Raw genomic sequence first — 43,320 nt, forward strand, 5'->3', positions numbered from 1 at the left:
TTTTCACCGGCGCTGGTGGTGGGGGCGCTGACCGGGCTGGCCTTCGGGCTGATCGCCACGGCGCTGGTGCCGCAGTTCTCGGGCGCGGCCACGGTCTATGCGCTGGCAGGGATGGGAGCGGTTGCAGCGGCGGTGCTGGGCGCGCCGATCTCGACCACGCTGATCGTCTTCGAGATGACGGGCGACTGGGAAACGGCGGTGGCGGTGCTGGCGGCGGTCTCGACGGCCACGGCGCTGGCCAGCCGCTTCGTGCAGCGCTCGTTCTTCCTGACGCAACTGGCGCGGCGCGGTGTGCGCATCGCGCTGGGGCCGCAGGAATATCTGGCCGACAAGACCGGCTTCGCGCGCGCCATCCGCCGGACCGGCAGTGCCGGTGGCCTGCCGCCCGACGCGGTGGCGGCGTTGCGCGAACAGGGGCTGGCGATCAGTGCCGATGCGTCGATGAAAACCGCGCTGCGGTTGTTTGAGCGCCATGGCGCGGCGCATCTGGCCGTGCTGCGCAGCGGTGCCGGGGGGGCGGAGGTTATCGGCTCTCTCGCGCATGTGGACGCGCTGCGCGTCTATACCCGCGCGCTGGCCGCTACCGCCGCCGAAGAGCATTCCTGAGGTGGCAAATAGGGGGCTTTGCCCCCTCTGGGCCTGCGGCCCATTCACCCCCGCGTATTTCTGGCAAGATGAGGGGGGCGCGGCGCGTTCAACTTCATCTGTTCAGAAATATCCCGGGGGAGTCCCCCGGCACGGGCGGCGGGGGCAGCGCCCCCGTTGCGCCGTCAGATCCCGCGGGCCAGCGGGTGATGGGCCATCACAAGGCTGCGCAGGCGCTCGTCCAGCACATGGGTGTAGATCTCGGTCGAGGAGAGGTCGGCATGGCCCAACAAAAGCTGGATCACCCGCAGGTCAGCGCCGCCGGCCAGCAGGTGGGTGGCGAAGGCGTGGCGCAGCACATGCGGGCTGGCGCGGCCCGGGTCGATACCGGCGCGCGTGGCGATTTCCTTGACGAGGCCATGAAAGCGCATCCGCGTCATGTGCCCGGCCGCGCCGCGCGCCGGGAAAAGGAACTTCGAGCCGGGTTTGCCTGCCGCCTTTACCGCCGCCTCGGCCCGGTCACGATGCGCCAGCCAGACCGCCACCGCCGCGCGCGCCGGATCGGAGAGCGGCACCATCCGGTCCTTGCCGCCCTTGCCGCGCACCATCAGCATCTCGGGCGCGCCGCGCAGGGCGGCATCGGGCAGGCTGACCATCTCTGACACCCGCAGCCCGGTGGCATAGAGCAGCTCGAACAGGCAGGCGTTGCGGGCGCGGGTCGCGGCGTCGGGGCCATGGTCGCGCGCGGCGTCCAGAAGGCGGCGCACCTCGTCTTCCGAGAGGGTGCCAGGCAGGCGCTGCGCGCGCCCGGGCCCGTCGATGCGAAGTGTCGGATTGTCAGGGCGCCAGCCCTCGTCATGGGCGAAGCGGCAGAATTGCTTGAGGGCGGAAAGCCTGCGCGCGCGCGTCGCGCGGGCCATGCCTTCGGTTTCGAGGGCGATGAGATAGCCCTCCATCTCAGTGCGGTCCGCGCTCAGCAACGTCTCGCCGCGCGTGGCCAGCCACTCAGCCGCATGGCGCAGGTCGCGCCCATAGGCAAGCAGCGTGTTGCGCGCGGCCCCGCTTTCGGCGGCGATGGCGTCCAGGAAGGTGCCGACCGCGCGCAGGTCGCTGTTATGCGCGTTTGGCGGGGTATCCGGCGGCGGCGTCTGTGACGGGGCGCGCGCGGCCATTTCAGCCGCGCCGCTCCAGCAGCAGGCTTTGCAATGCGGTGCGCCGCGCGACATCTTCCAGACCGATATGGCGCAATGTGGCAAGGCCGTCGGTGAGCACGCGCGGGTCGCTGGTCCGGCCCAGGCTGATCAGCGTCAGCAGCACCTCTTCGCCCACGCGCCCCTCGACCAGCCGCGCCTGCGCCCCTTCGGGCACCGGGGGCGGATTGACGAATGCCTCGGCCACAGCCGCCCAGAGCGGATCGCGAAGCGCCTCATCGCTCTGCATGGCCTCGGAGGGCGGCATGCCACGGGCGATGGTTGCGAGGAACTGCGACTGAGCGGTTTCGCCCGGATGATCAAGCGCGACCTGCTCGTAATTGTCGGTCAGAAGCCCGGCAATCACCGCCTGTTCCAGCGCTGCGCCGCTCAGCCCGGCTTCCAGCAGCGCCTCGGCATAGAGGCTGGCGAAAGCGACCTCAAGCTCGCCCTCGACGATCTGTGGCCAGGTGTCCAGCAGGGCCGCGCCGATCGCTTCCGCATCCCCGCCCGCCAGTGCCCGCTCAAGGCGTTGCACCGCGCGTACCCGTTCCCATATCCCGCCCGAGGCGGCGGCGCTGCGCTCGGTATAGAGCCCCAGCAGGTGGTTGGGCGGCAGCGCGCCCGAGCGCACCAGCCGCTCGGCGGCCTCAAGCTGCGCGCGCCAGCCGATGGTGCCACGCAGGTCGGCATGGGCAAAGGCCACCGGCAGCCCATGCGTGGCCACCGGCGCGCCGATGGCTTCGAGCAGGCGCCATGCCAGCGGCGACAGGCGGGGCGGCAGGATTGTATCCAGCGCACCGTCGCCGTTGTGCAGGTGGTCATCGGCATCAAGGAAACGCTCAAGCAGCGGGCCGTAAACGGGGCCGAGGGTGCCTGCCTGCATGGCGCGTTCCAGGGCCTCCTGTGCGCCTGCCCAGTCGCCCTGCCGGGCCTGGCAGAAAATCACCGCCGGTTCAAAGCGGAAGGGGCGCGCGGTGTCGCGCACCGAGGCGCAGGCGCTTTGTTCCTGTTCCAGCAGAAGCGCGATCTCGAACCGGCGCAGGCGCAGTTCGGAATCGTCAGGGTCCAGCGTGTCAAGCAGTGCTGCCGCCTGATCGATGGCGCCGAAATCCATCAGCTTGTCGATACGCGCCGCCATGAAATCTGCCGAGCGGGGCCCGGCTTGCATGCCGTTCACCTCCTGCCCGTTGCTGACGGGCTGGGGGCTGTGGGGGGCGTCGAATTCGGCCAGCAGCAGGCGGTAGCTGAGGTCGCGCAACGCGGGAAGGGTATCGACCGGCAGTGCGCTGATCAGAACCAGCAGTTCGGTGTCTGCGGTGGTGCCCCAGAAACTGCGCGGCAGTCCGGCGCGGGCCGCCGAAAACAGCCCCACTGATTCGGGGCGTGTGGCATCAATGGGGCGGGTGGTGATTACACCCAGAAGCCATGCGTCGCCGGTGGAGGGGGTGACGGGGTGGGCGCCGGCCTCAGGCCGCACCATGTTCTCACGCAGCCAGTCGATGGCCGAAAGCGGGTCTTGCGCCGAGGCGGGACCCGCCGCCAGCGTCAGTGCCAGCGCGCCGATGCGCAGCCATCCGGGCCTTTTGCCTGATGCGGGCAACGAGGGGGCCATGGCAGTGCCTATTGCCCGCCCAGCTCGACAGGCTGGCTGTGCGGCTCGGTCGGAACCGAAAGATCGCCAAAATAGGCGAAGGCCAGAAAGCCCAGCCCGCCCAGAAGGAGCAGGATCAGAATCAGTCGGAACAGGTAGCCGAGTATTCCCGGCCGGTCGTCGCTGCGTGCCATGGTGTTGCGCTGTATCCCTTGTCATTGTCATCGTGGCCTGCGCCTGCCCCCGTTTGCCGCAGGGAACTGGCGGGCGGGCGCGTGCTGCATTGGCCCTGTTGAGCATGATGTATATAGGGAATGCAAAGCAAGATCACGCCATTCGGTGCATGGGCGGAAAAAAACCGCCTTCAACGGGTGCGCAGATCAACGCGAAGGGGTGGAAACCGGGCAGGCGATGGGCGCGAGACTCAAGAAAACCGTGGTGATGGTGGGGATGATGGGCGCGGGCAAGACCGCTGTCGGCATGGAGCTGGCGCGCCTGCTGGCGGTGCCCTTCCTCGATTCGGATGCCGAGATCGAGCGCGCCGCCAATTGCACCGTGGCCGAGATTTTTGCCCGCGATGGCGAGGCGTTCTTCCGTCAGAAAGAGGCGCTGGTGATTGCCCGGCTGCTGGCTGGCACGCCCGGTGTGCTGTCGGTGGGGGGCGGCGCGTATCTGAGCCCGGCCACCCGCGCGCTGATCCGCGACAAGGGGGTGGCGGTCTGGCTGAAGGCTGATCTGGACCTGCTGTGGAGCCGGGTGAAGCGCAAGGATACCCGCCCGCTTCTGCGCACCCCTGACCCTTACCGCACGCTGGCCGGGCTGATGGCCGCGCGCGAACCGGCGTACAGCGAAGCCGATCTGGTGGTGCAGGCGCGCCCTGAAGCCAGTATCGAGGCTACCGCGGTTTCGGTGCGCGACGCGCTTGCGACCCGGCCCGATGTGCTTGCGTGAACCCCGCTTGGGTGGCATGTCCCGGAACTGACATAGCCGACCTGCCGCGACCGGCCAGAAGGAGTACCCCGTGAGCCAGACAGAATGCGAAACCGTCCCTGTTGAACTGGGTACGCGCCGGTATGATGTCCGGGTGGGCGCGGGCCTGCTGGCGCGCGCGGGGCACGAGATTGCGCCGCTGCTGACCCGCCCGCGCGTGGCCGTGCTGACCGAAGAGACGGTGGCCGCGCTGCATCTGAAGGCCCTGCGCAACGGTCTGGCCGAGGCGGGGATCACCTTGCAGGCGCTGGCCCTGCCGCCCGGCGAGGGCACCAAAAGCTGGCCGCATCTGGCGCGCGCCGTCGAATGGCTGCTGGAGGCGCAGGTGGAGCGGGGCGACGTGGTGGTGGCGCTGGGCGGCGGGGTGATCGGCGATCTGGCGGGCTTTGCGGCGGCGATACTGCGGCGCGGGGTGCGGTTTGTGCAGATCCCCACCAGCCTGCTGGCGCAGGTGGACAGCTCGGTCGGCGGCAAGACCGGGATCAACACGGCACAGGGCAAGAACCTTGTGGGCGCGTTTCACCAGCCCAGTCTGGTGCTGGCCGATATCGCCCTGCTGGACACGCTGCCCGCGCGCGATTTTCTGACGGGTTACGGCGAGGTGGTGAAATACGGTCTGCTGGGTGATGCCGCGTTCTTTGAATGGCTGGAGCGCTACGGCCCCGCGCTGGCCGCCGGTGACCGCGCCTTGCGGCAGGAGGCCGTGCGCCGCTCGGTGGCGATGAAAGCCGGGATTGTCGCGCGCGACGAGACCGAGCAGGGTGAGCGGGCGCTCCTGAACCTGGGCCATACCTTCTGCCATGCGCTTGAGGCCGCGACGGGCTATGGCGGGCGGTTGCTGCATGGTGAAGGGGTGGCGATCGGTTGCGCGCTGGCGTTCGAGCTGTCTGCACGGCTGGGGCTTTGTGCGCAGGAAGAGCCGGGGCGCGTGGCAGCGCATCTGGCGGCGATGGGGATGAAGCACCGGCTGGCCGATATCGAGGGCGATCTGCCCGGGGCCGAGGCGCTGATCGGGCTGATGGGGCAGGACAAGAAGGTGGTGGACGGGCGGATGCGCTTCGTGCTGGCGCGCGGGATCGGCGAGGCCTTTGTCACCGATGCCGTGCCGCCCGACATGCTGCGCGCGCTTCTGGAAGACGCGCTGGCGGATCGCAGGCGCTGAGGCCTGCGGCGACGGCAAAGCGCTTTTGAGGGCGCGCGCTCACGCCTTCGGGCGGCGGTTGATCAGCACCAGCCCGCCCACCAGCAGGGCGAGCGCCACCGGGGTCAGCACCGACACGGCCTCATCCAGTACAAGCCAGCCCAGCAGCGCGCTCAGCACGGGCGTGACAAAGCTGAAGCTTGCCACGGATGAGGCCGGATAGCGCAGCAGCAGCCAGAACCACAGCACAAACCCGGCCGTCACCGCGCCCAGCGTGTGGATCAGAAAGATCGCCAGCTGGAAGCCGTCGAAATCGCGCACCAGATCGCCACCATAGAGCGGCGCCAGCGCCAGCAGTATCGGCGCCGAAACCAGAAGCTGCCAGAAAAGCTGGGTTTCGGGCTGGACGGTCTGCAGGCGGGTCAGGCGCGCACAGAGCACGATCGCGGCCCAGCACATCCCCGCGAACAGCGCTGCCAGATCTCCTGACAGGCTGCCACCATCGGACGCGCCATCGCCAAGCTGCCCGGCCATCACCAGCGCCACCGCTGCAAAACCCATCAGGAACCCGGCGGCCCGCATCCGGGTCAGCCGCTCACCCGGGAACAGGAAATGCGCGGCCACCGCCAGCCAGAGCGGCATCGCGTAGAAGATGATCGAGGCGCGGACCACGGTGGTGTTGTCCAGCGCGATGAACAGAAAGAAGAACTCGGTGGCAAAGGCCGCACCGATCAGCAGCCCCGGGCGCCACATGTCAAACCGGAAACGGATGCGTCGCCAGACCATCCAGCCCGCCAGCGCGACCACCGCCACACAGGAACGCAGCGCCGCAAAGAACACCGGCTGCAGCCCGTCATTGCCCAGCTTGATCAGCAGGTTGTTGGCGCCGAACATCACCGACAGGCCCAGCAGAAGCCAGAAACCGGGCATGTCCAGCGGGCGGCGAAGGGGTGGGGGAGGGGACATTCCGGTTCTTTCAGCAAGGCCGCGCAGTCAACGCTGCCCGGCGGGCAAGGTCAATGCCCGGCACAGACTTTTCCCCGCCCCGCAAATCGCCTATTGTCCCGCCCTGACCAGCCAGAACCGGACCGGGTATGCCCAAGAGCCAAAGCAAAGCCTCTCTTCTCAAGCGCTGCGAGGCGCGTGGCCTGCGCCTGACCGAGCAGCGCCGGGTCATCGCCCGCGTCATCGAGACCGCCGCCGACCACCCCGATGTGGAGGCGCTGCATGCCCGTGCCAGCGCCCTTGATCCGCGCATCTCCATCGCCACGGTCTATCGCACGGTCAAGCTGTTTGAAGAGGCCGGGCTTCTGGAGCGGCTGGAATTCGGCGACGGGCGCGCGCGGTATGAGGATGCCGAGCGCGACCACCACGATCATCTGATCGACATGGCCTCGGGCGAGGTGATCGAGTTCTGCGATCCTGAGATCGAGCGCCTGAAAGAGGCCATCGCCCTGCGGCTGGGCTACCGGCTGGAGGGGCACCGGCTGGAGCTGTTCGGGATGAAGCTGAAGCCCTGACCTATTCGGCGGCCTTGCGCGGAAGCTGTGCCACGGCACCCGTCTGCATCGGATCGGCATGGAGATAGTCGCGCGTGACCGGCGCGGCATCGACCTTGTGCGCGAGCTGGAACTGAAACACGCATTGCCCGGCATGGCGGAAGCTTTCTTCGGAAGCGGCCAGATAGAAGCGCCACATCCGGCAAAAACGGTCATCATAAAGCGCGCGGGCCTTGTCGATATTGTCGATGAACCGCTGGTGCCAGTGGCGCAGCGTCTCGGCGTAATGCAGACGCCAGACCTCGACATCGCAGGGCACCAGCCCCTCTTTTTCAACGGCGGCCATCACCTCGGACATGGCGGGGATATAGCCGCCGGGGAAAACATACTTCGTCATCCAGCGGCTGGTGGCGCCCGGCGGTGTGCTGCGCCCGATGGTATGGACCAGCGCCAGCCCGTCCGGCGCAAGGCGCTCGCGCAGGGTGCGGAAATAGGCGCGGAAATGGGGTGCGCCGACATGCTCGAACATACCCACCGAAACCACCCGGTCAAAAGCGCCGGTCACCGCGCGGTAATCCATCAGCTCAAAGCGCACCTGCCCGTCAAGGCCCGCGCTTTTCGCGCGCTCGCGCGCCATTGCCAGCTGTTCGTGTGAAAGCGTTACGCCCAGCACCTGAACGCCGTAATCCCGCGCCAGCGTCAGCGCCATCCCGCCCCAGCCGCAGCCGATATCGAGCACCGTCATCCCCGGTCGCAGGCACAGTTTGGCGGCGATATGGGCCTTTTTCTGGGCCTGCGCCTTTTCCAGCGTATCCTCGGGGCTGCGGAAATAGGCGCAGGAATACTGGCGGTCGGCGTCCAGAAACAGATCATAGAGCGCGCCGGAAAGGTCATAATGATGCGCCACATTGCGCTGCGAACGCCCGGCGGGATTGAACTGCACCAGAATACGCAGCCGGTCGCGGAGCGCTGCCAGAAGCGTTTGCCACGCCCCCGCGTGGCCCGCCTGAATATTCGACATCGCCAGTGCCAGAAGCCCGTTGATATCATCGCGCCCGATGGTCAGCCGGGCATCCATATAGGCCTCGCCCAGCGCGACATCGGGGTCCAGCACAAGCTGGCGGGGCAGGGCGGGGTCATGCAGCACCACCGTGACCTCGGGCGCGGCGCCGTCGCCATAGCGGCGGGTTTCGCCATCTGGCAGGGTTACACTCAGGCTTCCGTGCTGCACGAGACGGCGCAGGAAGCGGTCAAGCAATCGGGTCCACATCCCACTCCTCCGAGTCGCACGATGCTTCACAAGTTAGCTTTCTGGCGGCTAAATCTAACCGATTATGACGGTTTTTGCAATTCTGACATGTTTCCCGGCACCCTGACACTGACCGGGGGCAGGCGGAGCCGGGGGGTTCCCGCGGCCTCTCAGGCGCGTTAGGTAAAGGTGAATCTCCCGGAGCGAGCCATGAACAACCTGCGCGGAAGTCTGATGATGGTCGCCGCAATGGCGGGCTTTGCCATCGAGGATGCGCTGATCAAGTATCTGGCGCTCACCCTGCCGGTCGGGCAGATCATGGTGCTGATCGGGCTTGGCGGGGCGCTGATTTTCGGCCTGATCGCGCATCGGCAGGGCTACAGCCTGTTCGTGCCCGAGTTTGCGCGCGGCGCGGTGCTGCTGCGCAACCTGTCGGAGATGCTGGGCGCGGCCACCTTTGTCACGGCGCTGGTGCTAGCACCTTTGGCGGCGGTCACGGCAATCCTGCAGGCGATGCCGCTGGCCGTGACACTGGGGGCTGCGCTGTTTCTGGGTGAGCCGGTGGGCTGGCGGCGTTGGAGCGCGATCCTGATCGGCTTTCTGGGCGTTTTGCTGATTGTCCGGCCCGGATCGGAGGCATTTGATCCCGCCTCGCTTCTGGCGGTGATTGCGGTCTTTGCGCTGTCGGCGCGCGATCTGGCCACGCGGCGGGTGGCGACAAAGGTGCACAGCCTCCAGCTTTCCGGCTGGGGCTTTGGCATGGTGGCGCCCGCGGGGCTGTTGCTGATGCTGCTGACCCGCACAGCGCCTGTCGCCCCCTCGCCTGTCGAATGGGGCTGGCTGGTGGCGACGCTCTCGGCCGGGATTCTGGCCTATGCGGCGCTGGTCAGTGCGACCCGTCTGGGCGATATCGCCGTAACCACGCCATTCCGCTATTCGCGGCTGATCTTTGCCATGATCATCGGGCTGGCCTTCTTTGGCGAGATCCCCGATGCGATGACGCTGGCAGGTTCGGCGCTGGTGGTGGGGGCGGGGTTGTACACGCTCTGGCGCCAGATACTGCTGCAACGCCAGCGCCGTTAGCGTTATTAGGCGCCGCGCCGCCTCTGGCGGGCTTTCCCGATGGCCCCGGCCAAGGTATAGAGGCGCGAAATCATCGCCAGCACAGGGCCTTATCATGACCACGATTCTCGATATCACCGGCCGCGAAATCCTTGACAGCCGCGGCAATCCGACCGTCGAGGTGGATGTGATCCTCGAAGACGGGACGATGGGGCGCGCCGCCGTGCCCTCGGGCGCCTCCACCGGCAAGCATGAGGCGGTCGAACTGCGCGACGGCGACAAGACGCGCTATCTGGGCAAGGGCGTGCTCAACGCGGTGGCCGCCGTCAACGGCGAGATCGCCGAGGCGCTGGTGGGTTCGGACGCGACCGAGCAGGTGGCCATCGACAGCGCGCTGATCGAGCTGGACGGCACACCCAACAAGGCCCGTCTGGGCGCCAATGCCATTCTGGGCGTCTCGCTGGCCATCGCCAAGGCCGCCGCCGATGCCTGCGGCCAGCCGCTCTACCGCTATGTCGGCGGCACCTCGGCGCGGCTGCTGCCGGTGCCGATGATGAACATCATCAACGGCGGCCAGCATGCCGATAACCCGATCGACATTCAGGAATTCATGATCATGCCCGTCAGCGCGGGCAGCATCACCGAGGCGGTGCGCATGGGCGCCGAAGTGTTCCATGTGCTCAAGAAAGAGCTGTATCAGGCCGGTCTGGCCACCGGGGTGGGCGATGAGGGCGGCTTTGCACCCGATATCAGCTCTGCCCGTGAGGCGCTTGATTTCATTCTGAAATCTGTGGAGAAGGCGGGCTACAAGCCGGGTGAGGATATCTGCCTGGCGCTGGATTGCGCGGCGACCGAGTATTACAAGGAAGGCCGCTATGTTCTTGAAGGTGAAGGTAAAAGCCTGAGCGCTGCTGAGAATGTGACGTACCTGTCCGATCTGGTGCGCGACTATCCGATCATCTCCATCGAGGATGGCTGTTCCGAGGATGATTGGGAGGGATGGCAGGCGCTGACCGAGGCGCTGGGCAGCAAGGTTCAACTGGTGGGCGATGATCTTTTCGTCACCAACCCCACCCGTCTGGCCGAGGGCATCAAACGCGGCTGCGCCAATTCGCTGCTGGTCAAGGTCAACCAGATCGGCACCCTGACCGAGACGCTTGCCGCCGTGGACATGGCGCACCGCGCGCGCATGACCTGCGTGATGTCGCACCGCTCCGGCGAGACCGAGGATGCCACCATTGCCGATCTGGCTGTCGCCACCAACTGCGGACAGATCAAGACCGGCTCGCTGGCGCGCTCTGACCGGCTGGCGAAATACAATCAGCTGATCCGGATCGAGGAAATGCTGGGCGAAGCCGCTGAATACGCCGGGCGCAGCATCCTGCGCTGAGCCGGCATGACCGGGCGGAAGAAGGGGGCACACGCCCCCTTCTTTCATTTTCCGGGCGGGTTTTGCGCAGAAAAGCGGCAGTCAGGGGCCGTGGGCAGGAAATCCACAGGTCATTTATATTTTACCAGTTGATAAAAATTACATCTGTGGCAAGCTTGGGAAAAATAAGAACACCAGCAACCCAACGCCCGGAGGTAGCCCGTGACCAACTGCCCTCAGACCGACGGCATTGTGCCCGCGCGTCTTGATGCCGATCTGCTTGCCGCCAATTTCAGTGATCTCTACCCGTGTTTCGATGACCACGAAGCCCGCGTGGCCGCCGACCGCTGCTATTTCTGCTATGATGCGCCCTGCATCACGGCCTGCCCCACCGCCATCGACATCCCGCTGTTCATTCGCCAGATTCAGGCGGGCCAGCCCGAGGCCGCGGCGCGCACCATCTTTGAGCAGAATATCATGGGTGCGATGTGCGCCCGTGTCTGCCCGACGGAAACCCTGTGCGAAGGCGCCTGCGTGCGCGAAACCGCCGAGGGGCAGCCTGTCGAGATCGGGCGCCTGCAACGCTACGCCACCGACATCCTGCTGGAGCGCAACGACCACCCCTTCACCCGCGCCGCCCCCACAGGCAAGCGCGTGGCGGTGGTGGGCGCGGGGCCAGCAGGGCTGGCCTGTGCGCACCGGCTGGCTTTGAAGGGCCATGAGGTGGTGATTTATGATGCCCGCCCCAAACCCGGCGGGCTGAACGAATACGGCATCGCCGCCTACAAGGCCGCTGGCGGCATTGCTCAGGCCGAGGTGGACTGGCTGCTGGGCATCGGCGGTATCCGCGTTGAGACCGGCAAGGCACTGGGGCGCGATCTGACGCTGGAGGGGTTGCGCGGTGAGCATGACGCGGTGTTTCTGGGCATGGGGCTGGCGGGCGTGAATGCACTACGCGCACCGGGTGAAGACAAGGAAGGCGTGCAGGATGCGGTCGATTTCATCGCGGGCCTGCGCCAGACGACAGATCTGTCCGCGCTGCCCATCGGTCGCCATGTGGTGGTGATCGGCGGCGGCATGACGGCGGTCGATGCCGCCGTACAGTCGCGCCTTCTGGGGGCTGAGCAGGTGACCATGGTTTACCGCCGCGACCGGGGCGCGATGGGGGCCTCGGACTACGAGCTTGACCATGCTCAGACCGAAGGCGTGAAAATTGTAACAAATGCGATGCCTTTGGCGGTTCTTGGCGACAAAAAAGTTGAAGAAGTGGAATTTGCGTACACCCGCAACGGACCGCTGGGGCTGGAACCCACCGGCGAAACCTTCCGCCTGCGCGCGGACCAGCTGTTCAAGGCCATCGGCCAGCGGCTGGAGGGCGCAGCGGAGGCGCTGACGCTTGAGGGCGGCAAGATCGCGATCGACGTCCAGGGCCGCACCAGCCTTCTCGGCGTCTGGGCGGGGGGCGATTGCGCATCGGGTGGCGAGGATCTGACCGTCACCGCCACCGCCCAGGGCCGCGACGCGGCCGAAGACATCCACGCCAGCATCATGGCCTGAGGGAGGGCAACAACCATGGCCAATCTTGCAAGCAATTTCGTCGGTATCAAATCACCCAACCCGTTCTGGCTGGCCTCGGCCCCGCCGACCGACAAGGAATACAACGTCGTGCGCGCTTTCAAGGCGGGCTGGGGCGGAGTGGTCTGGAAGACGCTGGGGTCCGAGGGGCCGCCGGTGGTGAATGTCAACGGCCCGCGCTATGGCGCGATATGGGGGGCAGACCGGCGGCTTCTTGGGCTCAACAATATCGAGCTGATCACCGACCGCCCGCTGGAGGTGAACCTGCGCGAGATCAAGCAGGTGAAACGCGACTGGAAAGACCGCGCACTGGTGGTTTCGCTGATGGTGCCCTGTGATGAGGAAAGCTGGAAGGCGATCCTCAGGGTTGTCGAGGATACCGAGGCCGACGGGGTGGAGCTGAACTTCGGCTGCCCGCACGGGATGGCCGAGCGCGGCATGGGCTCGGCCGTGGGGCAGGTGCCGGAATATATCGAGATGGTGACGCGCTGGGTGAAACAACACTCGCGCATGCCCTGCATCGTCAAGCTGACACCGAATATCGCCGATATCCGCAAACCGGCCGAGGCCGCGTTCCGGGGCGGGGCCGATGCGGTGAGCCTGATCAACACCATCAACTCGATCACCTCGGTCAATCTGGATGATTTCAGCCCCGAGCCGATGATCGACGGCAAGGGCACCCATGGCGGCTATTGCGGCCCGGCGGTGAAACCCATCGCGCTGAACATGGTCGCCGAAATCGCCCGTAACCCCGAAACCGCCAGCCTGCCGATCTCCGGGATCGGCGGGGTGACGACGTGGCGCGACGCTGCCGAGTTCATGGCACTGGGGGCAGGTAATGTGCAGGTCTGCACGGCGGCGATGACTTACGGCTTCGGCATCATCAAGGAGCTGACAGCCGGGCTGTCGCTGTGGATGGACCAGAAGGGATTTACCGCGACCGACCAGATCGTGCGCCGCGCGGTGCCCAATGTGACCGACTGGCAATATCTGAACCTGAATTATGTCACCAAGGCGAAGATCGATCAGGATCTGTGCATCAGCTGCGGGCGCTGCTTTGCGGCCTGCGAGGACACCTCGCATCAGGCGATTGCCATGTCGCCCGAGCGGGTGTTCACGGTGAAGGATGACGAATGCGTGGCCTGCAACCTCTGTGTCAATGTCTGCCCGGTGGAGGATTGCATCACGATGGAGCGTGTCGCACCGGGCGCCCTTGATGAGCGCACAGGGCAGGTCGTGCCCGCCGAGCATGGCAACTGGACAACCCATCCGAATAACCCGATGGCCCGCGCCGCCGAATAACCGCCGTACCGATCTCTCTGCGCACCACAGCCGGTGCGCAGGGCCTTTCACGTCTATCCCTGTGCCTCTGACCTGAATGCCTGCTGCGCAGACGCCTTTTTGTTCAGAAAGGGGGGGGCGCTGCCCCCGCCCGTCCATCTGCGATGGCCGGACTCCCCCGGGATATTTCTGAACAGGTGAAGCAGGGGCGCGGCGCCCCTTTCATCTTGCCGGAAATACGCGGGGGGTGAGCGGCGTCTCGGGGGCCTTCCAGTGGAAGGCCCCAGCCGCGAACGCCGAGCCCGTGGCGAGGCCGGGGAATGGGCCGCAGGCCCAGAGGGGGCGAAGCCCCCTGATCTTTTTTTGAGAAGAGAGGGCGTGTGCGCGCCCTTTCCATGGTGTGGTGTGGGTGACGGATTCAGAGCCGGGCGAGGCGTTCGTTCAGCAGCGCGAAAAAGTCGTCGGTATCGATATCCCCCATGAAGGTCGCGTTCGGCTTGCGGTCGGTGACGCGCCACCAGTCGGCGACGGTCATGCCCGTTGTCAGGCGGCCCTCGGTTTCGATTTCCACATTGATGTGCCGCCCGGTGAACAGCGCGGGCCGGATCAGCCAGGCGATCGTGCAGGGGTCATGCAGGGGGGCGCCTTCGCTGCCGTATTTCTCTTTGTCGAACCGTTCAAAGAAGTCGGTCCAACTGGCCACGGCGGGGCCGACCTTGCCGGGCAGGGCGCGAAACGCTTCCACCCGGGTGCGGGAGATCAGCGCCTTGTGGGTCACATCCAGCGGCATCACGACCAGATCGACGCCTGAGCGGAAAACGATGTCGGCGGCTTCCGGGTCGACATAGATGTTGAATTCGGCGGCGGGGGTGACGTTGCCAACCTGAAAATAGGCCCCGCCCATCAGCACGATCTGCCCGATGCGCGTGATGATATCCGGCGCGCGCTGCATTGCGGTGGCGATATTGGTCAGCGGGCCGATCGGCACCAGCGTAACGCTGCCCGGCGGGTGTGCGCGCAGCGTTTCGATCAGGAAATCGACGCCGTGCTGCGCTTGCAACGGCATTTCGGGCTCCGGCAGGGTGATGCCGTCAAGCCCGGTCTTGCCATGGACATATTCCGCCGTCACCAGCGGGCGCCTCAGGGGCCGGTCGCATCCGGCGTAGACCTTTATGTCGCGCCGTCCGGCCAGTTCACAGACGATCCTTGCATTGCGTGCCGTCAGGCCCAGCGGCACATTCCCGGCGACGCAGGTGATGCCCAGAACCTCCAGCTCATCGGGGCTGGCGAGCGCCAGCAGAATGGCGACGGCGTCGTCCTGGCCCGGGTCGGTGTCAATGATGATCTTGCGCGGCATCTTTCCTCTCTGCGATAGGGAGGATCAGGCTAGGCAGTTCGGCTGCCCTTGTCGAGTCGCCCTTGCGGCGTATCTCGGGCAGAGACAGGCACGGCAGAAAAGGGCATGGGGCGACATGACGGAAACTGAGACTTTCATTCCGGATCAGGGCGATACGCGTCGCTTGCGCGATGCGCTGGGGGCCTTTGCCACCGGGGTCTGCGTTGTCACCACGCAGGACGGCACCGGGCCGCTGGGCATTACCGCCAACAGCTTTTCCAGCCTCTCGCTGGACCCGCCGCTGGTGCTGTGGTCGCCCGCCCGCGCCTCACGCCGTTTCGCGGCTTTTGCGGCCGCGCAGCATTTCGCCATTCATGTGCTGGCCGAAGATCAGTTCGCGCTGGGCCGTCACTTTGCGCTGCACGGGCAGGATTTCGCGCTGCCGGGCGTCACCTTCAGCCCTGAGAATGTCCCGCTGCTGCCCGGCTGTCTGGCGTGTTTTGAGTGCCGGCAGGAAGCTGTGCATGAGGGGGGGGACCATGCGCTGATCATCGGCCGGGTCTTGCGCGCGGCCAGTCGTGCGGGTGCGCCGCTGGTGTTCAGTGGCGGGCGCTACGGCGGGTTTCTGGCGGCGGCTGGCTGACACCCGCAGTGCTGGTATGTCTCCGGTTGTGGCCTTTTACGGGGCGTCCTTGTCCGGGGGCGGGCGGTTCCGATTGCGGGTTTGCCAGCGCCGCCTGACGCGGATGATCGCGGCGGAAACCACGGGCCGCAGCGCGGGAAGGTCGATTGCCAGCACCAGAAACCCAAGCGGAAGCATCCAGAACCCCAGGACCGGCAGAAAGCCCAGCGTTCCGCCGATGACGAGGAACAGTCCGAGCGGCAGGCGCACAAGCATTCCGGGCCGTCCCTGAATGGCCGAAATCAGCGGCGCGAGCACCGGAAAGGCCACCGCCATCGCGCGCAGCTGGCGGTCAAGGCGCCGCTTCTGCCGGTCAGCCATGGGCAGGGCCGAAGCCGGGTGCCAGCGGGGCGGAGGCCGCGCGCGGGTCTGACAGCGAAGGAGAGGGAAGGGGCATCGGGCAAGGTCCGGCAAAGGGATATGTAAGGCGGCGGTGCCGCCCGTCATGAGCAGACCGGCATATCGGTATCTCATCCACGAAGCAGCGGGCCTTCCCTGCCAGATGCGGATATATCCGCCTCCTTTCAACCCCGGTTGCCGAAGAGTTTATGCCGTTTGCTTGCTCCCGTGCGTTTACGCGGGGTCACCGGGCGCGGCGACAACCACCTGCGTCTGCCATTCCTTGCAGCGCCGGGCAAGCGCGGCGCTCAGGGGCTGGTCGGTGAAGAAACTGTCGATGCGTTCCAGCGAGCCGATACGCGCCGGGGCGGTGCGCTGGAATTTGGAGTGATCGGCCACCAGCCATGCCTTGCGCGCCTGACCGAGAATGGTGCGGCTGACGCCAACCTCTTCGATATCATAATCCAGAATGTCACCTTCGGCATCGAGCGCCGAACAACCGATCACCGCCAGATCGAATTTGAATTGACGGATCACCGCTTCGGTCAGATTGCCGATCAGCCCGCCATCCGAGCGCCGTAGGGTGCCACCCGTTACGATCACCTGACAGGCCGGGTTTTCAACGAGGATATTGGCGACATTCATGTTGTTGGTCACCACCATCAGGCTGGAATGGCGCAACAGCTCGCGTGCGACGGCCTCGGTCGAGGTGCCGATGTTGAGGAAGATCGACGCCCCTTCGGAGATGGCGGCAGCGCAGACGCGGGCAATGGCGCGCTTTTCCTCGGCCAGAAGCGCGCGCCGTTCCTGATAGCCGATGTTCACTGTCCCCGAGCGCAGGATCGCACCGCCATGGACGCGCTCAAGCTTGCCCGCCTCGTCCAGTTCGGCCAGATCGCGGCGGATGGTCTGTACGGTGACGCCAAAACGCTCAGAAAGGCCTTCGACCGTGACCTTTCCCTCTATCCGGGCGATTTCAAGGATTTGCGGAAGGCGAAAGCCCTGAGACATGATTCGGTTCCTTTTGGACGCAACTATCTTCGCCCGCTTTCGCCAAGGCAATGGCGAACCGGCCCCGCGGGCAGGGCTCATGGCAGAGACATGAAGCCCCCGGCGCCCGCCGTCGCAATGTCAGAAGAATGTCATGAGAGTTTCGCAAAAAAGCGAAAGCAATATTGAATAAACGAAAACAACATGCTTCTGTTTCGATCAGACCCGAAAGCGAACCGCCAATGCCCCAGACCCCAATTTCTGCCCCTCAGGCCGATATCCTGCCCGCTCCGGTTGACCTTCTGGTCATCGGCGGCGGCATCAATGGCTGCGGCATCGCGCGCGATGCGGTCGGGCGGGGCTATTCGGTGGTGCTGGCGGAACAGGGTGATCTGGCGGGGGCCACGTCATCGGCCTCGACCAAGCTGTTTCATGGTGGGCTCCGGTATCTGGAATATTTCGAGTTCCGTCTTGTGCGTGAGGCGCTGATCGAGCGTGAGGTGCTGCTGCGCGCCATGCCGCATATCTCCTGGCCGATGCGCTTTGTGCTTCCCTACCATCCGGATATGCGCTTTGAGGGCGCGACACCCACCTCGCGGCTGCTGGGGATGTTCATGCCCTGGATGCGCGGCCGTCGCCCCGCATGGCTGATCCGGCTGGGGCTGTTCCTCTATGACAGTCTGGGGGGGCGCAAGATCCTGCCGGGCACCGCGACGCTGCATCTGCCGGGCACGGCTGAGGGCGCGCCGCTTCAGGAACGTTTTGAGCGGGCCTATGAATATTCCGACTGCTGGGTCGAGGATTCGCGCCTCGTGGTGCTCAATGCCCGCGATGCGCAGGCGCGGGGTGCCACGATCCTGACGCGCAGCCGGGTCAGTGCGGCGCAGGCCAAAGGCGGGCTGTGGGAGGTCACGCTGGAGACCGCCGAGGGGCCGAAAACCCTGCGCGCCCGGATGCTGGTGAATGCCGCCGGGCCATGGGTGGGCGCGATGATCCATGGCACCCTGCGGCTGAACGCGCGCGACAAGGTGCGGCTGGTGCGCGGATCGCATATTGTCACCCGGCGGCTTTATGATCATGATAAATGCTATTTCTTTCAAGGGACTGACGGGCGGATCATCTTTGCCATTCCCTATGAAAGCGATTTCACCCTGATCGGCACCACCGATGCCGACCATGCAGACCCTGACACGCCCCCGCGCTGCACCGATGCCGAACGCGATTACCTGTGCGAATTTGCCTCGCAGTATTTCAAACGACCTGTCACCGCCGATGATGTGGTCTGGTCTTACTCCGGTGTGCGCCCGCTCTATGATGACGGCGCGCGCTCAGCCACCGCTGCCACGCGTGATTATGTGCTGAAGACCGATCAGTCGGCAGGCGCGCCGGTACTGCATGTCTTTGGCGGCAAGATCACAACCTACCGGCGGTTGGCGGAATCGGCGCTGGCGCGGATCGGTGCCGTGCTGCCGGTGCACAACGGGAACTGGACGGCGGGGGTGCCGCTGCCGGGGGGCGATTTTCCGGTGGATGGTGTCGCCGCCCTGACCGAAGACCTGCGCCGCCGCTACCCGTTCCTTGATGCCTTCTGGGCCCGCCGCCTGATCCGCGCCTATGGAACCGAGGCACCCGCGATTCTGGGGGAGGCGCGCAGCCCCGCCGATCTGGGGCAGGATTTCGGTGCAACACTGCATGAGGCTGAGGTGCGCTGGCTGATCACGCAGGAATTCGCCCGCACGGCGGAGGATATCCTCTGGCGGCGCTCCAAGCTTGGCCTGCGCCTGACGGCCCCGCAGGCAACGGAACTTGCCCGCTGGATGGCGAGTGAGGTCAGCGCCTGAACGGGTGATGCTGGCGCCGTGGCCCTAGACCTGCCCCCTGAAGCTGCGCGTCGGGCGGTCAAACACCTTGCGGCCCATCAAAGATGCCAGCAGGTCGACCATCAGATGCGCGGTGCGCCCCCGCTCATCCAGAAACGGGTTCAGCTCCACCAGATCGACCGAGGTGACCAGCCCGCTGTCATGCAGCAGCTCCATCACCAGATGGGCCTCACGGAAGGTGGCGCCGCCGGGCACGGTGGTGCCCACGGCGGGGGCGATGGAGGGGTCCATGAAATCCACATCCAGCGAGACATGCAGCAGCCCCCTGGCTGCCGTGACCCGCTCCAGAAAGGCGCGCAGCGGCGCGGTGATGCCCTGCTCATCGATGACCCGCATATCGTTGATGCCGATGTCATGCGCCAGAAGCGCCGCATGCTCTGCCGGGTCGACCGAGCGGATGCCGAAAAGGGCAATGTTTTCAGGCGGAACCGGGGCAGGGAAGGGCGGGAAGGGGGCAAAGGGGCGCCCGGCGATATAGGCAAGCGGAGTGCCGTGCAGATTGCCGCTGGCGGTGCTCTCAGGGGTGTGGAAATCGCTGTGCGCATCCAGCCAGAGCACGAAAAGCGGGCGCCCGGCGCTGGCGGCATGCGCGGCCATACCAGCGACCGATCCCAGCGACAGGCTGTGATCGCCGCCCATGAACACCGGCATCCCGCCTGCGGCCATGGCCGCCTGCCCGGCTTCAGCCAGTGCCTTGGTCCAGCCCAGCGTTTCGGTCAGATGGTGGACAGCGGGGTTGGGGCAGGAGGGGGCGGGTTCGGGCACCGGAGCGGGGCTGACATCCCCTCGGTCGCTGACCTGATGGCCCAGTGCCTCAAGCGCACCGGTGATCCCGGCCACGCGATAGGCGGCGGGGCCCATCAGGCAGCCGGGGCGGCGCTGACCGGAATCGACGGGCGCGCCGATCAGGATGCAGTGACGGTTGATCTGTTCCATTGAGGCTCCCGGAATGACATCGCTTGTCAGTATGACAACAAAACCGGCCGGGCTCGACCCCGTTCCTGACCGATCTGTGCGCCTGTTGCAGCAAATATGCGGCCCGCGCCGGTCAATCTGCCGGTCGTCTGCCCCCTGCCCCCTGTCGCAGCGTGGCGCAGCCCGCTTCCGCGGCAGCGCCGGCCCGGGGGGCTCGATGCCCCGCGGGCCGGCGCCCCCTGGGCGGAACAGGTTTTATGCGGGCCAGGTTTTCGCCACCATCGTCAGCACGTCATACTGGGCCACCACCGCGCCGTTCTGGTTGGTCACCTGACAATCCCAGCGCACCTCGCCATGTTCCCCTCCTTCGCGCGGGCTGATCTCCTTGCAGGTCAGGCGCACACCCAGCGTATCGCCCGGGTTGACCGGGGTCAGAAAACGCAGGTTGTCCACGCCGTAATTGGCCAGCACCGGCCCCGGATCGGGCTGCACGAACAGGCCCGCCGCAAACGAGACAATCAGATAGCCATGCGCCACGCGGCCCTCAAAGAACGGGTTGGCGCGCGCCGCCTCTTCATCCATATGCGCATAAAACGTGTCGCCGGTGAACTGCGCGAAATGCTCGATGTCTTCCAGCGTGACGGTCCGCGTGGCGGTCACCAGTTGGTCGCCCAGCCGCAGCTCAGTCAGCGATTTTCGGAACGGGTGGATATCGCTGCGCGTCTGCGCCCCCTCCATCCACTGCCCGGTCACCGCTGACAGCAGGCGCGGCGCCCCCTGCACGGCGGTGCGCTGCATGAAATGCTTCACCCCACGCACCCCGCCCATCTCCTCGCCGCCGCCCGCGCGGCCCGGCCCGCCATGCACCAGCATGTAAAGCGGCGAGCCATGGCCGGTGGCGGTTTTCGCACTCGCCCGGTTGCCGATCATCACGCGGCCATGAAACGGCGCCATGCCCAGCACCGCCGCCTCAGCCACGCCCGCATCATCGGTGAAGACCGACGCCACCAAGGATCCCTTCCCGCGCCGCGTCAGCGCCACCGCCTGTTCGAGATCATCATAGGGCATCAGCGTGCTGACCGGGCCAAAGGCCTCCACATCATGGACAGCGCGCGCCGCTTCAGGGTGGTCGCAATACAGCACCACCGGGTTCATGAACGCCCCCATATCCGGATCGCCCGAGGTCAGCGTCACCGCATCCGGGTTGCCGATGACCACCTCGCCATCCGCCGCCAGATCGCGGATGCGCGCGCGCACTTCATCGCGCTGCGCAAGGCTGGCCAGCGCGCCCACCCGCACCTGCGGATCATCCGGCAGGCCCACCGGCAGCGCCCCAAGCCGCGCCGCCAGCGCATCGCGCACCGCACCGACCTGCGCGCGCGGCACAAAGGCGCGGCGGATGGCGGTGCATTTCTGGCCCGCCTTCACCGTCATCTCTGCCGCCACTTCGCGGATGAACAGGTCAAACTCCGGCGTACCCGCCACGGCGTCGGGGCCAAGAATGCAGGCGTTCAGGCTGTCAGCCTCCATGGTGAAGCGGGTCGAACTGGCCATGATCGCCGGATGCGCCCGCAGCTTGCGCCCCGTCGTGGCCGAGCCGGTAAAGGTCACCACATCCTGCTCTGTCACATGCTCCAGCAGGTCACCGACCGAGCCGCAGATCAGTTGCAGCGCACCCGGCGGCAGGATGCCTGCCTCGATGATCCGGCGCACCATCAGCTCGGTCAGATAGGCGGTCTGGCTGGCAGGTTTGATGATCGCGGGCATTCCGGCAATCAGCGTCGGCGCCAGCTTTTCCAGCATCCCCCAGCACGGGAAATTATAGGCGTTGATATGCACCGCCACGCCTGTGAGCGGTGTCAGAATATGCTGGGCGGAAAAGCTCATGTCCTTTGACAGCGGCTCTACCGCGCCTTCGGTCAGCACCCGCGCATTCGGCATCTCGCGCCGCGCCTTCGAGGCATAGCCCAGCAGCGTGCCAATTCCGCCTTCGATATCCACCCAGCCGTCCCTGGGCGTGGCCCCGGTGGCGAGCGAAAGGGCGTGGAACTCATCCTTGAGGCCCATGAGATGCTGTCCCAGCGCCTTGAGCATCAGCGCGCGCTCATGGAAGGTCATCATGCGCAGCGCATGGCCCGACGCGCGGCCATACTCCAGCGCTTCGGCCATATCGATGCCCGAGGCGTCGATGGTTGCGACCAGATCGCCGGTGGCGGCATTGAGCAACTCCGCCCCATCGCGGCTGCCCGCTTTCCATGCGCCACAGATGTAGCTTTTCAGGCGGATCGGGGCGTGGGAGGTCATGGAGGTTCCTTCAGTTCAGCTTGAGATCAGACAAAAGGGCGTCGCACACGCTGTTCCATTCGGCCAGCAGCGCCTCATTCGTCCGGTGGCGCAGGCCGAAGCGCGCCAGCAGATGATAGCGCACCGAACCCGCCGGGCCAAACCCCGCCGCCACGCGCGGGCGCCAATAGGCGATCGAGGAAAGTGCCGCCGCGCGCCCCTCCTCAGAGGTGGCGATGCGCGCCAGCCCCTCGCGGCCCAGTTCGGCATGTCGGCTCTCGCGCGGGGCAATGGCGCGGAACACCTCAGCCAGCGGCTGGTAGGAAACCCGCGCGTATTCCGCAATCTGGATCACCGCCGCCGCACCCTGCAAGACATTCATCACCACCGCGTCCACCCAGCCTTCCAGCGGATAATGGAACACCGACAGCCGCATGTCACCGCCTTGCCGTCGCGCGCCGATATCCGCATCGCGCGCCAGCCGCGCTGCCCAGGGATGCACACCCTCATAGCGCGCGGTATCCACGCCGAAACCGGCCATCAGCGCCAGCACCCGTTCGGCATGATCGGCCTTTTCCATGACGATCCGCGCCGCCGCGATCCGGCTTTTGATGCCGGGCGCATCATTGATCGCATCGGCAAAACCCGCCGAGGCCGCCAGTTCGCTGTCCACGAACGAGGCCATCAGCCGCAGCAACTCCCCCCGGTAGCGTGGCGGCACATTGTCGGGCGATGACAGCTTGCCGCCATGCGCCAGATACTCCTCAATCGACATATCGGTCATCGCGCGGCTCCCTTACTGATCGTAGCTGACAACCACCCGGTCGCTGAGCGGATAGCACTGGCAGGTCAGCACATAGCCCTGCTGCACCTCGTAATCCTCCAGCGCGTGGTTGGTACGCATCTCCACCTCGCCTTCCAGCACCTTGGCGCGGCAGGTCGAACAGACCCCGGCCTTGCAGGCAAAAGGGGCGTCCAGATCATTGGCCAGTGCGGCTTCAAGCAGGCTTTCGCCGGTCTTGGGCATGCGGAAGCTGCGGGTGGTGCCGTCCAGCGTGACCGTGGCTTCACAGGCGTCGCTGGCATCCGCACCCCGGCTGACGGGTTTCTGCTTTGCCCGGCCGGGTTGGCCTGAGGTGAACAGCTCGAACTTGATCTGGCTGTCATTCAGCCCGTGGTCCTTTAGCCCCTTGGCAATGCTCAGCATCATCGGCTCCGGCCCGCAGATAAAGGCCATGTCCACCGAGGAGGCATCCAGCCAATGGGTGAAAAGTGCGGCGATCTTGTCGGTATCAATCCGCCCGGTGAACAGGTCAATCTCCTGCGCCTCGGTCTCCAGCACATGCAGCACCGACAGGCGGCCCAGATAGATGTTCTTCAGATCCTCCAGCGCCTCGCGGAACATGATCGAGCTGACCTGACGATTGGCATAAACCAGCGTGAAGCGCGCTTTCGGCTCGGCGCTCAACACGGTTTTCAGGATCGACAGCACCGGCGTGATACCTGATCCGCCCGCGAAACCAAGGTAGTGGCGGGATGCCGCCGGGTCCAGCGGGGTGTGGAAATTGCCCATCGGCGGCATGGCCTCCAGCACTGCGCCGGGGGCCAGGTTTTCATTGGCCCAGCTGCTGAACGCGCCGCCATCCACGCGCTTGATGCCGACCTTCAGCACCCCCTCGTCGCGCCCGGCGCAGATGGAATACGAGCGCCGCAGCTCAGCCCCGTCAAAATCACGACGGAAGGTCAGATACTGGCCCTGCGTAAAGGCAAAACGCGCGGCGTCTTCCGGGCGGGGGCGCAGGGTGACGACCACCGCATCGCGGGTATCCTTTTGCACATCAATCACGTCAAGGGGCAGGAAACGGGCCATGGGTGCCTCAGATACATTTGAAATAGTCAAAGGGTTCAAGACAATCGCGGCACTGATACGCCGCCTTGCAGGGGGTTGAGCCGAACTGGCTGACCCGCGCGGTGTTGGCCGAACCGCAGCGCGGGCAGGGCACACTCAGCCCCTCGCCGCTCATGCGCCGGGCGCGCGCGGCGAGAGGGCCTTCGGTGGCAGTGCCGTCGATGGGTGGCGCGATACCATAGGCGCGCAGCTTTTCCTTCGCGTCGCTGGCGATCCAGTCGGTGGTCCAGGCGGGCGACAACTGGCGCTTCAGTTCCAGCTTGTCGATGCCGTGGTCGCGCAGCTTGCTTTCGATATCGAGGTTGATCACCCCGGTCGCCGGGCAGCCCGAATAGGTGGGCGTGACCGTCACCACCAGCGTATCGCCCTGCCATGCCACATCGCGGATGATGCCCAGATCGGTCAGGCTGATCACCGGAATTTCCGGGTCCGGAACCTCCGACAGCCAGCGCCAGACCTGTTCGGTATCGGGCTGCATCGGCTTACCAGCGCGCGCCGGGATAGGCGCGTTGCAGCCATTGCATGGTGGTCAGGATATGGCCCAGATGCTCGGTATGGCGGCCCTGCGTGCCGCCGGTCTGGGCGAAACTGGTGTCAGGCGCCTTCAGCGTGGCCTCGTTCAGCACCTCACTGAGCGTCGCATCCCACGCCGGGCGCAGGCTTTCAGGCGCGGGCATCAGCCCGGTTTCGGACAGCCGGCGGTCGATGTCATCGCCGACAAAGGCCTCACCCGCCCAGGGCCACAGCCGCTCCAGCGCGTCCTGCATGCGGGCGTGGCTTTCTTCGGTGCCGTCGCCCAGCCGGATCACCAGATCGGCGGAACGCTCCAGATGATAGGCGACTTCCTTGCCCGCCTTGGCAGCGATTTCGGCGATGCGGGCGTCTGTGCTGTCTTCCAGCGCTTTCAGCATCGGCCGGTGCCAGGCGTCGAACAGGAACTGGCGCATCAGGGTGTGGCCGAAATCACGGTTCGGACGTTCAACGAGCAGGAGGTTGGAAAAGTGCCAGGCGTCGCGCAGAAAGGCCAGATCGTCGGCACTGCGCCCGCGCCCCTCGACCTCGCCTGCCAACCCCAGCCAAAGCTGCGTCTGGCCGATCAGGTCAAGGGCGACATTGGCCAGCGCGATATCCTCTTCCAGCACCGGCGCATGGCCGCACCATTCGCTGATCCTGTGCCCTAAAATCAACGTATTATCGCCCAGTCTTGTCAGGCCGTTAAACAAGTCATGCTCCGGCGTTCCAGCCTCCAGCGGCACGCCCGCGCCCTTGCCGGCAGCCTTTGCAAGCGCCTCGGAATCGGGGGTCATCATGTCAGGAAGCGAGGGCATCACATATGCCCCACTTCATCTGGAATGTCGTAAAATGTCGGGTGGCGATACACCTTGTCATTCGCCGGGTCGAACAGCGGGCCCTTTCCAGAGGGGCAGGAGGCCGCGATATCGCCCGATTTCACCACCCAGATCGACACTCCCTCGTTGCGCCGCGTATACACGTCGCGCGCATGCCGGATCGCCATTTCCGCATCCGGCGCATGAAGGCTGCCGACATGCCGGTGGTTGAGGCCGTGCTGACCCCGGATGAACACTTCCCAAAGCGGCCATTCACTGGACATCGGTTATCCCTTCATCTTGCCGAAAATACGCTGGGGGGTGAGCCGCAGGCGAGGGGGGCAACGCCCCCCTGACCCGGTCTCATTCCGCCGCAACCCTTGCCGCCGCGCGCCGCGCCTCTGCCTTTTTCGCATGCGCCACCAGCCCGTCGCGGAACCAGCGGCCCTGTTCCCAGGCCTCCTGCCGCGCTTCCAGCCGGTCGCGGTTGCACGGGCCGTTGCCCTTCAGCACCGCGTAGAATTCTGACCAGTCGGGCTCGGAATAATCATGCCCGCCCTTTTCAGCGTTCCATTTCAGATCGGGGTCCGGCACCGTCAGCCCCAGATATTCCGCCTGCGGCACCGTCTGATCCACGAATTTCTGGCGCAGCTCATCATTGGTGTTGATCTTGATCTTCCACGCCATCGACTGCGCCGAATGGACCGAGTCCTTGTCCGAGGGGCCGAACATCATCAGGCTGGGATACCAGAAGCGGTTGAGCGCATCCTGCGCCATCTCGCGCTGTTCCGGCGTGCCGCGTGCCATTTTCATCATGATGTCATAGCCCTGCCGCTGGTGGAACGATTCCTCCTTGCAGATGCGGATCATGGCGCGCGCATAGGGGCCGAACGAGGTGCGCTGCAATGGCACCTGATTCATGATCGCAGCGCCATCCACCAGCCAGCCCACCGCGCCCATATCGGCCCAGCTCAGCGTCGGATAGTTGAAGATCGAGGAGTATTTCATCTTGCCGGACAGCAAAGCTTCGGTCAGCTCATCGCGCGACACGCCCAGCGTTTCGGCGGCGCAATAGAGGTACAACCCGTGCCCCGCCTCGTCCTGCACCTTGGCCAGCAGGATCGCCTTGCGCTCCAACGTGGGCGCGCGGGTGATCCAGTTGCCCTCAGGCAGTTGCCCCACGATTTCGGAATGCGCGTGCTGGCCGATCTGCCGGATCAGGTTCTGGCGATAGGCCTCGGGCATCCATTCCTTGGGCTCGATCTTTTCACCGGCATCGATGCGGGCCTGAAAGCGGCGTTCATCGGGCGTCATGTCCTCAGGCGCTTTCACGCCCTTGCCGTCGGTTTTAACCATCTGTGCATACATGATGCTGCCTCCTCAGACCTGTTCGACAGGGCGTGCCGTACCGTCGCGCGCCGGTGCCGATGCACTTTAGCACAACCGCCGCAGCAGGTGTGAGCCTCCCCATCCGTCAAGCACAGTCATACGCACCGTCATGTCACGGATCAACGAAATAATCTTAGTATTGTGTGACACTTTTAGGCGCTCAACCGCAACCTGCTGGCGGGCCTGCGTTTTTTCAGCGGCTGGCGATGGTCTCCAGCAGATGGCGGCGGGTGGTGATGCTGGCACTTACGGGGGGAAGCGCGCCGCTTTCGGCCTTAAAGAAGGTGCTGACATGCGAATCGGCGGCGTCGGACAGGGTGCAATAGGCCTTCGCAAACAGCCGCCGCGCGGCGTGGCCCGGCCAGTCAGGCGGCAGCGCATCAAAAGGCAGGCGCGGGTCACGCAGCAGTACCTGACGGTAGAAATGCACCAGCAGCAGCCGCAGCGACAAGGCTTGCGCGCCGGGGGGCGCAGGGGCCGTCGCCAATGCCTCGAACCGCGCGATGAAGCCCGCATAGGCTTGCGCGTGGCTTGCCAGATCCCATGCCCCGGCGGCGAAATCAGGCAGCATCGCCAACCCGCTTTCGGGCCGGGCGCTGAAGGTCAGCGCGCCTTCGGGCGCGGCGATGCGGTCAGGCCCGACGGCCAGCTGCGGCTTGAGCCGGGCAAAACCCGCGCGCTCCAGCTGCGCCATGGCGCTGTCGCCCAGTGCCTCGGGCACGAAGACAAACTGCCAGCCCGGTTCAACATCGGGGCCATAGATGGCGCGGTCGGCGGCGTCGAATTCGGTGCGCGCGGCCCCGGACAGGCGGTAGAAACTGCGCCGCCCGGCGCGCCGCCCCTCCAGCCGCCCGGCCGCCACCAACCGCGACACAGCGGTGCGCACCAGCGTTTCGCTGATGCCGACGGCGGCGCAGGTGTCGATGATATTGCCAATCCAGACCTCACCGCCGCGCGGCACCACGACATCGCCGTAGAGCGTGACGATGAACCCGCCCGCGCGCAGCGGCATGTCGGCCAGCAGGCCCGCGATGGCGCTGTCCTGCGCGGGGCGTCCGGCCCTTGAATTCACGTTGCTTCCTCGCGGTTTCTTCGTGGCCATCTTGCCACAAATCGGCGCGACGGGAACCCCCGCGCGGAAGGCCTGCTGTCAGCCCCGCGCCACGTTCAGCGCCTCGGCAATGATCTGCGGGTCACCAATATGGTTGAGCAGCACCAGTATCAGCCGCGCATTGAGCGCATCGCTTTCCGCCTTGCTCAGCCCTTCATGCGCAGAAATCAGCATCGCATAGACATCATCCGGATTGGTCAGATTGCGGGTCGTTACCAGCGTTCCCATGTCAGCCCTCCATCCCGATGGCACGGGCAACCGCCATGGCCACCGCGCTTTCATCCCAGACATCCCAGCGCGCCGCCACATGCTGATCGGGGCGGATCAGATAGACGGCGGCAGGGGAGGTGCCCAGATACCGTTCACGCAGCAGGGCGTTGTTTTCCGCCGACAGCCGCAGCACCGTGCAGTCGATGGCCTGCGCAGCAAAACCCGCGGGCACCGCGCAATCAATCGCCAGAATCTGGAAGCTGGTGCCTTTCGCATCGCCCAACCGGTTCAGCAGAAACCCGCCCTCCAGCGGCACATCGGGGCAGGGGCTGCCGGGCCTTGCGCGCGCCGGGCCTCCCGCCAGCGCATCGGGCGTGTTCAGGGGGGAGCCGTCATAGGTACAGGGCACCGACAGCCGCCCGGAATTGACAAAGGGGCGTGCAAAATCCTCGCGCCGTGCCAGTTCCAGCACGGCATCGCGGAAGATGCGGCTGATCCCGGATTTGGGGGTGATGAAATCGGTGGCGCGGGTGGAGTTCAGAATGTTCTCGTTCGCGCCGTGGATACGTTCCACATCATAGCTTTCCAGCAGCCCCGGCCCGGCTTTGCCGCGCACCATCATGGCGAGCTTCCATGCCAGATTATCGGCATCCTGCAAGCCGCTGTTCGCCCCGCGCGCCCCGAAAGGGGAGACCTGATGCGCGGAATCGCCCGCAAAGATCACCCGGCCCTGATGAAACCGCGTCATCCGCCGACACTGGAAGGTGTAGATCGACGACCAGACCAGCTCAAACTCGATATCCTCGCCGATCATCTGCGCCACCCGGCGGCGGACATTCTCTTCCTTCAGCTCTTCGGCGCGGTCCACGTCCCAGCCGATCTGAAAGTCGATCCGCCACACGTCATCGGGCTGTTTATGCAGCAGCTGCGAGGCTCCGGCGCCCGAGGGCGGGTCAAACCAGAACCAGCGCTCGGTCGGAAAACTGGCCTTCATGCGCACATCGGCGATCAGGAAGCTGTCCTTGAACACCTCGCCCTCAAACCCCAGCCCCAGCATGCCCCGCACCGGCGATGCCGCCCCGTCACAGGCCACCAGCCAGTCGGCCTCCAGCGTATAGGGGCCATCGGGTGTCATCACCGTCAGCGCGACATGATCGCCCTTGTCGGTGACCGCATCCACCCGGTTCCGGCCCCGGATTTCCACCGGCAGGCCATGCTTTTGCAGCGCCTGCAGATGGTCCAGCACAAATTTCTCAAAATACGGTTGCTGAAGGTTGATGAAGGCGGGGTATTTATGCCCCTCCTCGGGCAGAAGGTTGAATTCATAGATATTTTCATCGCGGTGAAAGACCTTGCCAAGGTTCCAGATCACCCCTTTTTCCACCACCGCGTCACCGCAGCCCAGCCTGTCCAGTATCTCCAACGGGCGCTTGGCGAAGCAGATCGCGCGCGACCCCATTCCGATGCCCTCATGGTCATCAAGCACCAGTGCCCGCACCCCCTTCAGGCCCAGATCCAGCGCCAGCGCCATGCCGACGGGGCCGCCGCCGACAATGACAACCGGGTGACGCACAGGGGTGGTGCTGTCCTGATCGGCGGTGCGCGCATAGGGGTAAGCGCGGTAGGCAAGCCTGTAGCGGTCAACCAGTGGGGCATTCATGCCGCTTTCTCCTCCCGAAAGAAATCAGCCCTGCAGATCTTCCCACATCTGCTGGTCGCGCTCGGCGGTCCAGATGCGCGGCGTGTCCAGCCCGCGCGCCTCGTCATAGGCGCGGGCGACGTTGAAGGGCAGGCAATGCTCATAAATCGCGTAATCGGCGAACTTGGGGTCGCATTCCGCGCGCACGGCGTCCCAGGCCTCTTTCAGGCTGCCGCCGCGTGCGGCCACCCGCCTGACCGGGCGATAGGTGCTGTCAACAAAATCAAAGGTGTTCAGCAGCGCCTGTTCCACCATTTCCTCACCGATCAGCGCATCGCCCCGGCCCGGCGCGATGGCCTTTGGCTCATAGGCGGCGATGGCCTCCAGCGTGTCGCCCCAATCGGCAAAATGGCCGTCGCCGCAATAGCAGGCAGAGTGGTATTCAACGATATCGCCGGTGAACATGACCTCGCTGTCGGGCACCCAGACCACGGCATCTCCGGCAGTATGGGCGCGGCCCAGATGCATGATATCGACGCGGCGCCTGCCCAGATAGACGGTCATGGCATCGCGGAAGGTGGTGGTGGGAAAGGTCAGCCCCGGAATTTCCTCATGCCCCTGAAACAGGCGCGGAAAGCGGCCGAATTCGCTGTCCCAGTCTTCCTGACCGCGCTCGACGACCATGGCGCGGGCAGTGTCTGACATGATGATCTCTCGTGCACCGTAAGCGGCGGCACCCAGCACCCGCACCGCATGATAATGCGTCAGCACCAGATGGCTGATCGGCTTGTCGGTGACCGAGCGGATACATTCCACCACCTTGCGCGCCAGCCGGGGCGTGGCCTGTGCTTCGATCACCATGACCGAGTCGTCGCCGATGATGACGCCCGAATTGGGGTCACCCTCGGCGGTGAAGGCATAGATCCCGTCGCCGATCTCGGTGAAAGAGATGGTTTTTTCTGACAGGTCTCCCTGCGAAGCGAAGCTTTTGGCCATGTCGTTCCCCCTGTGTCCGGGCCGGAAAGCGCTGACAGGCAGCAGCGAATCGGCTTGTGGCACCGTAATAGTTGTAAATGCAACGATCAACGCTTGAATGTCGGGGTAAACGGCGGGGGGCACTTGCGGCAGGGCGGGCCAAGCGCCATCATCCGCCTGAAGCCAGAGGGCGGGGTGATTTGAATGGCAAAGCCAAAGATCGGGCTCGTTCTGGGGGCAGGGGGCGCGCGGGGCTGGTGCCATATCGGTGTGCTGCGCGCACTGGAATCCATGGGCATCCGGCCTGACGTGATCGCAGGCACATCCATCGGCGCACTGGTCGGCGCGGCGCAGGCCGCCGGCCGGCTGGAGGCGCTTGAAGACTGGGCGCGCGCCCAGACCCGGCGCAGCATACTGGGCCTGATCGACGCGCGCCTGACTGGCGGCGGGGTTGTCGGCGGGGCCGGTATCGTCTCCATGTTGCACGGGCTGGATCTGCCCGAGTTGATCGAGGCGCTGCCGCTGCCTTTTATCGCGGTGGCGACGGATCTGCGCAACGGCCGCGAGGTCTGGTTGCGCAGCGGCGATCTGGTGGCGGCAGTGCGCGCGTCGGTTGCCATTCCCGGCCTGATCAGCCCTCTGCAACTGGACGGACGGTGGCTGCTGGACGGCGGGCTGGTCAACCCGGTGCCGGTGTCGGCGGCGCGGGCGTTGGGGGCCGAAGTGGTGATCGCCGTCAACCCGAACGCGGCACGCAGCGGCGATTTCTGGTCGCCGGGCCAAGGGCTGCGCGGTCTGCCTGACCCGGGCGACCTGCTGCCCGAGGCGTTGCGGGGCCTCTGGGCCAGCCACCCCCGGCCCGATGGCGATGCCGAACCCGGGTATCTGGCTGTGGTCAATGCGGCGCTTGATATTGCCTCCGACCAGATCCGCCGCAGCCGCCTTGCGGGGGATCCGCCACAGGTGCTGCTGGGCGCCCATCTTCCCACGCTCGCCGTGCTGGATTTTCACCGCGCCGAGGAGGCCATCGCCGAGGGTTGGCGGATTGTCGGGATACAGGAAGACGCGATCCGCAAGGCCGTGGCCGGTTGACCCCCGGCGGCTGGCGCCGGAGGTCGGTTTGCCCGGAAGCGGGTCAGGCCGATTTCTGCACCGCCGCCTCGACCGAGGCCTCGATGATATCCAGCGCCTCATCCAGCTGATCCATCGGGATGGTCAGCGGTGGCAGCAGGCGGATCACGTTGTAGCGCGTGCCGCAGGACAGCAGGATCAGCCCGCGCGCCTCGGCCTCGGCCACTACGGCGCTGGTCAGTTCGGCGTCCGGTGCGCGGCTTTCGCGGTCCTTGACCAGCTCGAACGCATTCATCGCGCCCAGGCCGCGCACGTCACCGATGCATTCCATCCCCTGCCGCTCGGCCATGGCGTTCAGCCGGGCGCGGATTTTCTCGCCGATCTCGTCGGCGCGCGCGCAAAGGCCTTCTTCCTTGATCACGTCCAGCACCGCATGGCTGGCCGCCACCGCGATCGGGTTGCCGCCATAGGTGCCGCCCACGCCGCCGGCATGCGGTGCGTCAACGATTTCGGCCTTGCCGGTCACCGCTGACAGCGGGAAACCCCCGGCCAGCCCTTTGGCCATGGTGATCACATCCGGCACGACGCCCGAATGCTCGAAACCATACATCTTGCCGGTCCGCGCCATCCCCGCCTGCACCTCATCGGCGATCAGCACGATGCCATACTGGTCACATATCTCGCGCAGCCGCCGCAGGAACCCGGCAGGCGCAATGTTGAAACCGCCTTCACCCTGCACCGGCTCGATGATCATCGCCGCAATCCGCTCAGGATCGACGGTGGAGGCAAACATCCCCTCCAGCGTGCGGATCGCCTCGGCCTCGGAAATGCCGTGGAATGCGTTGGGGAAGGGGGCATGCACCACCTCCGCCGGCATCGCGCCGAAATTCTTCTTGTAGGGGTTGACCTTGCCGGTCAGCGCCATGCCCATCAGCGTGCGCCCGTGGAACGCGCCGGTGAAGGCGATCACGCCCGAGCGGCCGGTATAGGCCCGCGCCATCTTGATCGCGTTTTCAACGGCTTCCGCGCCCGATGACACCAGCATGGTCTTCTTGGCGAAATCGCCCGGCGTGATGGCGTTCAGCCGCTCGGCCAGCGCGATGTAGCTTTCATAGGGGGCGACGTGAAAGCAGGTATGGGTGAAGGCCTGCGCCTGCTCAGCCACGGCGGCCATCACCTTGGGATGGCGATGCCCGGTGTTGTTCACCGCGATCCCTACCGCGAAATCGATGTAGCGCTTGCCCTCGGCATCCCACAGTTCGGCATTCTCGGCGCGCACGGCATAGATGTTGCGGGTGGCGACCCCGCGTGAAACGGCTGCGGCCTTGCGGGCCTGAAGGTCGGTGGATGCGGTCATGATCAGCTCCTGAATAAACCCGCTTTCCTTTCTATCGTTGCTCAATATTATGAGCAAGTGATTCCTGATGAGCGAGCGACAGGATGGATGGGTTCGACGTGGGCACCCGCTTGCGGGATATGAGAACGGCCGCAGGCCTTTCCCAGCGCGGTCTGGCGGATCTTTCGGGCGTGCCGCATGGTCAGATCTCGATGATCGAAACCAACCGTTCCAGCCCCTCGGTGGCCAGCTTGCGCAGGATTCTGGGCGGCTTGGGTGTCACCCTCGCCGAATTCTTCGAACCTGACCGCCCCGCGCTGGACGCCGTCTTCTTCCGCCCGGATGATCTGCGCGACCTCACCTCGCTTCTGCCCGGCGCCGCGCCTGACCGCTCGGGCCGCATCCGGCTGATGCAGGTCGGCGATGCGCGCGCGCATAATCTTCAGATCCTCTATGAACGCTATGAGCCCGGCGCCGATACCGGGCAGAGCATGCTGGAGCATGCGGGCTCGGAAGGTGGCGTGGTGATCGCGGGCGCGATCGAGCTGACGGTGGGCGGGCAGACACAGGTCTTGCAGGCGGGTGACAGCTATCTGTTCAGTTCCACCATCCCGCACCGTTTCCGCAATATCGGCAATACCGAGGCCGTGGTGGTTTCAGCCTGCACGCCGCCCTATCTGTAAGCGGCGCCCCTTCATCTTGCCAAAAATACGCCGGGGGGCGCCCGAAGGGCGGGGGGCAGCGCCCCCTCCGCGCTCACCCCGTGAACCAGTCTTTGAACTGTTCGCGCAGAAGGTTCTTCTGCACCTTGCCCATCGTGTTGCGCGGCAGCTCCGGAAGCACGGCCAGCGCGCGGGGCAGTTTGAATCGCGCTATCCCGCCTGCCAGAGTGCGCAGGATCGCATCGGTATCCGGCGCAGTGCCGGGGGCGGGGACGATCACCCCCAGCACGGCCTCGCCCAGATCGGGGTGAGGCACACCGATCACGGCGCTTTCCAGCACGCCGTCGGCCTCATCCAGTGCCAGTTCCACCTCCTTGGGGTAGATATTGTAGCCGCCCGCGATGATAAGGTCTTTCTGGCGACCGACGATATGCACGTAGCCGTCACTGTCCACCATCCCGAGATCACCGGTGATGAAAAAGCCGTCCGCGCGCAGCTCTGCCGCGGTCTTTTCCGGCATCTGCCAGTATCCGGCAAAGACATTCGGCCCGCGCACCTCGATCATCCCCACCGCGCCCTGCGGCAATTCTTTGCCCGTGTCGGGGTCGGTCACCTTCAGATCAACCCCCGGAAGCGGAAAGCCCACGGTGCCCCGCGCGCCGCTCGCCCGTATAGGGGTTCGAGGTGTTCATATTGGTTTCGGTCATGCCGTAGCGTTCCAGAATCCGGTGGCCGGTGCGGGCCTCGAATGCGGTATGTGTTTCTGCCAGCAGCGGTGCCGAGCCTGAGATGAAAAGCCGCATATGCGCCACCAGGTCGCGGTCAAACCGGGGGTCTGCCAGCAATCTGGTGTAGAAAGTGGGCACGCCCATCAGGCTGGTGGCCTGCGGCAGATGCCGGATCAGCGCGTCGATATCCAGTTTGGGCAGCCAGATCATCGCCCCGCCCGCCAGCAGGAGCGTGTTGGTCGCAACGAAAAGCCCATGCGTGTGGAAGATCGGCAGCGCGTGCAGCAGCACATCGTGCGCGGTAAAGCGCCACTCCGCCACCAGCACTTCGGCGTTCGACAAGAGGTTGCTTTGGGTCAGCATCGCGCCTTTTGAGCGCCCGGTGGTGCCCGACGTATAGAGCAGCGCCGCCAGATCGCCTGTATCGCGCGGCGCCGGCTCTGCCAGCGGGATAGCCTGCGCCATGGCTTGCGCGAAACTGCCCGAGCCATCGGCATTGAGCGCCATCAACCGCGTGCCGCAGCGCTCGGCCACCAGGGCAAGCGCGGATTCGCGCGCCCCATCAGTCAACAGCAGCACGGCCCCGGCATCTGACAGGAAATACTCAACCTCGTCCGGCATATAGGCCGTGTTCAATGGCAAGAACACCACCCCCGCCATCACCGCGCCGCCGTAAAGCGCCAGTGTCTGCGGGCTTTTCTCTACCTGCACGGCGAGCCGATCGCCCGGTCGCAGTCCCAGTGCCGTCAGTGCCCCGGCCACCTGTGCGCAAAGCCTGTGAAACGCCTCACCCGTCAGGGGGTCGCCATCAGGCAGGTGCAGGAAGGGGGTGTTCCGCCCCTTGAGGGGGGCGAAAAGCGCGTCATAAAGCGGGTTGGGCATGGCGGGGCTCCTCTTTCGCGCAGGGATAGCGCGCGGCGGAGCCCCGGTCCAGTATCGGTGTCCAGTATCGGCTTCCGGTATCAGGCGGCGGAAGAGCGGTTGAGAATGTCGCGCACCATCGGAATGACCTCTTCACCATAAAGCCGGATACAGTTCAGAAGCTGCTCATGCGATTGCGGGCCGGTGGCGTATTTCAGGTCGAACCGGTCAATCTCCAGCCCCTTGACGGTGCGCACAATCTTGCGCGCGACGGTCTCGGGTGAGCCGACATAAAGCGCGCCATGCGCCACCTCGGCAATATACTTGTCCTTGGTCACCGGCGGCCAGCCGCGTTCGCGCCCGATGCGGCCGAACATCGCCTGATAATGCGGCCAGAGCGCCTCGCGCGCGGCCTCGTCGGTTTCGGCGACAAAGCCGGGGGAGTGCACGCCGATGGGGCGGGCCTTCTGGTCCATCTGGGCCACGGCGCGGTGATACAGCTCCACATAGGGCTTAAAACGCAAAGGGTCGCCGCCGATGATGGCCAGCATCAGTTGCAGATCATGGCGCACCACCCGCACCACCGATTCCGGGCTGCCACCGACGCCGACCCAGGTGGTCAGCCCCTTTTCGCCAAGGCGCGGATAAACGGTGGTGTTTTTCAGTGGCGAACGGGTCTTGCCCTGCCATGTCACCTTTTTCTCGCGCAGCAGGCGGGTGAAGATGTCCAGCTTTTCCTCGAACAGCAGGTCATAATTCTGCATGTCCTCGCCGAAAAGCGGGTAGCTTTCGGTGAAAGAGCCGCGCCCGACAATCACCTCGGCCCGGCCATCCGAGACCGCGTTGAGGGTAGAGAAGCGCTGGAATACGCGCACCGGGTCATCGGTGGACAGGATGGTGACGGCGGTGCCCAGCCGGATGCGTTTGGTGCGCCCGGCAATGGCTGCCAGCACGATTTCGGGGGCGGAAATGGCGAAATCACCGCGGTGATGCTCACCCAGACCGATGAAATCGATTCCCACCGCATCGGCGAGCACCGCCTCTTCGACCACGTCGCGCAGGACCTGATCCATGGGTTTGGGCTTGCCGTCGGTGCCGTGGGTGACATCGCCGAAAGTATCGAGGCCGAGGGAAATCTGTGTCATGGCTTTCTCGCGCGGTTTGGGGCGGGTTGGGCAGAACCTAGGGTCCGGCCCCGCCAGCGTAAAGCCCGCCCGCCGCACGGGCATTGTGCGCTGATGCGCAGATCAGCCCCTGTGCAGCTCAGTTCTCGCGCTGCTGCCGGGCCTTGCCGCGTTTTGCGGGCACACCCGCCGGCCCTGAGGCCAGATCGCTGAGAATGGGGCAGTCAGGCCGGTGATCGCCCGCGCAGGCCGAGACCAGTTCACCCAATGTGGCCCTGAGCGCGCGCAACTCGATGATCTTGGCGTCGATCCGCTCCAGATGGCTCTGCGCCAGCCGCTTCACGTCTTCGCTGGCGCGGCTTTCGTCCTCATAAAGGCCCAGCAGCGCGCGGCATTCCTCGATGGTGAAGCCAAGGGCGCGCGCGCGGCCCAGAAAGGCCAGCTTGTGGATATCGCCGGGCCGGAAGGCGCGGTAGCCGTTGGTATCGCGCGGTGGGCGGATCAGCCCGATATCCTCATAATAGCGGATGGTCTTGGCGGGCAGGCCCGCAGCCTCGGCGGCCTCACCGATGTTCATGGCATCACCCCCTGTCCGGCGGGCACGAGAGGGGGCGCGCTGCCCTGCGCGGTGCTTTCGTCCATCAGGGGGCGCAGGCGGCGCAGGCGCAGCGCATTGGTGATCACGAAGACGCTGGAAAGCGCCATCGCGCCCGCCGCCAGCACCGGGCTGAGCGTGACGCCGAAGGCCGGGTAAAGCACCCCCGCCGCCACCGGGATCAGCGCGGCATTGTACGCGAAGGCCCAGAACAGGTTCTGGCGGATGTTGCGGATGGTGCGGTGGCTGACATCCAGCGCATTGACCACCCCTCGCAGATCGCCCGAGATCAGCACCACATCGGCGCTCTCGATGGCCACATCGGTGCCGGTTCCGATGGCAATGCCGATATCCGCCGCCGCCAGCGCCGGTGCGTCGTTGATCCCGTCGCCGACAAAGGCGATCCGCCTGCCACCCGCGCTCAGAGCCTTGAGGGCAGCCACCTTGCCTTCGGGCAGCACATCGGCCTCGACGGTGTCGATGCCCAGGTCGGCGGCGATGGCGCGGGCGGTCGCTTTGGCATCGCCGGTGATCATGGCGATCTTCAGGCCCATGGCATGCAGCGCCTCGATGGCGCGCGGGGTAGAGGGCTTGATCCGGTCGGCCACCGCGATCATCGCCGCTGCCTTGCCGTCGATGGCGGCAAAGAGCGGTGTCTGGCCCTTGGCCGCGCGCGCGTCGGCGGCTTGGGGCAGAGTGCCAAGGTCGATGCCTTCGCGCTCAAAAAGCCGTGCGGCCCCCACCAGCACCACCTGCCCTTCGACCAAGGCGCGCGCGCCGAAGCCGGTGATCGTGTCAAAATCCTGCGGCTCCGGCAGCGCCAGCCCGCGCGCATGCGCCGCGCGCTCGATCGCCTGCGCGACCGGGTGCTCGGCGCGGCTTTCCACGGCGGCGACAAGGCGCAGGACCGTGTCGGCGTCGAACCCCGGCGCGGGCTCCAGCGCGACCAGCTCAGGTCGCCCCTCGGTCAGGGTGCCGGTCTTGTCAAAGGCTACGATCTCGACACCCTGCAACGCCTGAAGCGCATCGCCACGGCGAAACAGCACCCCCATCTCGGCCGCCCGCCCCGTGCCCACCATGATCGAGGTGGGCGTGGCCAGCCCCATCGCGCAGGGGCAGGCGATGATCAGCACCGCCACGGCCGCCACCAGCGCATGGCTCAGCCGCGGGTCAGGGCCGAAGACCAGCCATATGGCCAGTGTCAGCAGCGACAGCGCCATGACGGCAGGGACGAAGTAAAGGGTCACGCGGTCAACCAGCGCCTGAATGGGCAGCTTGGCGCCCTGCGCCTCTTCCACCAGCCGGATGATCTGGGCCAGCATCGTATCCGCGCCCACCCGGGTTGCGCGGAAGGTCAGCGCGCCGGTGCCATTGACCGTGCCGCCCGTCACCATGGCGCCGGGGGCCTTGGCATTGGGCAACGGCTCGCCGGTGATCATCGATTCATCGACATGCGAGGCGCCGCCGGTCACCTCACCATCCACCGCGATGCGCTCGCCGGGGCGGACATGGAGGATGTCGCCGGGCACGACCTGTTCCAGCGGCAGGTCCAGCAGCGTGCCATCCCGCTCCACCCGCGCCGATTTCGCCTGCAGCCCCACCAGCCGCGCAATCGCCGCGCCGGTGCGGCCCTTGGCGCGCGCCTCCAGCCAGCGGCCCAGCAGGATCAGCGTCACAATTACCGCCGCCGCCTCGAAATAAACCGCGGCGGCACCCTGCGGCAGCAGGGCAGGGGCAAAGGTGGCGACGCTTGAAAAGCCCCAGGCGGCAAGGGTGCCGACCGCGACAAGGCTGTTCATATCGGGCGCACCGCGCAACAGGGCCGGGATGCCATGGCGAAAGAACATCAGCCCGGGGCCGAAAAGGACAAGGCTGGTCAGCGCAAACTGGATGACCCAGCTTTGCCACATGCCGATGGTCGTATGGACCCAGTGATGAAAGGCGGGCACCATATGGCCGCCCATCTCCAGCACAAAGACCGGCAGCGTCAGCACAAGGGCCAGCACGAGGCGGCGCGCCAGCGCGCGGCTTTCGCGGGCGCGCGCGCTTTCCTGACTGGCGCGGGCCTCTGCATTGCGGGGCCGGGCGGGGTAACCGGCATCGGTGACCGCGCGCGCCAGTCTTGCGTCCAGCCCCGGCACGGCCAGATGCCGGATGCTGGCAGTTTGCGTCGCCAGATTGACTGATGCCGCAAGAACGCCGGGCTGCCGGGTCAGAACCCGCTCCACCCGGCCCACGCAGGAGGCGCAGGTCATATCCGCGACCGAGAGCTGGGTTTCCTCCTCCTGAACCGGGTAGCCCGCCCCCGACAGCCGCTGCGCCAGCACCTGCAGGTCCGGCGTGCCCGCCACGCGCAGCGTTTCAAGCGCGAGATTGACTTCCGCGCCTTCGACGCCCGGCACCGAGGTGGCAATCCGCTCCACCCGCGCCGAACAGGAGGCGCAGGTCATCCCCGAAACGCGCAGGGTCAGATGGGAAATCGGTTTCATATCGGTGGCTCCGCAAGGCAGTCAGGACAGGCTGAAAAGGACGACAGGCCTTATCTAGGGCTTCCTGTAACTGGAAGGTCAAGCCCCCGGCATGCGATGCCGTCCGACAGGCCCGTCCGCCCCTTCATCTGTTCAGAAATATCCCGGGGGAGTCGCCCGGAACGGGCGGCGGGGGCAGCGCCCCCTCGACTTCAGTGTCAGGCGATGTCCCCGCCCTCCGGCAACGCCCCCCGCCTTCCGGCAACGCGTCAGGCTACTCTCTCGGCATTCCCCGCCTGAGCGAGGCACCAGTCAACCACAGCCTCCAGATCGGGCGGCAGCGCCGTGCCCATGCCTTCGCTGAAACGCTCGAACCCGGCAAGATTGGCCTGATTGACGGCCGTCAGCACCGGCACGCCCTCGGCGAGCGCCCGGCCGATCACCGGGCGAAAGCCGCGTCCTTCCAGTTCGGCCTTGCCGAATTTGTTGATCAGCAGCAGGCGCGGTCCCCGGTCCAGCATGCGCTCGACAAGGCCCACGGCCTCTTCCAGCCCCTGCGGGTCAAGGCGGCATCCGCGCGCCATGGGGCCAAGGCGCTGCGAGATGCGCACCCGGTTTTCCATGGTCAGCACCTGCAGGTCCATGTCGCAATGCGCGGCGGGGTCGGTTTCGGAGTTGATCTGCACCACCCCGGCCAGCGGCCAGCCGCGCGCGGCCAGTTGCGCTGCAACCTCGCTCAGCAGAAGGTCCACCGCGCCCCTTTGCGCTCCGATCACATATCCCAGCATTGTTCCCCGCGCCTCCGTCGCCACAAGGGTTCAACCCCCGACGGCTACTGACAACCCCCGACAGCCCTTGTCTGGCCTTGCCGCCTTGATACATAGTCCCAATGACCAGAAAAGACACGGTATGATCAAGCCCCAACCACATTCACCCGCCCCCGCACTGCTGCCGGACCCCGCGCATCCGCGCCTGACCCGGCGGATCGGTGGCACCGACCATACCGGCGCCCCGGTCGAGATCAGCGTGGTCGAGGAGCGGCCGCTGACCATCTTCCTGAATGCGCAGGAGATTGTCACCGCCATGACGATCGGCGATTACCCGGAATATCTGGCGCTGGGCTTTCTGCGCAATCAGGGCATGCTGCACGCCGATGATGTGATCACAGGCATTGATTACGATGAAGAGATTGAAACCGTGGTGGTGCGCACCGATCGCCGGACCTCGTATGAAGAGAAGGTGAAGAAGAAAACCCGCACCTCGGGCTGCGCGGTGGGCACGGTTTTCGGCGACATGATGGAGGGGCTTGCGGGGCTGACCCTGCCGCCCGCCGAATTGCGCACCAGCTGGCTTTACGCGCTGGCCCGCGCGATCAACACCACGCCCTCGCTCTATCTGGAGGCGGGTGCGATCCATGGCTCGGTCCTGTGCCGGGGTGATGAGATTCTGGTTTATATGGAAGATGTTGGCCGCCACAACGCGGTTGACAAGATCGCGGGCTGGATGTTCCGGCATGGCGAGGGCGGTGCGGACAAGATCCTGTATACCACCGGGCGCCTGACATCGGAAATGGTGATCAAGACGGCGCAGATGGGCATTCCGGTCCTCGCCTCACGCTCAGGCTTCACCGCATGGGGGGTGGAGATTGCGCAGCAGGTCGGGCTGACACTGATCGGCCGGATGCGGGGGCAGCGGTTTGTCTGCCTTGCGGGCGAGGAGCGGCTGATCCGCGATGCCGACCCGGCATTGGTAGGCGATGAAAGCACCCGCCACCGGCGCAAGGGAGCGATGGATGCGTAAAGCTGCGGTGCTGGGGGTGATACTGGCGGGCGGCCGCGCCACGCGGATGGGCGGCGGCGACAAGGGTTTGCGGCAGGTCGCCGGGCGGCGGCTGATGGATCATGTGATCACGCGGCTGGGTCCACAGGTTGCGGGCATGGCGATCAACGCCAATGGCGACCCGGCGCGGCTGGCGGAATTCGGCCTGCCGGTGCTGGCTGACAGCCTGCCCGACCATCCCGGCCCGCTCGCCGGTGTGCTGGCCGGGCTGGACTGGGCCGCCGGGCAGGGCGCGGCGGCGATTGTCACGGCGGCGGCTGATACGCCTTTCTTTCCGCCCGATCTGGTGGCGCGGCTGCAGATGGCGGCGGGCGTATCGGGGTTGGCACTCGCGGCAAGCAGGGATGACGATGGGCGCGTCTGGCGGCAGCCGACCTTCGGACTTTGGCCGGTGACCCTGCGCGATGATCTGCGCGACGCGCTCACTGGCGGTCTGCGCAAGATCGTCCTCTGGACGGATGGGCACGGGGCGGGGCAGGCCGTGTTCCCCTCCGATCCCTTTGATCCTTTCTTCAACGTCAACACGCCCGAAGATATCGCCCGCGCCGAGGTTCTGGCGGGCATGGTATGAAGATTTACGGCGTTACCGGCTGGAAGAACGCGGGCAAGACCGGGCTGGTTGAGCGGCTGGTAACCGAGATGGTTGCGCGCGGTCTGACGGTTTCCACGCTCAAACACGCCCATCATGAAACCGAAATCGACCATCCGGGCCGTGACAGCTACCGCCACCGGCAGGCGGGTGCGCATGAGGTGCTGGTATCGTCGCCGCAGCGCTGGGCGCTGATGCATGAACTGCGCGGCGCGCCCGAACCGGCGCTCGATGACCTGCTGGCGCGGCTGTCGCCGGTCGATCTGGTGCTGATCGAAGGGTATAAACGCGGCCCTCATCCCAAGATCGAGGCACACCGGCTGGAGACAGGCCATCCGCTGCTCGCGCCGGGCAACCCCAGCGTGCGGGCGGTGGCCTCGGACGTGGGGGCGGGCGATGTGGCGCTGGCCGGGGTCACAGTGCCGGTTTTGCCGCTTGATGACACCGGCGCGATTGCCGATTTTATTCTGCGCGATCTGGGGCTTGCGCGATGATCTTCGATCAGATCGCCATACTCGACTGGTCAGCAGAATCCCGCCCCAGGCGTGGCAAAGATTCGATCTGGCTGGGCATCGCCGGTCCCGATGGCGTCAGCGCTGAAAACCTGCCCACCCGCCGTGCTGCAGAAGCCCGGTTGCGCGCACTGGTGGCCGACGCAGTGGCGCGTGGCCAGCGGTTGTTGATCGGCGCCGATTTCGCCTTTGGCTACCCCGCCGGTTTCGCAACCCACCTGACCGGCCGCGCCGAGGCGCTGGCGGTCTGGGAATGGCTGGCCGGGGCCATCGAGGATGACGCGCAGAACCGCTCGAACAGATATGAGGTTGCCGCCGCGATCAACCGGCAATTCCCGGGGCTGGGGCCGTTCTGGTTCCACCCCAACGGGCGCGATCTGCCCGGTCTGCCACTCAAGGGCAGCGCGCGGCACGGCTACGGCCCGCTGGATGAGAAGCGCGCAACCGAGCGCGCGGCGCGCGGCGCGCAATCGGTCTGGAAACTGGGCGGCCCGGGTTCGGTCGGCAGTCAGGCGCTGACCGGACTGCCGGTTCTGTGGCGGCTGCGCGAGGGTTTCGCCGGGCAGCTGGCCGTCTGGCCGTTTGAGCCGGTGGCGCAGGCGCCGGTGGTGCTGGCCGAGGTGTTCCCCTCGCTTCTGGCGGCCGAGGTCATGGCCAACCGGACCGAAACCGGCATGGTGCCCGATGAGGCGCAGGTGCGGCTTCTGGCAGCAGTGCTCTGGCACATGCAGGAAACCGGCGCCGGGCTGGGCGCGCTTTTTACCGCCCCGCCCGATGAGGCGGTGAGTGAGGAGGGCTGGATACTGGGGGTCGGTCACGAAGCTGCATTGAAAGCCGCCGCCCGCACACTGGCCACGCCCGCCCCCCGCCCCCTCCCCGCCCACGACCGCCGGCCGCGCCAGATGTGAATACGCGCCAGGCGCGACAGCATGTCCTCGGCGACGGCCATCATCAGGTGGCCGGGGTACGACGGCGACCGCCTCGGCGTGGTCACGCCGAGCGGCAAGCTGATCT

The 43,320-nt window shown here is 66.0% G+C and carries 41 protein-coding genes and 1 pseudogene; 16 read left to right on the plus strand and 26 right to left on the minus strand.

All coding sequences use genetic code 11. The annotated features are described in order from the left end of the window. On the plus strand, positions 1–606 hold a 606-nt coding region (locus V7Q53_RS13020; protein WP_333829013.1), incomplete at its 5' end, for a chloride channel protein. 164 nt (positions 607–770) lie between these two features. On the opposite strand, the gene V7Q53_RS13025 is transcribed toward V7Q53_RS13020, so the two are convergent. The 3 genes from V7Q53_RS13025 to V7Q53_RS13035 are packed head-to-tail and all read right to left on the minus strand — an operon-like array spanning position 771 to position 3,563. Continuing rightward, complete coding sequence (locus V7Q53_RS13025; RefSeq protein WP_333829014.1) at positions 771–1,757, minus strand: tyrosine recombinase; 987 nt, start codon at positions 1,755–1,757, stop codon at positions 771–773. A gap of 1 nt (position 1,758) precedes the next feature. Beyond that, complete coding sequence (locus tag V7Q53_RS13030) at positions 1,759–3,390, minus strand: hypothetical protein (RefSeq protein ID WP_333829015.1); 1,632 nt, start codon at positions 3,388–3,390, stop codon at positions 1,759–1,761. Positions 3,391–3,398: 8 nt separating this feature from the next. Continuing rightward, positions 3,399–3,563: a hypothetical protein gene (locus tag V7Q53_RS13035; RefSeq protein WP_333829016.1), complete on the minus strand. Its 165-nt coding sequence runs from the start codon at positions 3,561–3,563 to the stop codon at positions 3,399–3,401. A 199-nt stretch (positions 3,564–3,762) separates the two neighbouring features. Here V7Q53_RS13035 and V7Q53_RS13040 point away from each other — a divergent pair, with 199 nt between their 5' ends. Next, positions 3,763–4,320: a shikimate kinase gene (locus V7Q53_RS13040; protein WP_333829017.1), complete on the plus strand. Its 558-nt coding sequence runs from the start codon at positions 3,763–3,765 to the stop codon at positions 4,318–4,320. A 70-nt stretch (positions 4,321–4,390) separates the two neighbouring features. Beyond that, the gene (gene aroB / locus V7Q53_RS13045; protein ID WP_333829018.1) at positions 4,391–5,521 is read left to right on the plus strand and encodes a 3-dehydroquinate synthase; all 1,131 of its coding nucleotides are present in this window, start codon (positions 4,391–4,393) and stop codon (positions 5,519–5,521) included. A gap of 39 nt (positions 5,522–5,560) precedes the next feature. On the opposite strand, the gene V7Q53_RS13050 is transcribed toward aroB, so the two are convergent. Next, entirely contained in the window at positions 5,561–6,466 is a 906-nt protein-coding gene (locus V7Q53_RS13050; protein ID WP_333829019.1) for a DMT family transporter, read from the minus strand. 128 nt (positions 6,467–6,594) lie between these two features. Here V7Q53_RS13050 and V7Q53_RS13055 point away from each other — a divergent pair, with 128 nt between their 5' ends. Further along, positions 6,595–7,020: a Fur family transcriptional regulator gene (locus V7Q53_RS13055; RefSeq protein WP_333829020.1), complete on the plus strand. Its 426-nt coding sequence runs from the start codon at positions 6,595–6,597 to the stop codon at positions 7,018–7,020. A 1-nt stretch (position 7,021) separates the two neighbouring features. Here V7Q53_RS13055 and V7Q53_RS13060 read toward each other — a convergent pair whose 3' ends face one another. Further along, entirely contained in the window at positions 7,022–8,269 is a 1,248-nt protein-coding gene (locus tag V7Q53_RS13060) for a cyclopropane-fatty-acyl-phospholipid synthase family protein (protein WP_333829021.1), read from the minus strand. Positions 8,270–8,458: 189 nt separating this feature from the next. Here V7Q53_RS13060 and V7Q53_RS13065 point away from each other — a divergent pair, with 189 nt between their 5' ends. The 4 genes from V7Q53_RS13065 to preA all read left to right on the plus strand — a co-directional run bounded on the left by V7Q53_RS13065 (position 8,459) and on the right by preA (position 13,556). After that, a complete protein-coding gene (locus V7Q53_RS13065; RefSeq protein WP_333829022.1) occupies positions 8,459–9,331 on the plus strand; it encodes a DMT family transporter in 873 nt (290 codons plus the stop codon). Between the two features lie 94 nt (positions 9,332–9,425). Beyond that, positions 9,426–10,700 carry a phosphopyruvate hydratase gene (gene eno / locus V7Q53_RS13070; RefSeq protein ID WP_333829023.1) on the plus strand — a complete coding sequence of 425 codons (1,275 nt, stop codon included), beginning with the start codon at positions 9,426–9,428 and terminating at the stop codon, positions 10,698–10,700. A gap of 201 nt (positions 10,701–10,901) precedes the next feature. Continuing rightward, positions 10,902–12,236 carry an NAD(P)-dependent oxidoreductase gene (locus tag V7Q53_RS13075; protein WP_333829024.1) on the plus strand — a complete coding sequence of 445 codons (1,335 nt, stop codon included), beginning with the start codon at positions 10,902–10,904 and terminating at the stop codon, positions 12,234–12,236. Between the two features lie 15 nt (positions 12,237–12,251). Further along, complete coding sequence (gene preA / locus V7Q53_RS13080) at positions 12,252–13,556, plus strand: NAD-dependent dihydropyrimidine dehydrogenase subunit PreA (RefSeq protein WP_333829025.1); 1,305 nt, start codon at positions 12,252–12,254, stop codon at positions 13,554–13,556. A 397-nt stretch (positions 13,557–13,953) separates the two neighbouring features. On the opposite strand, the gene V7Q53_RS13085 is transcribed toward preA, so the two are convergent. Beyond that, entirely contained in the window at positions 13,954–14,892 is a 939-nt protein-coding gene (locus tag V7Q53_RS13085; protein WP_333829026.1) for a nucleoside hydrolase, read from the minus strand. Between the two features lie 115 nt (positions 14,893–15,007). Between V7Q53_RS13085 and V7Q53_RS13090 the strand changes: the two genes are divergently transcribed. Further along, positions 15,008–15,514, plus strand: a complete 507-nt coding sequence (locus tag V7Q53_RS13090; protein WP_333829027.1) for a flavin reductase family protein — start codon at positions 15,008–15,010, stop codon at positions 15,512–15,514. A 36-nt stretch (positions 15,515–15,550) separates the two neighbouring features. Here the strand turns inward: V7Q53_RS13090 and V7Q53_RS13095 are convergent, their stop codons facing one another. Both V7Q53_RS13095 and V7Q53_RS13100 read right to left on the minus strand, forming a co-directional pair. Beyond that, a complete protein-coding gene (locus V7Q53_RS13095; protein WP_333829028.1) occupies positions 15,551–15,874 on the minus strand; it encodes a tryptophan synthase subunit beta in 324 nt (107 codons plus the stop codon). Positions 15,875–16,126: 252 nt separating this feature from the next. Further along, on the minus strand, positions 16,127–16,903 hold the full coding sequence (locus V7Q53_RS13100; protein WP_333829029.1) for a DeoR/GlpR family DNA-binding transcription regulator: 777 nt from the start codon (positions 16,901–16,903) through the stop codon (positions 16,127–16,129). A gap of 221 nt (positions 16,904–17,124) precedes the next feature. On the opposite strand from V7Q53_RS13100, the gene glpD reads away from it, so the two are divergent. After that, the gene (glpD, locus tag V7Q53_RS13105; RefSeq protein ID WP_333829030.1) at positions 17,125–18,723 is read left to right on the plus strand and encodes a glycerol-3-phosphate dehydrogenase; all 1,599 of its coding nucleotides are present in this window, start codon (positions 17,125–17,127) and stop codon (positions 18,721–18,723) included. Positions 18,724–18,747: 24 nt separating this feature from the next. On the opposite strand, the gene rocF is transcribed toward glpD, so the two are convergent. The 12 genes from rocF to V7Q53_RS13165 all read right to left on the minus strand — a co-directional run bounded on the left by rocF (position 18,748) and on the right by V7Q53_RS13165 (position 30,542). Beyond that, a complete protein-coding gene (rocF, locus tag V7Q53_RS13110) occupies positions 18,748–19,689 on the minus strand; it encodes an arginase (RefSeq protein ID WP_333829056.1) in 942 nt (313 codons plus the stop codon). 243 nt (positions 19,690–19,932) lie between these two features. After that, positions 19,933–21,981: a phenylacetic acid degradation bifunctional protein PaaZ gene (gene paaZ / locus V7Q53_RS13115; RefSeq protein ID WP_333829031.1), complete on the minus strand. Its 2,049-nt coding sequence runs from the start codon at positions 21,979–21,981 to the stop codon at positions 19,933–19,935. 10 nt (positions 21,982–21,991) lie between these two features. Continuing rightward, a complete protein-coding gene (locus V7Q53_RS13120; protein WP_333829032.1) occupies positions 21,992–22,744 on the minus strand; it encodes a Phenylacetic acid catabolic protein in 753 nt (250 codons plus the stop codon). 12 nt (positions 22,745–22,756) lie between these two features. Further along, a complete protein-coding gene (locus tag V7Q53_RS13125) occupies positions 22,757–23,830 on the minus strand; it encodes a 2Fe-2S iron-sulfur cluster-binding protein (RefSeq protein WP_333829033.1) in 1,074 nt (357 codons plus the stop codon). Between the two features lie 7 nt (positions 23,831–23,837). Then, complete coding sequence (paaD, locus tag V7Q53_RS13130; RefSeq protein WP_333829034.1) at positions 23,838–24,347, minus strand: 1,2-phenylacetyl-CoA epoxidase subunit PaaD; 510 nt, start codon at positions 24,345–24,347, stop codon at positions 23,838–23,840. Between the two features lie 4 nt (positions 24,348–24,351). Beyond that, positions 24,352–25,197: a 1,2-phenylacetyl-CoA epoxidase subunit PaaC gene (gene paaC / locus V7Q53_RS13135; protein WP_333829035.1), complete on the minus strand. Its 846-nt coding sequence runs from the start codon at positions 25,195–25,197 to the stop codon at positions 24,352–24,354. Then, entirely contained in the window at positions 25,197–25,481 is a 285-nt protein-coding gene (gene paaB, locus V7Q53_RS13140) for a 1,2-phenylacetyl-CoA epoxidase subunit PaaB (RefSeq protein ID WP_333829036.1), read from the minus strand. Before paaB ends, paaC begins: the two co-directional genes overlap by 1 nt. Positions 25,482–25,560: 79 nt before the next feature. Then, entirely contained in the window at positions 25,561–26,565 is a 1,005-nt protein-coding gene (paaA, locus tag V7Q53_RS13145) for a 1,2-phenylacetyl-CoA epoxidase subunit PaaA (protein ID WP_333829037.1), read from the minus strand. 214 nt (positions 26,566–26,779) lie between these two features. Beyond that, on the minus strand, positions 26,780–27,658 hold the full coding sequence (locus tag V7Q53_RS13150; RefSeq protein ID WP_333829038.1) for a PaaX family transcriptional regulator C-terminal domain-containing protein: 879 nt from the start codon (positions 27,656–27,658) through the stop codon (positions 26,780–26,782). A 78-nt stretch (positions 27,659–27,736) separates the two neighbouring features. Next, a complete protein-coding gene (locus V7Q53_RS13155; RefSeq protein ID WP_333829039.1) occupies positions 27,737–27,925 on the minus strand; it encodes a DUF2783 domain-containing protein in 189 nt (62 codons plus the stop codon). A gap of 1 nt (position 27,926) precedes the next feature. Next, entirely contained in the window at positions 27,927–29,567 is a 1,641-nt protein-coding gene (locus V7Q53_RS13160; RefSeq protein ID WP_333829040.1) for an FAD-dependent oxidoreductase, read from the minus strand. A gap of 24 nt (positions 29,568–29,591) precedes the next feature. After that, positions 29,592–30,542: an MBL fold metallo-hydrolase gene (locus V7Q53_RS13165; RefSeq protein ID WP_333829041.1), complete on the minus strand. Its 951-nt coding sequence runs from the start codon at positions 30,540–30,542 to the stop codon at positions 29,592–29,594. A 183-nt stretch (positions 30,543–30,725) separates the two neighbouring features. Here V7Q53_RS13165 and V7Q53_RS13170 point away from each other — a divergent pair, with 183 nt between their 5' ends. Then, positions 30,726–31,613, plus strand: coding sequence for a patatin-like phospholipase family protein (locus tag V7Q53_RS13170; protein ID WP_333829042.1), 888 nt, complete (start codon positions 30,726–30,728; stop codon positions 31,611–31,613). Positions 31,614–31,656: 43 nt separating this feature from the next. On the opposite strand, the gene gabT is transcribed toward V7Q53_RS13170, so the two are convergent. Then, on the minus strand, positions 31,657–32,949 hold the full coding sequence (gene gabT, locus V7Q53_RS13175; protein ID WP_333829043.1) for a 4-aminobutyrate--2-oxoglutarate transaminase: 1,293 nt from the start codon (positions 32,947–32,949) through the stop codon (positions 31,657–31,659). A gap of 83 nt (positions 32,950–33,032) precedes the next feature. On the opposite strand from gabT, the gene V7Q53_RS13180 reads away from it, so the two are divergent. Further along, positions 33,033–33,611 (plus strand): cupin domain-containing protein, encoded by a 579-nt coding sequence (locus tag V7Q53_RS13180; protein WP_333829044.1) that lies wholly within the window; start codon positions 33,033–33,035, stop codon positions 33,609–33,611. Positions 33,612–33,684: 73 nt separating this feature from the next. Here the strand turns inward: V7Q53_RS13180 and V7Q53_RS13185 are convergent. The 5 genes and pseudogenes from V7Q53_RS13185 to V7Q53_RS13205 all read right to left on the minus strand — a co-directional run bounded on the left by V7Q53_RS13185 (position 33,685) and on the right by V7Q53_RS13205 (position 40,154). Beyond that, positions 33,685–35,200, minus strand: a pseudogene (locus V7Q53_RS13185) (malonate--CoA ligase). 80 nt (positions 35,201–35,280) lie between these two features. After that, positions 35,281–36,324: an LLM class flavin-dependent oxidoreductase gene (locus V7Q53_RS13190; RefSeq protein ID WP_333829045.1), complete on the minus strand. Its 1,044-nt coding sequence runs from the start codon at positions 36,322–36,324 to the stop codon at positions 35,281–35,283. Between the two features lie 118 nt (positions 36,325–36,442). Further along, positions 36,443–36,880 carry a Cu(I)-responsive transcriptional regulator gene (locus V7Q53_RS13195; RefSeq protein WP_333829046.1) on the minus strand — a complete coding sequence of 146 codons (438 nt, stop codon included), beginning with the start codon at positions 36,878–36,880 and terminating at the stop codon, positions 36,443–36,445. Further along, positions 36,877–39,387 carry a heavy metal translocating P-type ATPase gene (locus V7Q53_RS13200; protein WP_333829047.1) on the minus strand — a complete coding sequence of 837 codons (2,511 nt, stop codon included), beginning with the start codon at positions 39,385–39,387 and terminating at the stop codon, positions 36,877–36,879. Before V7Q53_RS13200 ends, V7Q53_RS13195 begins: the two co-directional genes overlap by 4 nt. Positions 39,388–39,635: 248 nt before the next feature. Then, positions 39,636–40,154, minus strand: coding sequence for a DUF2478 domain-containing protein (locus tag V7Q53_RS13205; RefSeq protein ID WP_333829048.1), 519 nt, complete (start codon positions 40,152–40,154; stop codon positions 39,636–39,638). Positions 40,155–40,275: 121 nt separating this feature from the next. On the opposite strand from V7Q53_RS13205, the gene V7Q53_RS13210 reads away from it, so the two are divergent. From V7Q53_RS13210 to V7Q53_RS13225, 4 genes are read left to right on the plus strand one after another with little or no spacing between them, the layout of a single operon-like run. Then, complete coding sequence (locus V7Q53_RS13210) at positions 40,276–41,166, plus strand: formate dehydrogenase accessory sulfurtransferase FdhD (protein ID WP_333829049.1); 891 nt, start codon at positions 40,276–40,278, stop codon at positions 41,164–41,166. Then, positions 41,159–41,776, plus strand: a complete 618-nt coding sequence (mobA, locus tag V7Q53_RS13215; protein ID WP_333829051.1) for a molybdenum cofactor guanylyltransferase MobA — start codon at positions 41,159–41,161, stop codon at positions 41,774–41,776. The genes V7Q53_RS13210 and mobA overlap by 8 nt, the downstream gene beginning before the upstream one ends. Further along, the gene (gene mobB / locus V7Q53_RS13220; protein WP_333829053.1) at positions 41,773–42,288 is read left to right on the plus strand and encodes a molybdopterin-guanine dinucleotide biosynthesis protein B; all 516 of its coding nucleotides are present in this window, start codon (positions 41,773–41,775) and stop codon (positions 42,286–42,288) included. The genes mobA and mobB overlap by 4 nt, the downstream gene beginning before the upstream one ends. Further along, positions 42,285–43,214: a molybdopterin guanine dinucleotide synthesis gene (locus V7Q53_RS13225; protein ID WP_333829055.1), complete on the plus strand. Its 930-nt coding sequence runs from the start codon at positions 42,285–42,287 to the stop codon at positions 43,212–43,214. Before mobB ends, V7Q53_RS13225 begins: the two co-directional genes overlap by 4 nt. Positions 43,215–43,320: the final 106 nt, after the last annotated feature.

Source organism: Pararhodobacter sp., assembly GCF_036802785.1.
In the GTDB taxonomy this organism is placed as follows: Bacteria; Pseudomonadota; Alphaproteobacteria; order Rhodobacterales; family Rhodobacteraceae; genus Pararhodobacter.

Coding starts and splice junctions, on each gene's coding strand:
- eno (WP_333829023.1), top strand. CDS start 9,426: ATGACCACGATTCTCGATATCACCGGCCGCGAAATCCTTGACAGCCGC.
- mobB (WP_333829053.1), top strand. CDS start 41,773: ATGAAGATTTACGGCGTTACCGGCTGGAAGAACGCGGGCAAGACCGGG.
- V7Q53_RS13100 (WP_333829029.1), bottom strand. CDS start 16,903: ATGTCTCAGGGCTTTCGCCTTCCGCAAATCCTTGAAATCGCCCGGATA.
- glpD (WP_333829030.1), top strand. CDS start 17,125: ATGCCCCAGACCCCAATTTCTGCCCCTCAGGCCGATATCCTGCCCGCT.
- V7Q53_RS13090 (WP_333829027.1), top strand. CDS start 15,008: ATGACGGAAACTGAGACTTTCATTCCGGATCAGGGCGATACGCGTCGC.
- V7Q53_RS13200 (WP_333829047.1), bottom strand. CDS start 39,387: ATGAAACCGATTTCCCATCTGACCCTGCGCGTTTCGGGGATGACCTGC.
- V7Q53_RS13050 (WP_333829019.1), bottom strand. CDS start 6,466: ATGTCCCCTCCCCCACCCCTTCGCCGCCCGCTGGACATGCCCGGTTTC.
- V7Q53_RS13125 (WP_333829033.1), bottom strand. CDS start 23,830: ATGGCCCGTTTCCTGCCCCTTGACGTGATTGATGTGCAAAAGGATACC.
- V7Q53_RS13025 (WP_333829014.1), bottom strand. CDS start 1,757: ATGGCCGCGCGCGCCCCGTCACAGACGCCGCCGCCGGATACCCCGCCA.
- paaC (WP_333829035.1), bottom strand. CDS start 25,197: ATGCCCTCGCTTCCTGACATGATGACCCCCGATTCCGAGGCGCTTGCA.
- V7Q53_RS13160 (WP_333829040.1), bottom strand. CDS start 29,567: ATGAATGCCCCACTGGTTGACCGCTACAGGCTTGCCTACCGCGCTTAC.
- preA (WP_333829025.1), top strand. CDS start 12,252: ATGGCCAATCTTGCAAGCAATTTCGTCGGTATCAAATCACCCAACCCG.
- V7Q53_RS13205 (WP_333829048.1), bottom strand. CDS start 40,154: ATGCTGGGATATGTGATCGGAGCGCAAAGGGGCGCGGTGGACCTTCTG.
- V7Q53_RS13120 (WP_333829032.1), bottom strand. CDS start 22,744: ATGACCGATATGTCGATTGAGGAGTATCTGGCGCATGGCGGCAAGCTG.
- V7Q53_RS13225 (WP_333829055.1), top strand. CDS start 42,285: ATGATCTTCGATCAGATCGCCATACTCGACTGGTCAGCAGAATCCCGC.
- V7Q53_RS13060 (WP_333829021.1), bottom strand. CDS start 8,269: ATGTGGACCCGATTGCTTGACCGCTTCCTGCGCCGTCTCGTGCAGCAC.
- V7Q53_RS13035 (WP_333829016.1), bottom strand. CDS start 3,563: ATGGCACGCAGCGACGACCGGCCGGGAATACTCGGCTACCTGTTCCGA.
- V7Q53_RS13065 (WP_333829022.1), top strand. CDS start 8,459: ATGAACAACCTGCGCGGAAGTCTGATGATGGTCGCCGCAATGGCGGGC.
- V7Q53_RS13055 (WP_333829020.1), top strand. CDS start 6,595: ATGCCCAAGAGCCAAAGCAAAGCCTCTCTTCTCAAGCGCTGCGAGGCG.
- V7Q53_RS13030 (WP_333829015.1), bottom strand. CDS start 3,390: ATGGCCCCCTCGTTGCCCGCATCAGGCAAAAGGCCCGGATGGCTGCGC.
- paaA (WP_333829037.1), bottom strand. CDS start 26,565: ATGTATGCACAGATGGTTAAAACCGACGGCAAGGGCGTGAAAGCGCCT.
- mobA (WP_333829051.1), top strand. CDS start 41,159: ATGCGTAAAGCTGCGGTGCTGGGGGTGATACTGGCGGGCGGCCGCGCC.
- paaB (WP_333829036.1), bottom strand. CDS start 25,481: ATGTCCAGTGAATGGCCGCTTTGGGAAGTGTTCATCCGGGGTCAGCAC.
- V7Q53_RS13155 (WP_333829039.1), bottom strand. CDS start 27,925: ATGGGAACGCTGGTAACGACCCGCAATCTGACCAATCCGGATGATGTC.
- paaD (WP_333829034.1), bottom strand. CDS start 24,347: ATGCAGCCCGATACCGAACAGGTCTGGCGCTGGCTGTCGGAGGTTCCG.
- V7Q53_RS13085 (WP_333829026.1), bottom strand. CDS start 14,892: ATGCCGCGCAAGATCATCATTGACACCGACCCGGGCCAGGACGACGCC.
- V7Q53_RS13095 (WP_333829028.1), bottom strand. CDS start 15,874: ATGGCTGACCGGCAGAAGCGGCGCCTTGACCGCCAGCTGCGCGCGATG.
- V7Q53_RS13170 (WP_333829042.1), top strand. CDS start 30,726: ATGGCAAAGCCAAAGATCGGGCTCGTTCTGGGGGCAGGGGGCGCGCGG.
- V7Q53_RS13180 (WP_333829044.1), top strand. CDS start 33,033: ATGGATGGGTTCGACGTGGGCACCCGCTTGCGGGATATGAGAACGGCC.
- V7Q53_RS13195 (WP_333829046.1), bottom strand. CDS start 36,880: ATGAACATCGGTGAGGCCGCCGAGGCTGCGGGCCTGCCCGCCAAGACC.
- gabT (WP_333829043.1), bottom strand. CDS start 32,949: ATGACCGCATCCACCGACCTTCAGGCCCGCAAGGCCGCAGCCGTTTCA.
- V7Q53_RS13165 (WP_333829041.1), bottom strand. CDS start 30,542: ATGGCCAAAAGCTTCGCTTCGCAGGGAGACCTGTCAGAAAAAACCATC.
- V7Q53_RS13190 (WP_333829045.1), bottom strand. CDS start 36,324: ATGACACAGATTTCCCTCGGCCTCGATACTTTCGGCGATGTCACCCAC.
- V7Q53_RS13210 (WP_333829049.1), top strand. CDS start 40,276: ATGATCAAGCCCCAACCACATTCACCCGCCCCCGCACTGCTGCCGGAC.
- paaZ (WP_333829031.1), bottom strand. CDS start 21,981: ATGACCTCCCACGCCCCGATCCGCCTGAAAAGCTACATCTGTGGCGCA.